Below are 57671 nucleotides of genomic sequence, written 5' to 3' on the forward strand. Positions count from 1 at the left end.
CGCCAGCGAGGAACTGGCCGCCACCGCCGAGGAAATGACCGGCCAAGCCGAGCAATTACAAAGCTTGATGAGCTTTTTTAAGATCGCCAACGCCGGCGGCCAACGTCGCGTCAGCACTTCCCACGGCGGCCATGCGCCTCACGCCAAACCGGGGGTTATCAAACTCGGCCCGACGCCAGCCCGCCACCACGATCAAGCCGGCTTGGATTTGGAAATGCAACATTTCGAGCGCTTCTAGTTGCCTAGTGGCTAAGGCGGAAGTCCTGACGCTCCCGCCTCCTCCGGCACGGCTTTCGATCCGGATATCAGCGAGTTCGAACGTATTCGAGCCGACCCGACAGCGCTTACGCGACCGCATCGGCCAACGTTTGGCAGGCGATTGTCGATCTAAAAACAAAACCGGCAACTAGCGAGCCTTACCCAACCGCTCGCTCCAGGCACGGCATACGGTGAATCAACGCCGGACTATGGTTCGGCATCTTCTTCAACTCAGTTGGGAGAATTTAACCATGATAAGCACAATTAAAGGGCGATTGACGAGTTTGATCGTTTTCATGGCCTTGCTGGCTGTCGCGGTGGGTGGTAGCGGATTGCTAGGCATCAACGCGGTCGTCGAGTCGATGGACAACACCTACCGCGGCAAAGTCGTTCCCGGCCAATTATTGGCCAAAATGCTGCAACTGAATAACGACAACCGCACCAACATCATGCTGGCACTGCAACACGATCCAGCCTCGCCGCACGCCAAACTGCACGATCATCCGCTCAGCCTGCACATCGAAGCGACCGAAACCAATCGCAAGCAAATGGCTGATTTGCTCGATGAATACCAAAAACTGCCGATCGGCCCGGAAGAAAAAGCTTTGCTCGACCAATATCTGAGCGCCCGCGACGTTTACCGGCAAAACGCCAGTAACCCCGCATGGGAGGCGATCAAAGCCGGGAATTTCGAACTAGGCCATCGTTTGTTATTGACTCAAGTCAATCCTGAATTCAAAAAGTTACAGGCGATCGGGGAACAACTGTTATCGCGCACGCTAAAACTGACGGAAGCGGCCAATCAGTCCGCGGAACAAAGTAGCGCTAACTTACAAAATACGATGCTGGCCGGCACATTGTTATCGATCGGGATTGGTTTTTATCTCGCTTGGCGTTTAGCGAATTCGCTATTACGACAATTAGGCGCGGAGCCGGGCGAGGCTGTCGGCGTTGCCCAACGCATAGCCGTCGGCGATCTCTCCTACCCTTTCCAACTGCAACACAACGATCGGGACAGTTTAATGGCCGAGATGAAAAACATGAGCGACACCATCAAGCACATGTTGGAACAAATGGCCTGGATGTCGAGCGAACACGAAAAGGGCGACATTGACGTCATGGTAGATACCGATCGCTTCCAAGGCAGTTTCAAGGCCATGGCGCAAGGGGTTAACGACATGGTCAACGCTCACATCGACGTCAAGAAAAAAGCCATGCAGGTGTTTACGGCCTTCGGTCAAGGCGATTTCAACGCCGATATCGAGAGACTGCCCGGTAAAAAAGTATTCATCAATGAAACCGTCGACTTGGTACGCGGCAATTTGCAAGGCTTCATCGCCGATATGAATCACATGTCCGAGGAACACGAGAAAGGCGATATCGATGTGGTGATGGCGGTTGAAAAATACCAAGGCGATTTTCGCAAAATGGCACAAGGCGTCAACGACATGGTCAACGCCCACATTGACGTAAAGAAGAAAGCCATGGCCGTGTTTAAAGCCTTTGGGGAAGGCAATTACGACGCTGATATGGCGAAATTGCCGGGTAAAAAAGCCTTTATCAACACCACCGTCGACTTGGTGCGCGAGAACCTGCGTCGCTTCGCGGAAGCGGCGCGGGAGTCCGCAACCATCAAGGCTACGTTGGATAACGCCTCGATCAACGTCATGTTGGCCGACAACGACGGCGTGATTCGCTATCTGAACAAATCCACCATGGCCTTGATGCGCCGCTCGGAGCCGGAAATGCGCAAGTTGTTTAGCGATTTTGCGGCGGACAATATTCTCGGTCGGAATTTCGATGTATTCCATCGGAATCCCGCCCATCAACGCAATTTGTTAGCCCATCTAACCAGTCCGCATGTTGTGCAAATCGAGGTGGGAAACTTGATCTTCCGGCTAACGGCCAGCCCATCCTACGACAACGAGGGGCGACGGAGCGGATCGATGATCGAATGGCTGGAGCGTTCGGCGGAAGTCAACGCCGAACGGGAAATATCCCAAGTTGTCGAAGCCGCGGTAGCCGGCAATTTTCGACCAATTAGCGTTGCCGACAAACAGGGCTTCTTAAAAAACGTCGCCGAAGGCATCAATCAGATCACCGATACGGTCAATGTGGCGTTTCAGGACACGATAGAAATGGCCCAAGCCCTGGAAAATGGCGATCTAACTCGCACGATTAACCGCGATTACCAAGGCGTCTACGATCAAGTTAAGCAAAGTCTCAACAATACCGTCATCAAGCTGTCGCAAACCATCGGCGAGGTCAGAGAGGCCACTGACCAACTCGGCAACGCATCGCAGCAAATCAGCGGCACCTCGCAGTCCTTGTCGCAAGCCGCCAGCGAACAAGCCGCTGGCGTCGAGGAAACCAGCGCCAGCATCGAGCAAATGGCGGCCAGCATCGGCCAAAACGCCGAAAACGCCAAGATCACCGACGGCATGGCCACCAAAGCCTCGCAGGAAGCGGTCGAGGGCGGCGCCGCCGTCAAGCAAACCGTCGAGGCGATGAAAAGCATCGCCGGCAAAATCGGCATCATCGACGACATCGCCTATCAAACCAATATGCTGGCCCTGAACGCCGCTATCGAGGCCGCCAGGGCCGGCGACCACGGCAAAGGCTTCGCGGTAGTCGCCGCCGAGGTGCGCAAACTGGCCGAGCGCAGTCAGATCGCCGCCCAGGAGATCGGCCAATTGGCCGAAACCAGCGTCAGCACCGCCGAAAGCGCCGGCCGTTTGCTGGACGCCATCGTGCCCAGCATCGCTAAAACCTCCGATCTGGTGCAGGAAATCGCCGCCGCCTCCCAGGAACAGTCGGCCGGCGTCAGCCAAGTCAATAACGCGATGAATCAGATGAACCAAATCACCCAGCAAAATGCCGCCGCCAGCGAGGAACTGGCCGCCACCGCCGAGGAAATGACCAGCCAGGCCGAGCAATTGCAAAGTTTGATGAGCTTTTTTAAGATCGCCAGTTCCGGCGGTCGGCATCGTTCAGGCGTTTCTCACGGCGGCCACGCGCATCACGCCAAACCTGGGGTTATCAAACTCGGCCCGACGCCAGCCCGCCACCACGATCCAACGGGCTTGGATCTAGAATTGCAGCATTTCGAGCGATTTTAGAATCCACAGTGGCGCAACGCGCTTAGAGCGCTACCGCCTCGCCGTCCGAATCCGTCCGAGCCGGGCGGTCGGGCGGTCGGGTGGCGACTTTTAAGCCGTCGGCATCTTGAGCGTCTGGGAAATCATCGATTACAACCGGCTAGCAGCAATGCGGACGATGCCGCACATCAGGAGCCAGCATGAACACTGATCCCTTTGCAATCCTAGCCCAGCCTAACGGCAATTTTCAATCCGAACGGCGTCGCTTCAGTTTACGCGCGGCGGGGATTCGCTTGCTGTTGCTACTGAGTCTGGTCGGCGCCGCACAAATCACGGTCAGCTTCCGGATTGCCGACAACATTGCCGAGTTCAACAGGCAAGCTGAGCATGCCACCGATGCGGTAGATCGCGCGCATTTGCTTCAGTACCACATTTCGCAAATTCAGCAATATCTAACCGACATCAGTGCGACCGGCGACGAAGAAGGCTTCGACGACGCCAAGCGGCATGCCGAGGAAAGCCGGCGTTTGTTGAATGAAATATTATTACTGCTTCCGCAAAGTAACGCCGCCGTAAACGAAATCCGCGAGAAATTGGAGCGTTTTTACGATGTCGGCATCGAAATGGCCCGCGTATATCTTGCCGAAGGCAAGGTAGCCGGCAATCGCGCGATGAAGCAACCGGATACCGGTTTCGACGCTCGATCCAACACACTGATAGAGAGTTTGGACATATTAAGTCGTCCTTTGGAACGGCAAGCCGATTCGGCAAAAAACCAATTGAATATCGAAGTTTCGCAAATGCGGCGGTGGTCGACGGCGCTAAATCTGCTTAGTTTGCTTGCGGTTATTGGTTTGTGCCTGCAAGGCTTTCGGCAACTGTGGAACTGCCTCGGCGGCGAGCCTGAAGTCGTCGCTGAATTGGCCAACGGCATCGCCACGGGCGACTTGAATCAATCCGTTAAGCTTCGCGCCAACGACAACTCGAGCGTGATGGCGGCGATGCTGCATATGAGCAACACCATTAAAGCCTTGCTGGCTGCGATGGATCATATGTCCAGCGAACACCAAAAAGGCGATATCGATGTCATGGTGGACACTACCCGATTCAAGGGTGGATTTAAAACCATGGCGCAAGGCGTCAACGAGATGGTGAGCGCCCACATTGCCGTCAAGAAACAAGCCATGGCCTGCATCCAATTATTCGGCGAAGGCAACTTGGATGCGCCGCTGGAACGATTTCCCGGCAAAAAGGCTTTCATCAACGACACTGTCGAACAGTTGCGCGGTAACTTGAAACAAATTGTCGGAGAAATCCGCGACATCGTCTCGGCGGCCAACCGAGGCGACTTTAGCGTCAAGATGGATCTTACCGGTAAAGCCGGTTTCACTAAGGAGTTGTCGGAACTGCTGAATCAGCTTTCCGGAACCGTGGACATCGCCTTCAAGGATACGATTGACGTGGCTGAAGCCATGGAACAAGGCAACCTGACCAAAACCGTCACCCGCCAATATCAAGGCGCATACGATCAGGTCAAGCAAAGCCTCAACAACACCGTCGCCAAGCTCTCCCAAACCATTACAGACGTGGTTTCGGCCGCCGATCAATTAAGCAGCGCCTCCGAACAAATCCAATCCACCTCTCAATCGCTGTCGCAAGCGTCCAGCGAGCAAGCCGCCAGCGTCGAGGAAACCAGCGCCAGCATCGAGGAAATGGCCACCAGCATCGGCCGAAACGCCGAAAACGCCAAGGTCACCGACGGCATGGCCACCAAGGCCTCGCAAGAAGCGGTCGAGGGCGGCGCCGCCGTCAAGCAAACCGTCGAGGCGATGAAAAGCATCGCCGGCAAAATCGGCATCATCGACGACATCGCCTATCAAACCAATATGCTGGCCTTGAACGCCGCCATCGAGGCCGCCAGGGCCGGCGATCACGGCAAAGGGTTCGCGGTGGTCGCCGCCGAGGTGCGCAAACTGGCCGAGCGCAGTCAGATCGCCGCCCAGGAGATTGGCCAATTGGCCGAAACCAGCGTCAGCACCGCCGAAAGCGCCGGCCGTTTGCTGGATGCCATCGTGCCCAGCATCGCCAAAACCTCCGCTCTGGTGCAGGCGATCGCCGCCGCCTCCCAGGAACAATCGGCCGGCGTCAGCCAAGTCAATACCGCGATGAATCAGATGAACCAAATCACCCAGCAAAATGCCGCCGCCAGCGAGGAACTGGCTTCCACCGCCGAGGAAATGACCGGTCAGGCCGAGCAATTGCAAAGTTTGATGAGCTTTTTTAAGATCGCCAGTTCCGGCGGCCAACGTCGCGCCGGCACTTCTCACGGCGGCCACGCACCTCACGCCAAACCCACGGCCGCCAAGCGCGGAGCGGCGCCAAGCCGTCGCCACGATGCGACCGGCTTGGCGCCGGAATTGCCGTATTTCGAGCGTTTTTAGAAAGAAATAGCGGGAGGGCGATGCAACAATACGCCCTGCTATTGGCACCCAGCCAGTGGGCTAAATTTAGGCTTCTGGCAGACGCCGACCGTAGCTCCGTTTGGGGAAGCCGCCGGTCGGCTCAAGATTCGTTCCGCAAAAACCGTCATGTATCCTGTCTTCCAGGTGTAAACCAAGTCGTAACATTTCGCGCGGAATCCGGCGTTCGGCAAGGAAAACACCCAGCCGAAACCGGCAGGTCGCAGGAAATAAAAAAGGCCTTGCATTGCTGCAAGGCCTTGGTATTCGTGGTGCCCAAGGACAGAATCGAACTGTCGACACGAGGATTTTCAGTCCTCTGCTCTACCGACTGAGCTACCTGGGCGTCAAGAGCCGCGCATTAAACTAGGTTATTGGCGGCAAGTCAAGAAAAAACGCAGTTCCCAGCTAAACTGGACAGACGAGCAACGATTATGCAATTCTGTGCCGCCACGCGCGCCGCAGCCCCGCCCGGCACCGCAAGGGCCGAACCATCCCGGTTTGCCAGGCCCCGGCAAATTAAAAAAATTAAAAAGACCGAGACTTTTATGCAAGCATTTACCGACATACGCGCGCTGATCATCGATATGGACGGCGTACTCTGGCACGGCGACCAGCCGCAAGCCGGCCTGACCGACTTTTTCGAAACCTTGCGCGACCTGGCACTGCCGTTTATTTTGGCGACCAACAACGCCAGCATGACCGCCGAACAATACGTCGCCAAATTGGCAAAAATGGGCGTTACGGTGGCCGAGCGTGAAATTCTGACCTCGGGGATGGCCACCGCTTTGTATTTGTCGCAGCGCTACGATCCCCAAACCACCCGCGCCTACGCAATCGGCGGCACCGGCACCTGGAAACCTCTGCAAGATTTGGGCTTTACGCTAACCGGCCTCTACGAAACCGGACCCGACCAACACGCGCATTTGGTGGTTTGCGGCATGGACCGGGAAATCAGTTGGGACAAACTGGCGACCGCGACCCTCAATCTGCGGGCCGGCGCGCATTTCATCGGTACCAACGGCGACATATCGTTGCCGACCGAGCACGGCATTACTCACGGCAACGGCGCGATCCTGGCGGCGCTGACCGCGGCAACCGGCATACAGCCAATGATTATCGGCAAGCCCGAGCCCATCATCTACCGGCAAGCCATCGAGTTACTCGGCGCGCCGCTGGCACAGACCATCGCGATCGGCGACCGGCTAGACACCGACATCCTCGGCGCGGTGCGCACCGGTATTCGCAGCTTGATGGTTCTGACCGGAGTATCCAGCGCAAAAGACGTGGAAGCCACCGACTACGGCCCAACCTGGGTGGTGCCCGATATCCGCGACGTGACCCGGATGTTGCGCGAACTGGCCGCCTGACCAGCAAACCAAGGAGTGACCATGAAAAAGTTCATCGATAGCCCGGACAGCTTGTTGACCACCAGTTTGCGCGGCTTCGCCAAGGCCCACGCCGACATCGTCGACCTGAACGAAACCCCGCATTTCGTGCGTCGCAAGCACCTTAAGCCCGGCAAGGTAGCGCTGATTTCGGGCGGCGGCTCCGGCCACGAGCCCTTGCATAGCGGCTTCGTCGGATTCGGCATGCTGGACGCCGCCTGTCCAGGCCAGGTGTTCACCTCGCCGACGCCGGATCAAATGATCGCCGCCGCTCAGGCCGTCGACGGCGATGCCGGCGTGTTGTTCATCGTCAAAAATTACGCCGGCGACGTGATGAATTTCGAAATGGCTAGCGAGATGCTGGACCTCCCCAACGCCAGCGTGCTGGTCAACGACGACATTTCTCTGCCCAAGACCCACGCCATTGGTCGGCGCGGCGTGGCCGGCACCAGCATCGTCGAGAAAGTCGTCGGCGCGGCGGCCGAGCAAGGCTACGATCTGGCGGCTTGCAAAGCCTTGGGCGAACGGGTCGTTTCGGCCACCGCCTCGCTGGGCGTCGCGCTGACCAGTTGCACGGTACCGGCCTTGGGCCATCCAACCTTTACCCTTGGCGACGACGAAATCGAGATGGGGGTCGGCATCCACGGCGAGCGCGGCCGCGAAACCGTCAAACTGGCCGACGCCAGCCACATCGTCGCCGAATTGACCCAGCATCTATTCGACGAGTTGCAGCCGGCCGCCGGCCAAAACGTGCTGTTGCACGTCAACGGCTTCGGCGGTACGCCATTGATCGAATTGCATTTGCTTTACGAGTTGGCTCACGCGCAATGCGGCCGGCGCGGATTGACCGTGCAACGCTCGCTGGTCGGCAATTTTACAACCTCGCTGGACATGGCCGGCGCCTCGCTAACGCTGACCGTGCTGGACGAGGAAATGCTGAAACTGTGGGACGCGCCGGTCAATACCGCCGCGTTGCGCTGGGGCTGTTGAGGAAACGCTGTCAAATCAAGATTTGACACTCCACCCGAATTAGGCCGTTTTCAACACCCTGGCCACCGCCGCGACGATCAATTGCGCGGTTTTGGCGCCGGCATCGATATGGCCCAGACTACGCTCGCCCAAGAACGACGCCCTGCCCTTGGTCGCCAGCATATCGCGGGTAGCTTCGACGCCGGCCGCCGCGACTTGGCAAAGATGATCCAGCAATTCGTCCAGCGATTTGCCGGCTTCGGCATCCTGTTGCAAAGCCTGCGCCACCGGCACCCAAACGTCCAGCATCGTTTTTTCGCCGACATCGGCCTTGCCGCGTTGTTTGACCGCCTCGACGGCGGCCGCGAACGCCGCCGCGAAGCCGGACACAGAGCTATCCCGACTGTGTTTGTGCAGCGCAATGAACAAGGTCGCGTACAACGAGCCCGACGCGCCGCCGACCGCCGCCATCACCGTCATGCCGATTTTTTGCCAGGCCGCCGGCCAATCCAGCGGCGCGATCGCGTCGGCCTGCTCGGCCAAGGCCTGCAAGCCGCGTTGCAGGTTGAAAACGTGATCGCCGTCGCCTATCGCCTGATCCAACTCGGTAACAGCCTCGGCGTTGGCAGCGATGTCGGCCTGAACGGCGCGGATCAATGGGGGAAATATCGCGGGACTGATGGTCATGTGGGCAACTCCTGGCATGGGCGACAACAGGCGCGGAGCATAGCCAAGCCGCCCTCGCCTGTCCAGTCCGCGCCGCGTCATAAAACCGTAACGCCGCCCTCGTATACTGGGCCGTCGTCGCCCCTGCCCATGCGTGCCTCATGCTGTTTCCGATTCATTCCATCGAACTCGCCCTCAACGACGCCCGCAAACATCGGCAAGACCAAACCCTAGACGAAACGCCGGGCCAAACCGCGACGGTCAAACGCCTGCTGAGCCATGTCGAACCGATCGCCTGGAACAGCCGTTGCGTCGATGTGCTCGATCACTTCATCCGCCACGAAGATTTGCCGGCGGTCGCCATCGTTGACGCCGAACAGATGCCGGTCGGCATTATGGACCGGGGCCGGATCATCGAAATTTTTCTGCGACCGTTCGCCCGCGATTTGCTGTACAAAAAGCGCATCGCCGAAATCATGGACGCCAACCCCATCGTGGTCGACATCAACGCCGGCATCGATGACGTGGCGCGGATCATTATCGATGCCGGGATGCGCCACATGGTTAACGGCTTCATCATTCTGCGCGACGGCGCTTACGCCGGCATGGCGACCGGCCACGCGCTGCTGGAGGAAATCACCCAGCGCAAACAGCGCGATCTGTACTTGCTGGCCCATTACGATCAACTGACCGGCCTACCGAACCGCCTGCTGTTTAAGGACAGACTGGAGACAGCCTGCCGTGGCGCGCTACGGGGTGGGCGGATGCTGGGGCTGATTTTCGTCGATTTGGACCGCTTTAAATACATCAACGACAGCCTGGGTCACAGCGTCGGCGACCGCCTGCTGCAAACCGTGGCCGAGCGACTGACCCAGTGCGTCCGCCATAGCGACACCGTGTCGCGGCTAGGCGGCGACGAATTCGTCATTATCTTGCCGAATCTGGATGGCGAAACCGCCGCGACCACCGTTGCCGACCATATCGTCGCCGCGCTGGACCAGCCGATGCCGGTTTACGACCACGCCTTGCAGGTCACCGCCAGCATGGGCATCGTCTTGTATCCGCTGCACGACAGCTCGGCCGAAGGCTTGATCCGCAAGGCCGACGCCGCGATGTACCAAGCCAAGCAACTTGGACGCAATCGCTATGCGCTGTACTCCGAACATTTCGACGACGGCTTGCGGGAACGCATGCTACTGGAAGCCGAATTGCGCGGCGCGCTCGGCAACGGTGAATTTTCGTTGCACTATCAACCGCAAATTCAACTGAGCGACCAGCGGGTCGTCGGCGTCGAAGCCTTGTTGCGCTGGCAGCATGCCACGTTGGGCGCGATTTCGCCGGCCGAATTCATTCCGATCGCCGAGGAAACCGGCCAAATTCACGACATAGGCGACTGGGTGCTGCGCCAGGCCTGCCGGCAACACCTGAGCTGGATCGCTGCCGGCCTGCCCGCGCTGCGGATGTCGGTCAATATTTCGGCGAAGCAATTCGAACAGCCCGGTTTCGCGGGACGAGTCGCGCAGTTGATCGCGGAAACCGGCATGATTCCCGAACACCTGGAGCTGGAACTGACCGAGGGCGCGGTGATGACCCACGCCGACCGCGCCGCGCAAACTCTGGGCGAACTGCGGAGCTTGGGGGTCAAACTGGCCATCGACGACTTCGGCACCGGCTATTCCAGTCTGAGTTATCTACGCACCTTCCCGATCAACAAAATCAAAATCGACCAATCGTTTATCCGCGATATCGAAAACACGCCGGCCAACGAAGCTATCGTCAAGGCGATCATCGCGCTGGGCAATAGCCTGGGCCTGGAAACCATCGCCGAGGGCGTTGAAAATCTGGCCGAACTGGAATGCGTTAAAAGCCATCAATGCCACGAAGTACAGGGCTACCACTTCGCCAGACCGTTGACGCCGGGCGACTTCGTGACTTGGCACCGGGAATTCCTCGGAACTGCGGCGGCGTGAGCAATCAGTCGACCGCGCCGTCGTCCGGATCGACTTCCACCGGGCGGGGAGCGGGAATTTCGCCGTCGCGGAAGTGGTATTTTTCGCGCAGATAAGCGAACAACCAGGCATAGGTATCGGGCTGGCGTTGGGCGGCCGCGTCCGGCATTTGTTGCAAGCGCTGCCTAACCGCATGCAAAGGCAACAGCAGCAGTTCGATGTCGGCCATCGCCACGAATTTGTTAGGATCGGGCGTGCGACTATTGAAGATCTTGAACAGTTGATGCTTGTTCAAACCCAGTTGACTGTTGATCTCGTCCTTGAATTCCAGGAATAAGGGCAACAAATCGCTGCCGACACAGGTATCGTCGTGCAACTTATGCAAGCGGTGCAATAAATGATAAACCGCGAAGCGGTACAGCTCGGACTCCCGGACAAACAAGCGCGCCGCCGTCGAGCGCACCGCGATCCGGTCGAAATTGTTCAGCCGTATCGATACGATGTGTTTCTTATCGTCGAGGAGGTAGTCGTTGTCGTTCAATGCAAGTCCCTTGTTGGCGTCTGTTCGAAAACCAACCGCTGAGCCTAAATGCAGACGACTTTAATCCATCAATGTTACAGGTTTATAACAACTCTCATATATCGGACATTTTCGGAGTGCGCTCGCCCGACCGTCCGGCGCTAGAGCTAAGACTAAGCCCATCCACGTATCGACTCCGCTCCGCGCGCGCCGCAAATGCCGTTGGGAAACCGCTTGGCGACACGCCCCGCGGCCCGCGCCGAACCAAGTCAAAACGACCGATCCGGAACAGATTGCTCCGCTTCGCCCCGCCGCTACGACTCGCCGCGCTAACCCGGCGCAACCGGCAATGTTCCCGACCGGCGAATCAGGCATTGCATAGCAGACCTCAAAAAAATATAATCGCGCGCTTTTTTTAAAGAAAACCTCTTTCCATTTGACGATAGCGAATCCGCCCATGACTAGTCACCTGATGCCGACCTATGCTCGCCAATCCGTCACCTTCGCACGCGGCGAAGGTGCTTGGTTGTGGGACAGTACCGGCCGACGCTATCTCGACGCCGTCGCCGGCATCGCGGTGTGCAGCCTCGGTCACGCCCACCCGGCGGTGGCCGACGCGCTGTGCGCGCAAAGCCGGACCCTGTTGCATACGTCCAACCTGTACGGCGTCGGCCTACAAGCTCAGCTGGCCGACCGGCTGGCGGAATTGAGCGGCATGGATAACGTATTTTTCAGCAACTCCGGCGCCGAAGCCAACGAAGCGGCGTTGAAGATCGCCCGCAAATACGGCCACCAAAAAGGCATCGACGAACCGGTGGTGCTGACAATGGAAAAAAGCTTTCACGGCCGGACGATGGGCACGCTGAGCGCGACCGGGAACACCAAGATCAAACAGGGCTTCGCGCCGCTACTGGCCGGATTTCGCCACGTGGCTTACAACGACGTTCCAGCCATAGAAGCCGAGTTGGCGGCGGACGCCAATATCGTCGCGATCATGGTGGAACCGGTGCAAGGCGAAGGCGGCGTCAACATTCCCGCGCCCGACTATCTGAACCGGATACGCGAGCTGTGCGACCGCCACGATCTGCTGATGATACTCGACGAGATCCAAACCGGCGTCGGCCGTACCGGCCGCTTCCTGGCCTATCAACACAACGGTATCTTGCCCGACGTTTGTACGATGGCCAAAGCCTTGGGCAACGGCGTGCCGATCGGCGCCTGTCTGGCGCGCGGCAAGGCGGCCGATGTATTGACGGCCGGCAACCACGGCTCGACCTTCGGCGGCAATCCGCTGGCCTGCGCGGCGGCGTTGGCGGTGCTGGACACATTGACCGGCAGCGGCCTGCTCGATAGCGTCGAAGCCAAGGGCGCGCAAATTCACGCGGCGCTGAGCCAGGCGCTGGCCGGGAATTCGCATGTCGCCGCGATTCGTCACAAAGGTTTGATGATCGGCGTCGAATTGGATCGTCCCTGCGGCGAACTGGTCGGCATGGCTCTCGAACAAGGCGTATTGATCAACGTCACCGCCGACAACACGATACGTTTACTGCCGCCGTTCGTGATCGACGACGCGCAAATCGCCATGCTGACCGGGACTTTGTCGGCACTCATACAGGAATTCAGCAGGTAATCCACGATGCAACCGAGACACTTCACCAGTTTGCTGGATCTGTCCAGCGCCGAACTCCGCGCCCTGATCCACAGAGCCATCGCGCTCAAGCAACACCGCGATCCCGATTACCAGCCGCTGAAAGGCAAAGTGCTGGCGATGATTTTCGAAAAGTCCTCGACCCGCACCCGGATTTCCTTCGAGGCCGGCATGGCCCAGTTCGGCGGCACCGCGCTGTTCCTGTCGCCGCGCGATACCCAATTGGGCCGCGGCGAACCACTGGAAGACAGCGCCAGAGTGATTTCCAGTATGGTGGACTGCATCATGCTGCGCACTCACAAGCACGAAACCGTCACGACGTTTGCCCAATATTCGCGGGTACCGGTCATCAACGGCTTGACCGACCTGAAACATCCCTGCCAATTGCTGGCGGACATGCAGACTTATTTCGAGCAACGCGGCGACATCGCCGGCAAAACCGTGACCTGGATAGGCGACGGCAACAATATGTGCCATTCCTATATTAACGCCGCCCGCCAGTTCGACTTCCAATTGAACATCGCCTGCCCGTTCGATTACCGGCCGAATCAAGCCATCGTCGATGCCGCCGACCAACGCGTGGCGTTTTTCGAATGTCCCGAGCTTGCCGCCGCCGGTGCCGATCTGGTCGTCACCGACGTCTGGGCCAGCATGGGTCAGGAAGAAGAACAAAAGCACCGCGAAGTCGCCTTTCGAGATTTTCAAGTCAACGCCGACGTGATGGCGGCCGCGCATGCCGACGCGCTATTCATGCATTGCTTGCCGGCCCATCGCGGCGAGGAAGTCAGTGCCGAGGTCATCGACGGTCCGCAAAGCGTGGTTTTTCAAGAAGCCGAGAACCGCTTGCACGCCCAAAAGGCCTTGCTGGAATTTCTCATCGGCCGATAATTTCGCTAAAATCGCCGGCTTGCGTTAGACCAACCTTGAGAGCCACTGTGAAAAAAACCCTTGCCTACCTCTCCGCCTGCCTGTTGTTTAGCGGTATCGCCGAAGCTCGAACGGCCTACGTCACCGACAAAGTCGAAGTACCGTTGCGTAGCGGCGAGAGCGAGCGCACCAAAATCGTCAAAATGCTGGAGAACGGCGCATTGGTCACCGTGTTGCAGGAAAGCACCGAGAACGGCTATACCTACATCCAGACCAACAACGGTGCCGAAGGCTTTATTCTTAGCCGCTACCTGACCGGCGAACCCAGCGCGCGCGGCCAGCTGGAAGCCGCCAACAAAAAGTTGGAAGCCTTGACCGAGGAAAACAAACAACTGAAATCGGCGCAGGCCGGCAGCCTGGAAATCGGCAAGGAACGCGACAAACTCAGCGCCGACCTTAGCGAATTGCAACAAACCGCCGCGAATGCGATCCAATTGAAGCAGCAACGCGATCAGCTTCAAGAACGCGTCGTCAGCGTCGAACGCGAACTACAACAGTTAAAACGCGAAAACCAAGCCTTGGCGGACAGTACCAACCAGGATTGGTTCTTGTATGGCGGCGGCCTGTCCTTGTTCGGCGTGCTGCTCGGTTTTATTCTGCCCAAACTCAGCTGGCGGCGCCGTTCCAGCGGTTGGGACACGTTTTAGTCCGTTTGCCCTTGCACGCGGAATCGCAAACGGGCACCGAACCGACCGAGGCTGGGCCGAACGCGGCGAAGCGCATCGTTGGCAATCGATGCATTCGTTGATGCGCTTCGCTTCACTCGGCACGTCCTTGATTGTTTTGATTTTATCCGGCTGTTAATTCTACTTTGTCAGATTAAGCAACGCCGTCATGCCCGCCGGGATGCGGGCATCCAGTGCCATGGATGGCAAGCTTCGATCCGTCCGTGAAGTCTGGATTTCGGCAATCCCCGCCGAAATGACGAGCACTACCGAGAATCCAGCAAGGTAGAATTAAGGCCTTTCTTTTTTTGGAACCACCATGCCTAGCTATCGTTCACGCACTACCACCCACGGCCGCAACATGGCCGGCGCCCGCTCGCTGTGGCGCGCCACCGGCATGAAAGACGGCGATTTCGACAAGCCGATCATCGCCGTCGCCAACTCCTTCACTCAGTTCGTTCCCGGTCACGTGCATTTGAAAGACCTGGGTCAATTGGTGGCGCGCGAGATCGAACTCGCCGGCGGCGTCGCCAAGGAATTCAACACCATCGCGGTCGACGACGGCATCGCGATGGGCCACGACGGCATGCTGTACAGCCTGCCCAGCCGCGACTTGATCGCCGACAGCGTCGAGTACATGGTCAACGCCCACTGCGCCGACGCCATCGTGTGCATTTCCAACTGCGACAAAATTACCCCCGGCATGTTGATGGCGGCGATGCGCATCAATATTCCGGTCATCTTCGTGTCCGGCGGCCCGATGGAAGCCGGTAAGACCAAACTGGCCGGATCGGACGACATCAAAAAGCTGGACCTGATCGACGCGATGGTGATGGCGGCGGACAGCAAAGTCTCCGACGCCGACTTGGCGGCCGTCGAACGCTCGGCCTGCCCGACTTGCGGCTCCTGCTCCGGCATGTTCACCGCCAACTCGATGAACTGTCTGACCGAGGCGCTGGGCTTGTCCTTGCCGGGTAACGGCACCGTGGTCGCCACTCACGCCGATCGCGAACAATTGTTCAAACAAGCCGGCCGCCGCATCGTCGAACTGGCCAAGCAGTATTACGAACAAGGCGACGAATCGGTATTGCCGCGCTCGGTGGGTTTCAAAGCCTTCGAAAACGCGATTGCCTTGGACATCGCGATGGGCGGCTCGACCAACACCATTCTGCATCTGCTGGCCGTGGCGCAGGAAGCCGGCATTGCTTTCACGATGGCCGACATCGATCGGATGTCCCGCACGGTGCCGCAGTTGTGCAAGGTCGCGCCCAACACCAACAAATACCACATCGAGGATGTACACCGCGCCGGCGGCATCATGGCGATTCTGGCCGAATTGAACCGGGCCGGTAAACTGCATACCGACGTGCCGACCGTCCACGCCAAAACCCTGGGCGACGCGCTGACGGAATGGGATGTGGTGGCGAATCCGAGCGATGCGGTCAAAACTTTCTACATGGCCGGTCCCGCCGGCATTCCGTCGCAAGTCGCGTTCAGCCAGGATACCCGTTGGCCCAGCCTGGACACCGACCGCGCCGAAGGCTGCATCCGTTCCTTCGAGCACGCCTTCAGTCAGGAAGGCGGCCTGGCGGTGCTGTACGGCAACATCGCACTGGACGGTTGCGTCGTCAAAACCGCCGGCGTCGACGACAGCCTGCTGGTATTCGAAGGCAGCGCTCATGTGGTCGAATCGCAAGACGAAGCCGTGGAAAACATCCTTGCCGACAAAGTCAAGGCCGGCGATGTCGTCGTCGTGCGCTACGAAGGCCCCAAGGGCGGACCGGGCATGCAGGAAATGCTGTATCCGACCAGCTACATCAAGTCCAAGGGCCTGGGCAAGGCCTGCGCGTTGTTGACCGACGGCCGCTTTTCCGGCGGCACCTCCGGCTTGTCGATCGGCCACTGTTCGCCGGAAGCGGCGGCCGGCGGCGCGATCGGTCTGGTGAAAAACGGCGACCGTATGCGCATCGATATTCCCAATCGGAGCATCAATGTGCTGCTGTCCGACGAGGAACTGGCCCAACGCCGCGCCGAACAAGACAAGCTGGGCTGGAAACCGGCCAAGCCGCGTTCTCGCAAGGTGTCGGTCGCCTTAAAGGCCTACGCTCATTTCGCCACCTCGGCCGACAAGGGCGCGGTGCGGGATTTGTCCAAACTCGGGGACGACTGAGCCAACACATACCAACGCGACCCGGCCAACGCAAACTTCGCGGCCGGGATTTCCACCCCACGGCCGCCCGTGCGACACCGCGCAGGCAGCGATCGATCGTCGATTAAGCGCCTGCCTCGCCGTAGGCCGACTAGACCTACGTGTGCGAAGTCCCCGATGCTAGGGCTTGGCCGGCTCTGTGCTCGGCTTTTGGGTGATAGTGGTCCCATGTCCACCGGATGGAGTGTTATCGCTAACGATACTGGCGTTTTGAACAGCATCAATCCGATCAAAACCGGAGTCGTGCTTGGTTCGAACCTCGCCATTTTAATGTAAGCACACAGCATTTCAGTTCGAACGCATCGGGTTCTGGTTCGTACAACCGCCGTTGTCCGTTGAACGAGCATCACTCTCGGCCGAACAAGCAAGGTTGCATGTTGAACCAGCACATTTCTCGATTGAACAGGCAGCTTTGGCTGTTGAACCGATAATCTTCTCCACTGAACACTCGCCGTTCTCTGTTGAACAGGCAACGTTCTGCAACGAACAGGGAACGATGCCTGTTCAAACCGGACCACACTACATTAAACAGAGAAACGCCGGCGTCGCGGAGCGAACCGTGTCTGTTTGGGATAGAACGTTCTCTCTTTGAGTAGGACCGATGCTTGTCAAGTCGAGACGGGCCGGTGTTTGACATAGAAGTGTGCCAGTTGGCGGCGGATCGCTGCTTGTTGAAACTAGAACGCTCGATGTTTAAGCGGGATCGTTGCCTCCCGGTCGGTCAGGCGAGGCGTTTCGGGATAAATCCGGAAAAAACTCGGCGGAACCGGGGCCCCATCGGCGATGCCTGGCGTGTCGAACGTCCTTTCCCCCGCCGGCTGGTTTAAAATGCCGGGACTGTTTACCGCCGGCTATCTTATGTTCTCGATTCGTGCTTTCCTAACTTTACTATCCGCTGTATCGGTTTTCGCCGCGCCCGCCGCCGGTTCCACCGCCGCCGACTGGGCGGCGATCAAAGCGCCTTCGTCGCGTCCCGCCGGGAGTTTCAGTATCGGCTCGTATACCAACGGCTGTATCGCCGGCGCGGCAAGCTTGCCGCTCCAAGGGCCGGGTTATCAGGTGATGCGGCTGTCCCGGCAACGCTATTACGGCCATGCCGAACTGATCGGCTTCATCCAAGCGCTCGGCCAAACCGCGCGCGACCGCCAGCTTGGTACCTTGTTGATCGGCGATTTAGGACAAGCTCGCGGCGGCCCAACGCTCAGCGGCCACCGTAGCCACCAATCCGGCCTGGACGTGGATATTTGGTTTTTGCTTTCGGAGCAAGCCGACCGGCGCGTATTGTCCGCCGAAGAACGGGAAACGTGGAGCGCGCCGTCGGTGGTGGATATGCGCGCATACCGCATCGACCGGCGCGCCTGGTCGCCCAACCACGCCCAAGTCTTGGAAGCTGCGGCACAACGTCCGGAGGTGGACCGCATTTTCGTGCATCCGGCCGTCAAACAAAATTTGTGCGACGCCAAACAGCCCGGCGCCAGCGGCTGGCTGCGCAAGATTCGACCTTGGTGGAAGCACGACGATCATTTTCACGTGCGTTTGAAATGCCCTGCCGACAACCCGGCATGCCAAGGCCAGGAGCCATTGCCGGCCGGCGACGGCTGCGACGCCAGCCTGGCTTGGTGGTTTACCGAGGAAGCCAAAACGCCGGCGCCAGGCCCGGTTTCCGTCCCGCCGCCGTTACCGGCCTTGTGCGAGCAATTGCTACGGGAATAATCCTGGCAAGCGCGGTTGGCGTGTGGGTGCCTAATCCCGCTCGCCTTAGATCAGTAGCGATAGCGAAAATTACACTCGCCGGTCAATCGGCTGCTCAACGCATTGTTGTCCACGCCGTATTGATTAACATCGACCTCGCAGCCCAGATTCACCGGCCGGGGTTTGGATTTCTGCAACGGCAGTAGTTCGTCGGCGGTTTGCGACGGCGACTGACCGGCTTGCGCGGCGGCATCGAACTTCGCCAAGCCGGCGTCGGATAATGTCAATACCAGTTTATCCGAGCTGTCCGCGTATCCGGGTTCCGCGACGATCAATATTCCGCAAACCACACCCAGTAATCCGCACCTTCCAAAAAAGACAGTCCACTTCTTCATGGCTACCTCCCGATTTCCGGCGACGCTGTCGGTGCGCCGCCCTACTTCGCGCCGGCGCGTATCGCGTCGCCGGCGACCTTCGCCAAGGATTTGGCGATCACCCTTGGACAGCAGGAAAAATGCCAAGTTGCGGAAAGGCTAAGCTCCGGCTACGCCGGCATTTCCCAAGCACGAGTAAGTTTAGTCGAGTTCCCGAAAAGTGATGCCGATCACAGTTCACGGGGCTTGCGACCGGCAGCGTCGCCGGATATGCCGCGAGTGCATATTCCAAACAAAACCACCACAGATTCCGACTTCAAAACCGCCAGGCATTCCGGCAGCAAAGCCGCCACCGATTCCAATCCAAAGTCGGCCATCGATTACCAAACGATTCTGCCAGTAGTGAATGACGGCTTGCGACCCGTTGCAGACTATCGCTCCATCTGATTCAATGGCAGCAACTTGACCATTACCGGCCATTATTACTTATCACTGATGATATACGGAGAGGGAAATCATATGCTAATCATGAAACGTAGCTCTACGTAGACATCCGTGCGCCCTGTAGCTGAATTACTGTCTGAACCTGGCCGTGAGTGGCGAAAAGTTGATGGCGCATCGCTGTCACACATCGTCGAACTCAACAGTGCTCTCCCGTTCGAACTACCAGTTGAGTACATAGAGCTCCTCCGCTACTCAAACGGTGGTGAAGGCGAGTTGGCTCTTGAGCCACTCTGGTTTCAGTTGTTTGACGTCGCCTTTGCAATCCAATTGTGGCGAGACGACAACTACCGCAAGGAATACCCAGACTTATTCTTCTTCGGTAGCAACGGTGGGCTAGAATCCATCGCCTTCGATATGGGGCGCCCCAAACCTTGGCCTATTGTTATGGTCGATTGCATAGCAGGACTAGATAGTGCTTGTCGCGTATCGCGCAGCATTGAAGAATTCATAGAAAGGGTTGGACTCCGTGACGATCAAGATGCCTAATCAGCGCGTCAACTTGACCGTCAATACTCGGCTGAGCAAGGTAACTGAATAAGGCATAAAGATGGGTGCTTGGGGCGTTGGAATACTACAAGATGATACGGTTTCGGATGTTGTTGGATTCGTAAAGGATCGCATCAAAGCTGGTGAATCCGTCGCCATCGCGACTGATTCTGCACTTTCACATTTCTCAGAACTTGAAAATGACGAAGATGATGCTCCGTTGTTTTGGCTCGCGCTCGCTCACGTCCAATGGACTTACGGAAGCCTCGAAAATCGCATCCTTCAAAGAGTGCGTAAAGATTTACAGTTGGGAAACGGCCTTGGGCGTTGGGGCGAGGATTCCAAAGCTCTGGCAAAAAGAAAGGAGGCGCTTAACAAGTTCTTCGCCAAGATTGCTGTACCTAAGTCAAAACCTTCAGCACTGCCACGATTGGTTGTCCGGAAGGCTCCTTTCAAGGCAGGGGACTGCTTATCAGTTCTTCTCGACGACGGGCGTTACACGGCGGCGCTTGTGCTAAAAGCAGATAATACCAACCCTGAGTATGGCAAAAATCTTATTGCAAGCCTCGACTACTTAGAAACAGAGCCGCCATCTCTGGCGTTTTTTGAACTGAGAAGGTGGCTGATTAAGACACATGGAAATTGGAATAACGAACAGGACATTAGTTGGTATCAGACTGTCCGCTTCAAGGAAGCAAATAAACGCATTAGCATTGTTGGCTCTATCGATGTGCGCCCAAGTGATCCACATGACTCCCGTTTTTATTCAGGGTGGATCAGCCTTGGTTCGCAAATTACTCTATGTCGTGAGTATGCGGCAAAATTCTCCTAAGGCATAAACATATGCATGTTTCGATCACTGCCAATGTTTGTGATCAGCAAACAATGACGATATGTGACAGCATTCGGGGGCCGTTTAATGAGATCAGTAAATATCTTTCCCAAGAATATGGTGGTGATATTGAGCATCTTTGGATCGACTTTGAGCTAAATGCCAGCCATGCAGATCGTCGACCACCGTATCCTTTCAGGTATCAAAAGAGGGTTTCTGGACGTTCAAAACTCACGGGTATTGACTTGCCCGACAGCTTCAACGTTGGGCACTACAGCGTCAGACCTGATTTTGTTGTTTTACTTGAAGTACCAGACGTAGTTTCCTACGCATTACAACTTATCTTTGATTCCACATCTGTATTGATTGGAAAGCAAAAGAAACTTGGCGGATTTGATGCGCAAAAATTTAGATCAGATTTTTTTGAAGGATGTAAGGGGATTGGCTATAGCCTCAAATTGGTTCCACTACATCTAACCCCTGATGTGGATTAAATGGCGGCTTTAAAGCATACATTTGCCATTGCCATGCATGTGCTGATTGTCTAGTTATGGCCGAACCCAGCCTTCATCCGAATAAATATCTGTCGGCGCCAGTGGTGATTTTGTCGTTGGAATCCCTGGCCGACATTGGATTGAAACCGGTGGCGGTTTTCGATTGGAATCGGTGGCTGGTTTGGGGTGGAATATGCCGCGACGCTGTTCCGTCAAAAATCGGGTCTAAAGCCCTTCCTGCACCTAGACTTTGAATAATCTGGAGAATAGGGCTCCGCCTGCGTTGGAGACCGCTCAAACCGTGGCCGGTCCGAATCGGACCGGCCACGTTCGCGATTTTGTAACGGCCGATGCTCCGCTAGCGACAAGCCGGACTTGCCAAATTCCGGCGAATTTGCGGAAATGACCGGCTTTTGACAGCGTCCGATTCCGACCCATGAATAAAACTCCGTTAGATGCTCTTCCTCGCCGCGCCATTCCGGCCTTTCCCGGTTGGTGGGCTGCCCTGGGACCTGGCGTGGTCTGGATGGCGCTGGCGCAAGGCAGCGGCGAGCTGATCTGGTGGCCGTACATGATCGCCAAATACGGTTTGACCTTTCTTTGGCTACTGGTACCGGCTTGCTTGTTGCAATATCCGTTAAATCTGGAGATAGGCCGCTACACCCTGCTGACCGGCGAAAGCATCTTTCACGGCTTCATTCGTTTGAACCGCCGGCTCGGCATCTTTCTGTGGCTGTTGATGTCGGTATCGTTTTTTTGGTTCGGCGCCTTCGCGTCGGCCGGCGGCACCGCGATGGCCGAATTAACGCATTGGCCGGACGGCTGGAGCCAACGCGAGCAAAGTCTGTTTTGGGGCTATTTGTCCATCGCGGTATTTCTGGCCGCGATCCTGGCCAGCGGCGTCATTTACACCTTGATCGAACGCTTCATGAAGCTGGTCGCGGTGATCACCGTGGTCGGTTTGTTGTCGGCCTGCCTGCAAAGCGACGTAACCGCCACGCTGCCCGAGTTCGCGCGCGGCTTGCTGGGACCGACGGCGGCAATGGCGCGGCCTTGGGAAGCCGGCGACGCCAGCAAATTATTGACGGCGATCACCTTTGCGGGCCTGGGCGGCTTCTGGATTTTGTTTTATTCGTACTGGCTGCGCGACAAAGGCGCCGGCATGGCCGCCTGGGTCGGCCGGATTACCGGATTGGGCGGTAGCGAGGAAGCGGTACTCAGCGACGGCTTTCTGCCGCGAGACGAGCCCGAGAGCGCCGAACGCTGGCAAACCTGGCGGCGCTTCTTAAGCGCCGACATTCTGGTCGGCATCCTCGGCAATTTGTTGACGACCTTGATGACCTGCCTACTGGCCTATGCGCTGCTCTATCCCAAAGGCCTGTTGCCGCAAGAATACGAACTGGCTGTCGTTCAAAGCCAGTTCTTCGCGGTCAGTTGGGGCGAAATCGGCAGGCTGTTGTTCCTGGTAGTGGCGGCGGCGTTTTTAACCGACACCTGGTTGGCCACCGCCGATGCGGTCAGCCGCATCCAGGCCGACATCGTGCTGACGCTGTTTCCGGCCGCGCAACGCTGGCCGGCGCGGCGCTGGTATTATTTGTTTTTGGGATTGTTAACGCTGATTACCTGCTTCACGATGCAGTTGGACGCGCCCGGCCCGCTAATATTGACCAGCGCCGTGATAGGCTTCGCCGGCACCATCCTGTTTCCACCGCTACTGTATTGGCTGAATCACCGCCTGCTGCCGCCGCATTTGCCGGCTTGGGCAAGTCCGCGCCGCCGGCCTTGGTTGCTGGCGGTCAGCTTTGCGGTTTATTTGACCTTGGCCTTTCTGTATTTACGAAGCGTACTGGGGTTTTGAGACTCTACGGCGGCGGCTCAATGGGCTTTGCATAACACGCCGGCATCGACCTCGGCGCTGTGGGCGATTTTCTCCAGATTGCTGAGCACATCCAAACTGGCCTGTTCCATCCGTCCCACCGAGGCCAGCATGGTTTGATCGTCGCCGGCAGTATGAGCCGTCAAGGCTTTCAGCGCCGCCTGATGCACGGTCATGTGCGGTTGCTCGATTTCCGAATAACCTGGGAGCTTGGAAAAGCAGGCCCGACCTTCGCCCTGATAATACCACTTGCCTAAGCGGCACTCGGTATGTTCGGCAAAGTCCCGAATCGTCTTCGACGACAAGCGGAACAACACTTTGTAAACTTCGAACTTGTAAATCAAATGGTCCAATTTGGCCAATTCGCAGAAACTGCGCAGCGACGAAGCCGCCACCACTTTTTCCATCGTCACCGAAAAGTCCAACAGCTCGCGCATCGTGCCGGTCGCGCGTTGACCTTCCTCGCTATACGTTCTGGCGTGGTCCGCCAACTGGCTCATTTGCTCGCGGGTACCGCCGCTGGCGTTGCGGATGGATTCGGCCAGCGCCGATATTTTATTGGTCGCTTCGGCGGTACGTTGCGCCAGGGTGCGCACTTCGTCCGCCACCACAGCGAAGCCGCGCCCTTGCTCGCCAGCCCGAGCGGACTCGATCGACGCATTCAGCGCCAATAAATTGGTTTGATCGGCGATGTCGCGAATTAATTTGACCACGCCGATGATTTCCCGCGAACTTTGATCCAGCGAGCCGGCTTGTTCGGCGGCATGGCTGGAACCGTCGGCCAATTCGACCAAGTTGTGGGAAATCCGCTTAATGGCCTCGCTGCTGGTAATCGAGATGCCCTGGGCTTCGATGGCATTGTCTTTTTCGTCGCGCAGCCGGTTGGCCAAGGTTAGCAGACTGGTCTGCATATTCAGCAAGGATTGGCCGAAGTTCTGCAAATGGGCAATCGTGCCTAAATCGCGCTGGTGCGCCGCTTGCAGTGCCATGTTGCCGGCGTGCGCCTGCTGTAACGCAAGACGCGACTGCTCCAACTCATCGGTCTGCTGTTGAATTTGCCGGTGAGCATCGGCCAATTGCAGCTTGAGTTCTTCCAATTCGCGATTTTTCCAAAGAAACGAGAGCATTACCCCAACCCATTTTTGTCATTTTTTAATTACAGCGATTTAAAATTCATCCGTTCGCCGCGCGTGTAGTTTAGTCGATATACCTTAACGGATGGCTTGATAAATCGAGTGATTAAGCCTAGAAATACTTCCATCCTTTTTGTAAGCATATTCTTACGTTTTGATTTTCTCAATCGTCCGCAGGTGCAGCGCCGCCCAGAAATTGTAAACGGTCGCGACTTTAAGGTTGTCCGGCATGCCGACGCCGATCCGCTAACAATGCCACCGCGACCGCCGGTGCGCAATCGGCGGCATCCAAGCGCGAACACTCGCCGTTTGGCTTCGCCAGCAACTCCGAAAAATCTCGGTACGCGTAGCCCAAGTCATCGGCAATCTCCCTGATCAAAAACCGGCCGACGCCGGCGCCAACCCAAACCGGCAGTCGGGTGGCGCGTTGCATTCGCGCGAGCGAAGCGCGAGTCACCTTTTGCTTTTGCACGTCTTTCAAGCGGGCGGCGAACGCCTGCCACAGCGGCCAATCGGCTTCGACAAAATCGTAGCCGGTCAACCTGGACAAGCGTCTGGCGCTGGCTTGCGGCGTTTTTTCGGCACCGTCGGCGCTCTCGGTTTGATCGTGGTGCTCCTGCAAATCGCCGGTTACCCGGTATATATCGGCGGTTGTCGCAAAATGCTCGGCCATCAGACCTTGTTGCCGCCCGTTGAATTCGGCCGTGTCGGCAAGCGCCATCACCGAGGTACGAACGACACCGGTATAGAGCAATTCGCCGGAAATCAAACGCTGATAATCGGTATAGCCTTCGATTCGCGGACAACCGTTTTCAATCAGCAACAGGTCGGTCGTGGTACTGCCGATATCGACGAACAAAGCATCCGGCAACTGCTCCGCCAGCCAAAATACGCTGGCCAGCCAGTTGGCAGAGGCAATGGCCAGCGTATCGGCCGGCGCGACGTCCGATCCGCCGAGAAAGCCGGCCCGGCCGGCAAACACCTCGATACGATCGTAACCAAAGCGCTGGCCGATGGTGGCGACAATGGCTCGCACGCCTTGTTCGCGACTGGTGAATCCGTCCGCCAATTCGCCGGTCATCGTCACCGCGTGGCGATAATCGGCCAAACCGTAGGCCTGGTCCAGTTCAGCCAGTACCGCGGCCAGATAATCGCAGCCCTTCCACAGCGGACACGGCCGTTGCTCGACCCCGCTCAATCCGCCGTGTTCGTCCAATAGCGCCAATTTGACATGGGCGCCGCCAATATCCCATCCCGCGATACGTTGAGCCATGAATTCGTTTAATGATTGAAAATAATATCGACGGTTTGGCTATCGGTTTGAAAACTTTCCGGCACGCCGTCGAGGCAACGCAACACTTGTTCGGCGACATTGATACCAATGGCTTGGCCGACCCCGGCATAGGAACTGGTCAAACGCGGATTGATTTCCAACAATTGACCGCCGCCGTCGGCGGTTTCCAGCCAATCCACCCCAACGTAGCCGAACAAACCCGGCAAACCGACCGCCAATTGATCCAGCCATCCCTGGTACAGGGACCGCGACGCAACCGCGACATTCACCCGACAACCGCGCAACGCGAAGCCGCCATCGACCACCTCGATCAGTTGGCGATTGACGCTCAGCAACCACGCTCGCCCGCCGGCAAACAACGCGGACAAGCTGGAAGGTCTACCTTCGCAATAGGGCTGGACCACATAACGCATCGGATCGGAGCAGCGATTGCGCCAATCGGAAAATTGCTCGGTAGTCAGTAACCGAGCGCCCTCGCAACCAACGCCATCGACGGGCTTGACCACCAAGCGTCCGCGCCAATCGGCGAAATCGTCGACGAGGCTTCGGGTCGGCACGGCCGGTAAGCCTAGCGTGCAAAACACTCGGTAGCTCGCCAGCTTATCCGCGCAAACCGCCAGCGTGGCGGGGTCGGACAACAGGGTCGGAGTCCGGTTGGCGGCGGCGATCTCGGCGAGGGTATGCAGAATGCCGTCGGTCTCCGGCGCGATCGGCCAAAAGCAATCCGTGGCATTCAACAGCTTGGGCAGAATGGTGCGGATGTCCGGATGGTTAACGCGCACGACCTCCGCTTCGGTCAATACATTGGGGCGTTGGCAGCGGCTATCGAGCATCACCGTCAACTCAATACCGGGCAAGGCCTTCAGTTCGTGCAGTAATGCCTGTAACATCTGCCCGCCCTCGGCCGCCAAGCCGGCCGGCAAAGACTGACCGGCAAAACCGCCGCCGGTGATATATTCGAACACCAAAATTTTCATGGTCGGTGCGATGCAGGTTATTCCGGTAATCGATTTAAAGGACGGCGAAGTCGTGTTGGCTGCCGGCGGCGACCGTAGCCGCTATCGGCCTGTACATCCGCAATCGTCGATCTGCGAAGCCAGCGAGCCGATCGCCGTGGTCGAGGCATTTCTAAATCTGCATGCCTTTACGACCTTTTACATCGCGGACCTAGACGCCATCGAGGCTCGCGGCAGCCACCGCCGCGAGATTCTAAAGCTAGCCGAAACCTTCGCGGATCTGACGTTCTGGATCGACGACGGCGGCCCGGCCGTCGCCATTCCGTCTCGCGGAAATCTGCGGCCGGTGGTCGGTACCGAATCGCAACGCCAAGCCTTCGATTTGTCCGGCGGCTCGGCCATTCTATCCTTGGATTTCAAACACCAGCGCGCGCTGGGCGACCCTGGCTGGCAGAGGTTCACGAACTACTGGCCGGAAACCGTCATAGCGATGACCTTGGATAAGGTCGGCGGTCATGGCGGTCCCGACTGCACTTTGTTAAGCGAATTGCAGATCCGCCATCCGAACCGGTGCTTCGTGGCCGCCGGCGGCGTGCGTAACCGCGACGATTTGCGCCGGCTGGCCGAAATCGGCGTGCGCGCCGCATTGGTAGCCAGCGCCTTACATAACGGTGCGCTGACCGGCCCGGATCTGGAAAACCTTTAGACAAAAAAATACCCCGGCAAGCCGGGGTATTTTTAACAACCTTCGCGTCTTAAACTTAAACGTTGTTAGCAGCAAATGGGTGTTTTGCACCAGATTTGGCAGCAACGACTTCTTTTGCAGTCGGAGTGCCGGCAACAGCGCGCTCAATCGCTTCTTTAGTCGCTTTGTAGTTGAATTCTTCGATTTTTGCGTCGTCTTCAGCCAACCAGTGGATGAATACGCCAACAGAAATGAACAAGTCATCAGCTTCGTCAGCAGGGATAGTACCGTCTTCAACAGAGTCGGCAACAGCCATTGCAACAGCGCGTTGAGCAGGTCCGAACATTTGAACGGCTTGTTTAGAACCTTTGATGGTCACTTTGTTGAACAAGATGGTCGCTGGTTTAACCATCAGGTTAGGAGCGACAACCGCCAACAGAGTAGAGAAACCGTCTTTGTTGTTGGTCAGAGCGTTTGCAAAAGCAGTTTCAGCCGCGGAACCGCGTGGGCCGATGATCAAGTCGATGTGGGCAATTTCGTTGCCTTCGCCAACCAAAGATTCACCAACGCGTAAGTTATTGATTTTAGCCATTTTAAATTTATCCCCTTAAGATAAGATTGAACCAAAAAATAGACACTGTTATGTCCTTAAATTGTCGTTTCGGTCTAGGTCCGTCTATCAACGGTTAGCCGCTTGTACCGCTAACCAATTGTTCCAGAAGCACCACGAGCACGGTTGCGACCGTCAGGTCCGCAGTTGTGCCTGGATTGATTTTTTTTGCCTTGAAAGTTTTATCCAATTCATATAGAACCGGCATCAACTTGTCAGGCGCGAAGGCTGCCTGCAAAGCTCTTTCGAGCTCGACCATTTCCCCCTTAATCCACTCTGTGTATTGCTGTCCATACTTTCGCTCGACATGACTATCGGGAAACCGGGCCAATATCGCAGCATACACCGCCAACGCCGACCAGCCGAAATCGCCAGACAAAACGAAAGCACGATTATATCGTAAAACCGAAAAATCAAAAACGTCTTTAAACCGATTAACGTATTGGGCGGCGATTAAATCGCGCTCGGCGGCGTAGTCCATTGCTTCCAACAGGGTCACATTCGGCGTCTCGCGAACATCGTGGGCATCCGATGTCCCCAATCCGCCCGGCGCAGCCAGCTCGATAGCCCGAAACACCCACTCCGCGTCGGATTGCGTGGTTGTTTCCAACACCCGCGCCAGCGCTGCATGCAACGAGTCGCCGGCCGCCAAGCCGGCCGCGGCCTGCAAAACCGGCGCGCATAGCAAAATAATCCCCAAATTGGTGTTGCAATTGACAGCCTGACGGGTCGCGGCGACCGCGTGATAGATTTTTTCACCCAAGCTGAAGTCTGGATTCGTGATCGGCGCGCGGCTGACTTGGGCGCTAATCCGAAAGTCGTCGACCGTCATATCGTGCGCGGAACTGTAAATGCTGACGTTACCCGGCTTGAATGCCTGCAATTCGATCTCGCAGGCTTGGCTATAAGCCTCCATCAAAGACTGGCGATCGATAACGGCCATCTCAATGCAAATAACGTTCAACCAAATCGCTGGCCAAACAAGCGGCGACGTCGATATCGCAGACGCTTTGTAAACCCTTCCAGGCCGGTACGCTATTGACTTCTATCACTCGGTAACACCCCTCGGCGTCGTGAATGATATCGACACCGGCGTAGTCCATGCGGAGAGTTTCGGTCGCCGCGACCGCCAAGGCCGCCAAAGCCTCGTCCAATTCGATGCATTCGCAGGTAGCGCCCCGCGCCACGTTGTTCAACCAAGAAATCCCGCGCCGCCGCATGCCGGCTACCGCGCGACCGTTGACGACAAACACCCGGATATCCGAATAACCGTCGCCGTCGCACTCGATAAAACGTTGCAAATAATAAATGCCGCGACTGCCGGTCAACCACAACAAGTCGGTAGACTTTTCGATGCGGCGAATGCCCTCGCCTTGCGAACCGAACAAGGGCTTGCTGATCAGAAAATGGCCGTCGCGCAACTCCTGTTCCGCAACCGCCAGCGCCTGTTCGCGGTCGCGAGTCACCCAGGTGGTGGCGGTCGCCAGCCCAGCCTGTTGTAGTAAAAAGCTGGTCATGCCTTTGTCGACGCTACGTTCGACCGCCCCGGCATCGTTGTACACCGGCACGCCAGCAATTTTCAACGCGTGCAAGATGTCCAGATAAAACACCACCTCTTCCAGCGAACCGCCCGGCACGCCGCGCACGAATACCGCGCGCGGCAAATGATCGGGGTAGCCGGGCAACGCGATCGGCAGACCCGAGTTGGTCAATTGGAAACTGCATGCCGTGAGTGACACGAAGTCGGCGGAATAGCCCAGACCGGCGAAAGCGTGGGTCAATTGCTTGCCATGCCAGCCGGGGTCGTCGGTGATAATCGCGATTCGATGCAAAATAATTTAAGGACGTAAAAAACGGAAACGCGGCTGGAAGCCGCGTTATTCGAACGAAAGGAAAAAGGCTTAGAGGCCGAAAGATAGGTCCAACAGCGCGTTATCCAATTGGCCGGCCCGGAAACTTTTGCCGGAGTCGACCGCCGTGACGATCACGCTGGCCGGACTGAACAACATCGCGTCGATTTTGAAAAAATCGTATTCGTAAGCCTTGAAAATCTCTGCAAACGGTTTGCCGTAATCTTTCGACGTGGAACTGGGCAATTCTTTAGCCAGTTTTTCGGCGGCTTCGTCACTGCCTTTCACGAACAAATGGACTTGACCGGCGAACAAAATCGCATCGTTGGTACGTCCCATCGCCTTGACGAAATTCGGATGCGGCGGGCAAATCGGCGCGCTACCGGAACCGTCGACGATGTTTTCCAGTGGGAAGTGCAAGGCATGAGCCTTGTGCATCGCCACTTCCAAAACCCGGCCGACAACTTGCACACCGCCGGCCAGACTACTGGTCGGCGTGACGATGATGGTCAAGGCTGACGGCGCCAGACCGCACGCGGCTGCAACCTTCTCGACGATTTCGAGCGGTGGGACCGCATCGTTTTCGATTACCAGAACCGCGCGCTCGGCGACATCCCGATATTCCAGCTCTTTGTACAGTTCTTCGACCGGTTCGACCACGCCGTCCTTGATCTTGGTGGCAAGCGCCCGCGCCGGGCCGGAGCCCAAAGCATAATATTTGCCGTGCGACAAACTCCACCCGGCATACTGGCTACCCAAACAGGACAATACCGGATTGGTTGCATGGACATTGATCGTCAGCGGCCAATGAGCGGTGTAGGAACTCTGCGAAATCGTCGCGGTACCCATGCCGCCCATGCAAATCTCGGTGATGATTCGCCCGGCTTCCAAACCGCCTGGTACATTGATTCCGGCGTCGATAATTGTGCAACCGTTTTCCAAGCGCTCGACACCCAAGCGCAGCTTGTCGGCGTTATCCAACAATGTTTGAACCAAGGGCTGGGTAAGTTTATTGACGCTTGCCTGATATTGCATGAGATTAACGACCTGTTTCCAATAATGTTCCGAGAATGTGTAACCGGCGGCGTAACTGCAGCATCGCCAGGCCCGAATTTTTACCGGCCGCAATAATACTGCATATCGGCTGGCCCGCGCCAAAAAAAGCGCCGCCTGGCGGCCTATCCGCGACCCAGTCCGGCCAAGAAAAATCGTCGGCGACACGGAGGTTCCGATCAGCGAACACGGTACGCACCGCCTTGGACACCGGTGCCGATGCGACATTATCCAGCGACAATCCAAGACTTCCGCGCAGATGCGATACCAGCAAATCGTCGCCGTAAAGCTGAGCGCTAGCCGACACGCGGGGATTAAGCTCCAACACCCGAAAACCGTCGGGTACCAACATAAAATCCAAACTGTTCAGGCCGCGCAAACCGTATTCAGCCGTTAATTGGACCACGACTGTTCGCAAGGCTTGCGACACCTCACTCGGTATCGGTACCGAGCCGACGGCACCGGCAAACACAAACGCGAAGTCCGGACCTAAATTCGCGCGCCATTGCCGATTCCATCCCACCACCCGCGCCGACTCGCCATTGGCAACGAACAACGCCGACATCGCGATGCCGTCGACGTAACGTTGCCAATACCCCTCGCCGCTCGCATCCCGCCGCTCCGACTCCATCAATCTGGCGATGCCCAAACCGCCCTCGCCTCGCCAAGGCTTGCGCAACCATTCGCCCGCCTCGGTCGGCGCCTGGAAAACAACCTGAGGATAAGGTATCGCCAGTCGCGTCAGCAACGCAAAAAAATCCCGTTTATCCTGCAACCGGCAAAAAGTATCGGCCTGGTTGCCGAGCAATCGCCAATCCCGCGCCAGCTTCATCAAACTATCCGGATGCGTTTCAAAGCCGCTCCCGTACAAGACGTCGGCAATCCGGAAGCGCCCACGGGCGTTAATTACCGCGAGCTTGATGTCGTCCCAGGCCAATGAACGCACCCGATAAGTTTGATTTGCGATTTGCCGGGTATCGTCATCGGCAAAGCAATCGACGGCGACCACCTCGAAGCCGGCCCGGACCGCCAAAGCCGCCAACATCCGCGCCGATTTTGCAATTACCAACAAACACTTAGAAAATTCCGCCACCGCGATTCGAGTCCGTATCGTCATCAAGCCACAAAAAATACTAGATTTCAAAAAAAACTTCTGGTTAAATACGCGGCTCATGGAGAGCTGGCTGAGCGGTCGAAAGCGGCGGTCTTGAAAACCGTTGAGGGCTTATACCCCTCCTGGGGTTCGAATCCCTAGCTCTCCGCCATAATTCAATGGCTTGCGCTATACTAAACCGGCTTCACCGCCGGTTTTTTTATGCCTGAATGGGGAAATTTTTCCCTATTGATCGCCTTAGTATTCAATTTCCAGCGACTAAAAACGCCTTCCCCGCCGACCAGCGACCACGGTGCCGGCATTTCGTAACCTTTCCCGCGCGCCGCGAAAATGAGCTTGGCGCCGCGCTCACGATATAGTGTCGAATCCGTTGGATAGCAGACTGTATTTGTCAATTTGCGTTGACTACACCGGTCTAGGGGTCGGCACCCCGTCAACGATGAACTCCATTGCCCTGCTTCTCGGTGCCGGCATGGCACGGCGTTGATAAGTCAGCTCGGCACCATTCGCCATTCTCGGCCATTTCTTGGCATTGCGGAACAGACTCGTGCATCTCTGGCAATCTCAATGATGGACAACTGGTCGCGGAAAACCATCCGCCTGATTTTGGCGTAAAAGATCATGATTGCCACCCTCTAAGCACCTGTCTGATGTTTGGACAGGACAGGCTAATAGCCTGTGGCCCATTTTCAGCCGGAATTTACCGATCTACATAGTCAATTTTCAACCGGTGTCAACATATGTTTCCAATTAAAACAAACGAAGTCGAATCGCCGCTCGATAAGATTAACGAAGCGGCAGCTCGCGAGAAATCGATTCGGCATGGGCATCTTAGTAACCCTCACCGGCAGCTAAAAGTAACGCCATTGATTTGAACAGAAAATCGACGATTTAAAGTGAAACCCCGGTTATGGTTCAGACGGCTAACCGGAGAGTTGGCAATCCGTCGTTATATGCCTGACGCCGAGTTTTTAGTTTCAGTCGCGAATGCGGCCGTTCGTGGTTGCTCTATCGATATATTCCAGAATTGAAGCGCCGACTTGGGCGACGGAATCTAGGCGTACAGCTAAACCCGCTCGTATTTGACCGATCGCCAAAGACTGTCGCGCGGAGACCCAGCACTCTTTCGACTCGTCAGCTGATTCAATCGACAAAAGCCATCCCAACCCACACCGTTAAATCCGGCTCGGCCGCGCGCTGAAACCAACCAGCGGCGCCAGTAAAAATGCGGTGGTGATGCCGACCGCCAGGGTCAGGCCAAAGGCGTGGACGATGGCGGTCGAGCTGAGCGCCAGGAGTCCGTAGGCCAGCAAGGTGCTGAATGCGGACAGCGTGACGGCGAGTCCGGTCGAGTCGCGCCGTTCGCTGCCGGCCAGATGAAAGAACACCGCGTAATCGACGCCGACTTCCAGCACCAGCATCAGCGCGAACAGATTGAACAAGGTAAACAATTCGCCGCGCCAGCCCAATATCGCCAAGGCCGCCGCCATCGCGACGGCCGGCACGGCCATGACCTGCAAACCGCTGCGCCAGCCCAATTTAAAGACCAGCGCGGCCAGCAACAAGCCGCACACGCCTAGCAACAAGCCGGTGACCATCGCGCGGTAGCGGGCGAATAGCGCCGACATTTGCCCGGCCTGATCCACCCAGGCCACCCCTGGCAGGTTTTGCGCCGCGGCGAGACCGGCCAGATCGGCAACGCCGCTCAATGCCACCACGCTACGGCAGGCACCAACATCGCAACCCAGCCACAGGCCGCGCTGACCGGGATCGGCGGCGGCCAGCCAATCGGCCAGCGGCAAGACCCTTGCCTCGGCGGCGACGAATTGGCGGGCTTCCTCGGCCGCGGCTTGGGCGCTGAAGCCCAAGCCCGTCATATAGGTTTTCAATCTCACGTTGTCGTACAGCGTGGTTTGCAGCAAGCGGTAATCGGCGCGCTGCCGCTCCGGATCGGGCCAAGCCGCGCTGATCGCGTCGTAACCCGCCAATCCGCCCTGCCCGCGAATGCCGTTTAAACCAGCCAGCAGCCGATGTTCGTTGGCGAGCCATTCTGTTTGATCGGCGCCACTGACCAGAAAAAACTGACTGTCGTAGCCAATCGCCAGCACTTGCTTGAGTTTGGCGTCGGCGGCCAGCAAACTGGTCGGAGCCGATTGCAACAGGCGCACGTCGTCCTTGGGCTGTAATTGGGTCAAGCCGCCGACCAGCAAGACCGCCAGGCTTAGTGCCAGCGCGATCCGATGGCGGTTAAGCCAACCCGGCCAGACTTGCTGCCAATAACGGGTCAACCGTAACACGGCCGGCCGATGCGGCATGCGAAAGCCGCCCAGCAAGCTCGGGAACACCGCGACGACAGTCAGCCACGACACGATCAAACCGATCGCCGAAAACGCGGCGATTTCTCGCAAGCCCGGAAATGGCGACCAGCCCAAACCAGCGTAGCCCAGCAAGCTGGTCAACAGGCCGAAGCCGATGCCGGGCAGCACATAGGCCAAGCCCTGGCGCGGCGTCCAATCCGGCAAGCCCATGCCGTCGCAGAAAAAATGCAGCGCATAATCCACGACGACCCCGACCAGGCTGGAACCGAACACCAGCGTCAGAATATGCAGCTTGCCGAACAGTTGCAGGCTCAATACCCAAGCCGCGAACAAGCCGGCGGCGACCGCCAGACACGACAGCAGCAAGGGCCGCGGGCCGCGGAACGCCGCCCAGAGCAAGATCAGCAAGCCTAGCGTCGATCCGCCGCCGATCAGCGACATCTCTTGCTGAGCGCTATGCGAGCCATGGGCGGTAAATAGCGGCATGCCGGTCGCCAGCAACTCGCCGCCCTGCTCGGCGATTTGCCCGGTCAGCCGCTGGTTGAGGCTTAGCAGGGTGCCCAGTTTATCCAGTTTCAGGTCGCTATCCGGCCATTCGCCGATCAGCAGGGCCCAGTAGCGGCCGTCGCGCTTGATCAGCGGGACGCCTTGGTGCAGGCTGGCCGCCAACGGCTGCCGGGCCCGCAGATAGCGGTTGAACAGTAGCCAGGGATCGCGTTCCAAGCCGGCGGTCTGCAATTGGCCGACCGGACTGTACAGCCAGGCCAGATTTTCGGCGGCGATTTTGGCAGGATCTTGGCTGAGGGTTTGCCGGGTGGCGTCGTCCAATAACTGATAGCGATAGTCAAACCAACGCCGATAGGCCGGCGCCGCAACGTCCGCCGCGCGTTCCAGCGGCAAACTCGCGAACAAACCGCTGGCCGCCAGCTCGCGGTGGACTTGCCGAATCGCGGCGACGGCTTGATCGGCGCTCGCCGCGCCGGCCAGCCAAATCAGCTTGCCTTGGATTTGCCGATTCCGCGCGGCAATCGCCTCGGCCACGTCCGGGCGTTGTTCCGCGACCGGCAGCAAGGCCATGAAACCGGTTTCCAGCCAATCCCGCGACCAGTCGCGCGCCGCCTGCCAAGCCAGCGCAGTCATCGCCAGACACCAAATCAGCGCATACAGCCTAGGGCGATAAACGTTCAAATTCGGCCGCCTGTGCCGGCGTCAGTTGGGCCGGATGGCTGATTTGTTCGAAGACGGTACTGGAACGGTTGCCGCCGCTTTCCAGAATATCGAAGCCGCGCAAGTCGCTATCGCCGGACAGTACCAGTTCGGCGACGATCTTGGCGAGCAGCGGGTCCTTGGGTAGGAACTGCAAGCGCCAACTCCGGGCCTGGACGCTGCCTTGAATCTCGAAGTCCGTCCGCAATCGAGCGAAGTCGCCGCCCAACAGTGCCGGTATCAATTGGCCGAAACTGGGCGGCAGGGCTTGCTCGCCCTGCTCGGAAACCATCCGGTCTCCGCCGATCAATACCGTCGAAGCGACCGGGCTGACGGTATTCCAGATCACGCCACCGCTTTGGGCGTAAACGAATTCGCCTTCCGACACCAAAGGTTGTTGCAGGAAGGCCAGTTGCTTGGTTTGCCGAAAATGGCCGACCGCGATCGGCTCGGGTTGCAGTATCGCCCGGACTTGGTCCAACACGTCGTCGGCCCAGGCCGGCGGCACGAGCAACATCAGCATTACCAGGCTCAGTCGGAACACGGCGACACCAAGCCCAATTTGGCGAGCAGCACCGGCGGCGATTGCCAGCACAACTCACCGCTGTTTAAATCGACGGCAACCTGCACGCTATAGCCCTTGGTCAAGCGATCGCCGCTGGTCTGGTCGAGGATCAGATAGTCGATTTTCAAACGATACTCCCATTCGCGCAGGCTGGCTTTTACCACCACCCGCTGCCCGAAACGGGCCGGTTTGACGTAGCGGATGCGCAGATCCACTAGCGGCCAGGCGAAGCCGGAGTCCCGCATTTGCGGATAGTTGTAGGCTATCTTGTCCAACAGCGCGCAACGCGCCACTTCGAAATATTTGCAATAGTGGCCGTGCCAGGCCACGGCCATCATGTCGACATCGTGAAACGGGATATCGATGGCGACTTCGGCTTCCAGCACGGACTTAGTCATATAAAGACCAGCGCTGGCTGCGTATCGCGTCGAGACAGGCCCGCAATTCGCCGTCCAAGGCCCGGTCCTCGGTCAGCGGCGCGACCAGACGGCGCAGATCGGCGCAGGTGTCGCTCAACGGCTCGGACAACAGCGCGCCGCCGCGCAATTCCACGGCTTGCACGCTGGCCAGCAATGCCGCCGCCGCCACCTGCTCGGTCAATTCCAGGATGCGCAGGCAGTCGCGCGCGGCAATCGTACCCATGCTGACCTTGTCCTGGTTGTGGCATTCGGTGGATCGGGAGAATACGCTGGCCGGCATCGTCAATTTCAGGGCTTCGGCGGTCCAGGCCGACGCGGCGATTTGCACGGCCTTGAAGCCGTGATTGAGCGGCGCCAGTTCGCCGGCCTCGCCCGCCAGATTGGCCGGCAGGCCGTGATTGAATTTGGGATCGACCAGTTGCGCCAGCTGCCTGTCCAGCAAGTCGGCGATGTTGGCGACGGCGGTTTTCATGGTGTCCATCGCCAACGCGATATGGCCGCCGTAAAAATGCCCGCCGTGCAACACGTGCTCGTCGTCGGCATCGATCAGCGGATTATCGTTGGCGCTGTTCAGCTCGGTTTCTATCATTTGCCGCAACCAAGGCAAGGCGTCTTCCAACACCCCAATCACATGCGGCGCGCAGCGTAGCGAATAGCGATCCTGCAAACGGCTGTCGTTGCGCGGCATTTCCGCGTGCCATTGCAAATCGGTGCGAATCCGCGCCGCGACTTTGGTCTGACCGGGATGCGGCTTGAGCTGGAACAATTTGGCGTCGAAATGGTAGGCGTTGCCTTGCATTGCGGTGACCGCCAGGCTGGTGATGCGCGCCGCCAGCCGGGACAGATATTCGGCGCGGCCGAAGGCCAGACAGGCCAGACCGGTCATCGCCGCCGTGCCGTTCATGATCGCCAAGGCTTCCTTGGGTTTGAAGACCAGCGCCGCAATGCCCAGTTCCGCGTAAACCTCGGCGACCGGCCGGCGCCGGTTTTGGTACAGCACGTCGCGCTCGCCGGCCAGCACGGCGGCCAGATAGGACAGCGGCGTCAGATCGCCGCTGGCCCCGACCGAGCCTTCTTGCGGGATCAACGGCAGAATGTCGCGGCGCAGCAATAGAGTCAGGTGTTGCAATAAGCGATAGCGCACGCCGGAGTAACCGCGCGCCAAACTGGTCAGGCGAGCCACCAAAATGGCGCGGGTTTGTTCCGGATCGAAGTCCTCGCCCAAACCGCAACCGTGAAAGCGATACAAACGCACCGGCAATTGCCCGACCAATTCGACCGGCACCGCGACGGTACACGAATCGCCGTAGCCGGTGGTGACGCCGTAGACGCAACCTTCCTCGGCCAGCAAGGTATCGACGAAACCGGCGCCGCGATCGATGCGGGCGATAAATTCCGCCGCCTCGCTCAGCACCGCGGCGGCCGTGCCGCGCGCGATACCGATCACGGCCTCGATGCTCAGCGGCGTGCCGTCGAAAATCACCGCCGCCGGTTTAGTCATCGCCAAGCACCGTCAAAAAACAGGAGTTAGTGTCGTCAGCCATTACATCAACGGCAAAAGCTGATCGAGAATTTTGCCGTTCGTGGCCAATATCTGCTTGGGAAACACGCCGGGATTGCCCTGAAAATCGGTCAGCGTGCCACCGGCTTCTAGAACGACCAATGCCCCACCAGCCACGTCGTACAAATTCAATTCCTGTTCCCAGAACGCATCGACCTGACCGTCGGCCACCGTGCATAAATCCAATGCCGCCGAACCCATTCGACGCTGGCCGGTGGTCGCCTGGGCGATGCGGCAGAAGCGAGGCAGGTTGTTGTCCGGCAAATACTGGCGCAAACAGGCGAAGCCGGTCGACACCATGCTGGCGGCCAGACTGGTCTCGTCCGACACCCGGATCGGCTTGCCGTTTTTCCAGGCACCTTGGCCTTTAGCCGCGCAGTAGTAGTCGTCCAGAGCCGGGCCGTACACCGCGCCGACCACCAATTCGCCGGCAATTTCCAAGGCCACGCTGACGCCCCAAAAATACTGGCCTTTCGAAAACGAATGGGTACCGTCGATCGGATCGACGATCCAGCGCTGGTTTTGGTTGGCGGTTTGGCCGCTCTCCTCGCCCCAGAAGCCGTATTCCGGCCATTTTTCGGTCAAGGCCTGTTTCAGATAATGTTCGACCGCGACATCGGCGTCGGTGACCAGATCGCGTGCGCTTTTTTTGCTGACGGCCAATTGGTCCAGATCGTTGAAATAAGTCATCGCAATCGCGCCGGCGGCGCGCACGATGGTTTCCAGTTCGGAAAGTGGGATAGGCATGAATTTCCACTGAGGTTGATGAAAACGGGCGGAGTCGGTCTCCGCCCGCTCGAGCCGGCAAACGCTGGCGTAGTTATAGATTGTGGTAACCGGTTTCTTCGTGCAGCGCGATGTCGAGACCTTCGACTTCTTCGTCTTCGCTGACCCGCAAACCGATGGTTTTGTCGAGCAGCTTCAAGACCAGATAGCTGAACGCGGCGCTCCAAACGATGGTCACCAACACCGCCAGCGCTTGCACGCCGACTTGCTCGGCGATGCTGACACCGTTCAGCCCCAAGCCGCCGAAACTTTCCGCCGCGAACACACCGGTCAAAATGGAGCCGACGCAGCCGCCGACGCCATGCACCGGAAACACGTCCAGCGAATCGTCGATTTTCAGGCCGCGCTTCACGTATTGCGTCGCATAAAAGCAAACGATACCGGCAACAATGCCGATGACCAGACCGCCGATCGGACCGACAAAGCCCGAAGCCGGCGTAATGGTGCCTAAACCGGCCACCATGCCGGTGACGATGCCCAACACACTGGGTTTGCCGAAGCGGCGCCATTCGATGGTCATCCAGGTCAGCGAACCGGCGGCGGCGGCGATATGAGTCACCGCGATCGCCATGCCGGCGCTACCGTCGGCCTTCAGGGCGCTGCCGCCGTTGAAGCCAAACCAGCCGAACCACAGCATGCCGGCGCCGGTGACGACCATGGTCATGTTATGCGGCGGCATGGCCACGGTCGGAAAACCTTTCCGGTTGCCGATGACCAAGGCCGAGACCAGGGACGCCACGCCGGCATTGACGTGAATCACGATCCCACCGGCGAAGTCCTTGGCACCCAGCGCGGCCAGCCAGCCGTTACCCCACATCCAATGGCAAATCGGCATATAGACGACGATCAGCCATAAAGCGCTGAACCAGAGCATCGCCGAAAACTTCATCCGTTCGGCGAACGCGCCGACGATCAAGGCCGGCGTGATAATCGCGAAGGTCATTTGAAACATGAAATACACGGTTTCCGGAATATCGCCGATCAAATTAGCGATACCCATGTCCGGCAGGAACAATTTGCCGGCGCCGCCCAGCCACGGTTGCCAGTCGCCACCGTCGGCGAATACCAGACTGTACACGCCTGCCAACCATAACAACGACACCAGACAAGTAATTGCAAAACACTGCATCAAAACCGATAGCACGTTTTTGCTACGGACCAAGCCGCCGTAAAACAGCGACAAGCCGGGTATCGTCATGAACAACACCAGAGCGGTGGATGTAAGCACCCAGGCGGTGTTAGCTTGATTGATGCCCTCCGCGCACGCGGCGGCGGGCCAGATGAACAACGGTGCTGTGAGTACGAAGACTCTTTTTGTTATTGTCATTTTTGTTGAATTTTTGCTAGGTCAATTTTTGGAGAACCAGAAACGACAAAATCGCCCTGGCCCGCGAATCGTCTTCGCGAACCAGGGCGATTGAAATGTTCGCCCAGCAATAAAACCCGCTGGGGAAATCTAAATCGCGTCTTCCCCGGTTTCTCCGGTTCTGATTCGGATAATTTGTTCGAGACTGCTGACGAAGATCTTGCCGTCGCCGATTTTTCCGGTGTTGGCGGCTTTGACGATCGCCTCGACGGCCCGGTCGACCACATTGTCGGCCACGGCTATCTCCAGCTTCACTTTGGGCAAGAAATCAACCACATATTCGGCACCCCGATAAAGCTCGGTGTGGCCTTTTTGCCGTCCAAAACCTTTGACCTCGGTGGCGGTCACGCCGGCCACGCCGATCTCGGACAAGGCTTCCCTGACGTCGTCCAGTTTGAACGGTTTGATAATCGCTGTAATGAGTTTCATGCTATCCCCAAATTCGAATGAATAATTTGCTGTGTCGGAAGGCTACCGCCAATCATAAATAATTCCAGGCTAACCTACAATTTACCGGCTCAAGCACCGGAAAGGTGCTTTTAATGATAGCAAAAACGGACCGCCCTGACCGACGGTCCGTTTTTTCCTTGTTAATCAGCAATCTCGATAGCTTAAATGTGATAAGCCGTTTCGCCGTGCTCGGTCACGTCCAAACCTTCGCGCTCGGTCGCTTCGTTGACGCGCAGACCCACCGCCACGTCGGCGATTTTGAATGCCACGAACGATGCAATGCCGGACCAGACAATCGCGACACCCACGCCCCAGGCTTGGCTGGTGACTTGCGTCAACATGTCGTATTCCGCTACCGCGTTGGCGACATAATCCCACACGCCGGTACCGCCCAGTGCCGGGCTGGCGACGATGCCGGTCCCCAAGGCGCCGACGATGCCGCCAACACCGTGTACGCCGAAGGCGTCCAACGAGTCGTCATAGTTCAGCGCATGTTTCAAGCGAGTCACCGACCAGAAGCACACCGCGCCGACAACGAAGCCCAGCGCGATCGAACCCATCGGCCCCGCCCAACCGCAAGCCGGGGTGATCGCAACCAGACCGGCCACGGCGCCGGAAGTCGCGCCCAACATGCTGGGCTTGCCGCGCACCAGCCATTCCATGACCATCCAGGACAAGGTCGCGGCTGCGGCAGCCAGTAGCGTGTTAACGAAAACCAATGCAGCCAGACCGTTGGCTTCCAAGTTGGAACCGGCGTTGAAACCGAACCAACCGATCCACAACAACGAAGCGCCGATCATGTTCATCGTTACGCTATGCGGCGCGATGAATTCCTTGCCGTAGCCGATGCGTTTGCCGATCAGCAGACAGCCGACCAAACCGGCCATGCCGGCGTTGATATGCACAACGGTGCCGCCGGCGAAGTCCAGCGCGCCTTTTTGGAACAAGAAACCGGCCGTGGCTCCCGCTGCTTCGGCCGCAGTCGCGTCTGTATATGCGTCCGGACCGGCCCAGTACCAAACCATGTGCGCCATCGGTAAATAACAAATGCTGAACCAGATTACCGTAAACAACAGCACCGCCGAGAACTTCACGCGCTCGGCGAAGGCGCCGATTATTAGCGCCGGAGTAATCGCCGAAAAGGTCAGCTGAAAAGCGACATAAATGTATTCCGGCACGTACACGCCCTTGCTAAAGGTCGCCGCCATCGAATCCGGCGTGATACCGGACAGAAAGGCCTTGCTGAAACCGCCAAAAAACGCGTTGCCTTCGGTAAACGCCACGCTATACCCGTAAACCGCCCACAAAATGGCCGATAACGAAAAGATCACGAACACTTGCATCAGAATCGACAACATGTTTTTGGCTCGCACCATGCCGCCGTAAAACAATGCCAAACCGGGAATGACCATCAACGCGACCAATACCGTGGCAACAATCATCCAGGCAGTATCGCCCTTGTTCACGGTGGCTTGAACGGCCGGTGCCGCCGCTTCTTCCGCGCCGGCGATCCCCGAGAAGCCCAACAGCGCCAACAGCGCCATGCCTGCTACATATCTCATTTGCTTAGTCCCCATGGTCTAGGTTTAAAGTGCTTCTTCGCCGGATTCGCCGGTTCTGATCCGGACGACCTGCTCCAAATTAGTCACGAAAATCTTGCCGTCGCCGATCTTTCCGGTATTGGCGACTTTTACGATGGCTTCCACCGCCTGATCCAGCAACGCGTCGGCCACTGCCACCTCGATTTTGGCCTTGGGCAGAAAATCCACGACGTATTCAGCGCCGCGATACAGTTCGGTGTGGCCTTTTTGCCTGCCGAATCCCTTAACCTCGGTTACCGTCACACCGGAAACGCCGATATCCGATAACGCTTCCCGCACGTCATCGAGCTTGAACGGTTTTACAACCGCTGTTATCAGTTTCATAGTTCAACACCTCGTTGCTTGAGTTAGTAAATTCCCAACTCAGCCAAAGCAGAATATATGCCAGTATTTATATCCATGTTTTTTAAGCATAATTTGCTTAAAACATTAAAATCCCTCAGAGAATCGCACCCAGATGGTGCGAAGGTTCATGTAGCGCACCATTTCCAAACAAATGCTCACTAAAAATGTTAAGCAAACACGCTAAGTGGCGCTAAACTAAGCATTAGCTTGCAGGACCGCTATCGCGACCACCCAAGCACCACGACAGTGCAAACAACGATTTTTGCACCAAATCCACTCAAAAATACCTGGCCAACGCCCGCTATCTCCTTGATTTCCAAAGCATGAGACTTGGCCTAAAAACTGCTTAATAAACTTTCGAGTACCAACTAGAAAAGGGGAATACCATCATGAAACACCACTTCCAATCTCGCCGAACTTACGTTGCTGGCATTTTGGCGCTATGCAGCGCTTCGGCCGGCGCCGAGAGCTGGACGGAAGCCTCCGGCCTGCTCGGAGCCGCGGGCATAGACCCGAATGAAGCTAAATTCATGAAAGATCACAATCTGAAAATCGGCGGTTGGCTGGAAACCAGTGTCGGCGCCAATTTGAACGCGACTCACGACGCTTATAACGGCCCTGTGACCTTCAATGATAGAACCGCTGAAGTCCAACTCAACCAGCTTTACGTATATTTGCAGAAAGCCGTAACCGTAGGCGGCGATGCTTTCGACATCGGTGGCCGCGCCGACTTTATGTACGGTACCGACGCCATCTTTACCCAGGCGTACGGCAATCCTTCTTTCGACCCCACCACGGCATTATCAACCGGCGGTCGCGGCGATTGGGACTTGTATTTAACCGACGACCGCTTTTACGGCATCGCCTTGCCTCAAGCTTACGCAGAACTGAATTTGCCGATTGGAAACGGTATCGACGTCAAAGTCGGACATTTCTACACCCCAATCGGTTATGAAGTGGTCACATCGCCCGACAATTTCTTCGTCACTAAGCCCTACACCATGCAATATGGCGAACCTTTCACGCACACCGGCGTTCTGGCTAGCTATACAGTCAACCCAAACTGGGCTGTATCGGCTGGCGCCGTAACCGGCAGCGGCACGGGCGGCTGGGACGGCAACTTCAATAAAAATGTTGGCAACTGGTCCTTCCTGGGCGGCGTAACCTGGACCAGCGACGACGCCGGCACTTCGTTGGCACTGACTTCAACCGCTGGCGAACAGTCCGAAGTGAACAGCTCCAAATGGGCGATGTACAGCTTGGTGGGCAAACACAACTTTACCGACAAATTGCATTACATCATTCAACACGACCATGGTTTCGCGGATAACGTGTTTACAGGCAATGGCGCGAGGGCGGGTCTTGCGACGCAGAACGCGGAATGGTACGGCATAAATCAGTATTTGATTTACGATATTAACGACAAACTGTCCGCCGGTCTTCGCGCGGAATGGTTCCGAGACAATAACGGATTCAGGATTAACGGCCCTGGCCGCTGTGTAGCCGGAGCGCAACCGGACGGCTCCAATTACGCTTGCAACAACGCGTCTTGGGCATCGTACTATCAAAACGATCCTTCGTTGCTCAGCCAAGGTAGCGGATACTACGAACTGACTGCCGGCTTGAGCTACAAGCCCGCGAAATGGCTGAATCTTCGTCCAAACGTTCGCTGGGATCACAGCGATCAAGCCAAAGCTTTCGCCGGCGGCAATAGCCACGATCAAGTCCTGTTTACCGCCGACGCCGTAATCATTTTCTAATCCACTATTTTGCCCCCAGCAGCGCGATACAAACGCCTCCAGCACGTTATCGAAAACGTCCTGGAGGCTTTGTTTGTTATAGCTCTTTAGAGCCTTTGATGGTATCGTTACAGTCGATTTAGCACCTCAATCCACTACAACTAAAACTAGGAGACTTTTTCCAATGTCTGTTGATCACGTCCTGAAATTAATCCAAGAAAACGACGTTAAATTCGTCGATTTCCGTTTTTGCGACACTCGCGGAAAAGAGCAGCACGTCACCTTCCCTGCGCACACCATCGACGAAGACACTTTCGAAGAAGGCAATATGTTTGACGGTTCGTCAATCGCAGGCTGGAAACACATCAACGAATCGGACATGATTCTGATGCCGGACGCCAGCACTGCTAAAATCGACCCCTTCTTCGACGACAAAACCCTGATCTTGCGTTGCGACATCATCGAACCCAAAGACATGCAAGGTTACGCGCGCGATCCGCGCTCGATTGCAAAACGCGCCGAAGCCTATATGCAGTCCACCGGCATCGCAGACACCGCGCTGTTTGGTCCTGAAAACGAATTCTTCATTTTCGACGACGTACGTTGGAGCACCGGCATGGGCGGCTGCTCTTATCAAATCGACTCCGAGGAAGCCGGCTGGAACTCGGCGAAAGTCTACGAAAACGGCAACATTGGCCATCGCCCTGGTATCAAAGGCGGCTACTTCCCGGTTCCGCCGGTCGACTCTTTCCAAGACATGCGTTCGGCTATGTGTTTGGTTCTGGAAGAAATGGGCCAAACCGTCGAAGTCCACCACCACGAAGTAGCGACTGCGGGTCAGTGCGAAATCGGCGCTAAATTCAACACGCTGGTTAAAAAAGCCGACGAAGTGTTGGAACTGAAATACGTGGTCGCCAATATCGCCCACGCTTACGGCAAAACCGCGACCTTCATGCCGAAACCGCTGGTCGGGGACAACGGTAGCGGCATGCACGTTCACCAATCGCTGGCGAAAGGCGGCGTCAACCTGTTCACCGGCAATCTGTACGGCGGCCTGTCCGAAACCGCGCTGTATTATATCGGCGGCATCATCAAACACGCTAAAGCCTTGAACGCGATCACCAACGCTTCAACCAACAGTTACAAACGTCTGGTTCCAGGATTCGAAGCGCCGGTTATGTTGGCTTATTCCGCTCGCAACCGTTCGGCTTCGATCCGTATTCCGTACGTTAACAACCCTAAAGGTCGTCGTATCGAAGTACGTTTCCCGGACTCAACCGCTAACCCTTACTTGGCATTCTCCGCCATGTTGATGGCCGGTCTTGACGGTATCCAAAACAAAATTCACCCAGGTGAAGCGATGGATAAAGACTTGTACGACTTGCCGCCGGAAGAGGAAAAAGCCATTCCGCAAGTCTCGTTCTCTCTGGACGAAGCATTAGCCGCACTGGATGCCGACCGCGAGTTCCTGACCCGGGGCGGCGTTTTCACCGACGACGTCATCGACGGCTACATCGAGCTGAAAAAACAAGACGTTACCCGTCTGCGCATGAGCACTCACCCTGTTGAGCTGGACATGTACTACAGCTTGTAAGAGGTAGGACTGTTTCTGACAGTCCCGCACCTTCCCGGAACCCCGCAAGTTGCAAAGCTTCGCGGGGTTTTTTGTTTCGACAGACCCTTCAACTATTTGAACGTCTTATGCGGATCATTTCGATCAACCTTAACGGCATTCGCTCCGCCGACCGCAAAGGCTTTTATGATTGGCTATGCGCGCAAAATGCCGACTTTGTATGCTTGCAGGAGTTAAAGGCTCAAGCCGCCGACCTAACAGCAACCATGGCGAATCCGACCGGATATCACGGTTATTTTCATTACGCGGAGAAAAAAGGTTACAGCGGCGTTGGCATCTACAGCAAACTTCCCGCTGAAACGATCATCACCGGCCTTGGCTACGCCGATATCGACAGCGAAGGCCGTTATCTGGAAATCCGAGTCAAAAACCTGTCCGTGATTTCACTCTATTTGCCCTCGGGATCGAGCGGCGAACAACGCCAAGCGATCAAATTCAGCGTTATGGACCGCTTATACCCCCATTTGGCGCAGCTTCGGGCCAGCGGGCGACACGTTATCGTCTGTGGCGACTGGAATATCGCTCATCAGGCCATCGATTTGAAAAACTGGAGAGGCAATAAAAAGAACTCCGGCTTCCTTCCCGAAGAAAGGGCCTGGATCGGAAAGGTTCTTGGCGAGCAGGGTTGGGTCGACGTCCACCGATACTTGGAACCCGACGCTACTGAGTCCTGCTATACATGGTGGAGCAATCGCGGCCAAGCTTGGACTAAAAACGTAGGTTGGCGCATCGATTACCAGATTGCCACTCCAACGCTGGCAAATACCGCCAGTAAGGTCTCGGTCTACAAACTCGAACGCTTCAGCGATCACGCACCCCTGATTGTCGATTACGCACTCACGCTTTGAAGCCGCGCGGACATCCGGCTGACACCTGCTTTGTTAGACCGGGCGGCCCACAATTAAAACGATCGCCAGAACGAACCACATTGGTGCATTGCTCAACCTATTACGCACTAAACAAGCTCGGCCGACACCAGGCGTTCGTCTCTAAAGGTAGCTAGTGGGACGACTGTTTGTTTAACTTTAGTAGGGAGATACCCGGACCGATAGTGGCTTACCGCATTTTCGCGTCGACCGCGGCCATTTAGTGTTATAACCCAAACCAACGCACCAAAATTGTGCTTTTTGGCTAATTCGGAATTTCCGTTCGCGCTTCGCCACGACGAAGCTCGGCAACATTAGCATTGCCTTTGAGCTTCAGCACCACTGTCACTAGACTCGTTGAATCTAGCGGGTCCTAATCACCAACAATGTAGAGACCGGCGAAGACAGCAGTTGTTAAGGATTCACCCTAATTTCAAGCCATCGAAGATCCCGCGATTTGCAAAAAAACAGCGCTAAATTGCAAAACGTCCCTGAGTTTTGGTTAGCAAATCACCGCAGCAAGCGGTTGGGTACAAGTTATCCAGGGATTTGACCTTGAACTTCTCAACTGCTCGAGCTTAGCGGTCTTTGCCTATCCGTTGCAAAGTCGATTTCGATCCCAGACATCCGAGAGCAAAAAACGCTGGTATTTGGTGCGCAAGCGACGCCGGTATTTAAAGAAAATCGACCACATTAACGGGCCGATAAACTCCTCAAACGCAATACTTGGAACCCATGCACCACTTGGCCAATCACCTGATCATTACCCTCACATTCTTGATCCGGATATGGCTCGTATATTGCTGTATAAACGTAGCCGACAGGAGAATCCAATAACACCGTGTACAAAAAAATCCTCGATCACCTGAACGAAGCCATCCTGATGTTCGACAGGGATTTACTGCTGACCTACATTAATCCGGCCGGCGAAATGCTGTTCGCCGATAGCGCTAAGCATTTGCTCGGCAATCCGGCCCAGAAGCTTTTTAAAATCGGACATCACGGCTTGTTTACCGATTTGATGCAGCGCCTACATCAGCACGAACCGTTGGTAGACAGAGAATTGATACTGGAGCGGATGAGCCAATCCATCACCGTCAATCTTAGTGCCACGCCGTTACTGGAAGACGGTCAGTTGAACGAAATCCTGATCGAGCTTCAGCAAGTCGACAGGCATTTACGTATTACCAAAGAGGAGCAACTGCTGGCGCAGCAAAATACCAGCCGGATGTTGGTGCGCGGACTGGCGCACGAAATCAAGAACCCGCTGGGCGGACTTCGCGGCGCGGCTCAACTGCTGGATTTGGAATTGCACGACCCGGAACTGAAGGAATATACCCAGATCATCATTGCCGAATCGGACCGTTTGCAAGAGCTTATGGACAAGATGCTGGGACCCAATAAACCGGCCCATAAAAGTTTGTTGAACATCCACGAAATATTGGAGCGTGTTCGTCAACTGGTCGCCGTGGAAGCCGGTAATAACATCAGCCTGGAAACCGATTACGACCCCAGCATTCCCGAACTGTTCGCCGACAAAAACCAGTTGATCCAGGCCTTGCTGAACATCGTCCGCAACGCCATTCAAGCGATTCAGACCTCGGGCCGAATCACATTGAAAACCCGGATTCGCCGCCACATGACGATAGGCCGTAAACGCTACCGGCTGGCGGTGAAGATCGACGTCATCGACAACGGCCCGGGCATCAAACCCGAGTTAATGGGACAGATTTTTTACCCGATGATTACCGGACGGGCCGAAGGTACCGGCTTGGGCCTGTCCATCGCCCAATCTTTGATTAACCAACACAGCGGCTTAATCGAATGCGAAAGCGAGCCGGGCAATACCGTATTCTCTATTTATTTACCGTTAGCCGATAATCTTGGCAAAAAAGCATCGAATCGAAATTGATGCCATCATCTTAATATTGAGTTTTGGAGAGATCTCATGCCACTGCCAGATAAGGTCTGGATTGTCGATGACGACAAATCGATACGCTGGGTGTTGGAAAAAGCCCTGCAAAAGGCCAGCATCGTCACGCGCTGCTTCGCCAACGCCGCCGATTTGTTGAAAGAACTATCCAAGGAATTGCCGCATGTTTTGATTACCGATATCCGCATGCCGGGCATGGACGGCTTCGAACTGTTGCGCAAGGTACAGCACGACCATCCTAATCTGCCGGTCATCATCATGACGGCGCATTCGGATTTGGAAAGCGCGGTATCGGCCTTTCACGGCGGTGCATTCGAGTATTTACCCAAGCCGTTCGATGTCAACGAAGTGGTCGAGACGGTACAACGCGCTTGCATTCACAGCAAGCAGTTGCAAAACGACGTCGCTCAAGAGCCTCCAGTCAACGAAGAGACCCCTGAGATCATCGGTGAAGCGCCTGCGATGCAGGAAGTGTTCCGAGCCATAGGCAGACTCGCGCGCTCGCACATCACCGTCTTGATCAACGGCGAATCCGGCACGGGCAAGGAACTGGTCGCTCGGGCTTTACACCGGCACAGTCCACGCGCCGAGCAGCCTTTCATCGCGCTGAATATGGCGGCGATTCCGAAAGACCTGATGGAATCGGAGCTGTTCGGTCACGAAAAAGGCGCGTTTACCGGAGCCCAGGCCCGGCGCATCGGCCGTTTCGAGCAAGCCAATCACGGCACGTTGTTTCTCGATGAAATCGGCGACATGCCCGCCGATATGCAAACCCGTTTGCTACGGGTATTGGCGGACAACGAATTTTACCCGGTCGGCGCACATTCGCCGGTTAAGGTCAATGTCCGTATCATTGCCGCCACCCACCAAAATTTGGAGTTATTGGTTGCCCAGGGACGCTTTCGCGAGGATTTATTTCACCGGCTGAACGTTATCCGCATCCACATCCCACCACTGCGTGAACGTCGGCAGGACATCGGCTTGTTGATGCGGCATTTTCTATACCAAAGCGCCAAGGAGCTGGGTACCGAGGTCAAATCCTTGAAACCCGAGGCAGAGGCCTTCCTCAGTAATTTGAAGTGGCCCGGCAATGTCCGTCAACTGGAAAACACCTGCCGCTGGTTGACGGTCATGGCATCGGGCCGCGAAATTCATATCGAGGATTTGCCGCCAGAACTGATGCAAACCGCTACCGAGACCGCCGGCGAAGTCGAGCGAGGTGACTGGGAGAGCCAGTTTCGTTCCTGGGTGAAGCAACAACTCAACGCCGGCAAGGTCGACATCGCCAAGCAAGCCATTCCTTCGGTGGAAACCCTGCTGATCGAATCGGCGCTGACTCACACCCACGGCCGCAAACACGAAGCGGCTCAATTGCTAGGATACGGCCGCAATACGCTGACCCGAAAAATCAAGGAATTGGACATCAAGGAATAATTCGCTTCCCGCGTCCGGGCGCCCCGTTTACAGGGTCGCCCACCCTTCCCTACCAGGAATTTTTATCCGTTTAAATGTCGTCGGTGTATACTCCGCCCGATCGATCAACCTCTAGCCACTTATAAAAAAGGTTCACAGCACATGGCGGACAAAACGGCAAGTAAATACCTGATAAACCTAGAAAAACAATTCGCGGCAGCCGACCCGGTCCTGCAAAAAACCGCAAGATTGTTCCAGGAATTGGACCAAATCGAATTCGACATGGGGCTGATCGACTCCGAGGAAAGCACCGCCCGCAAAACCACTTGGTGGCCGGTTATCAGTACGCTGGGCGGTTACTCACCGGCCAAATCCGACTTCCTGGCCCGATACCTCAACTCGCCGCTGCACACCGTTCGCCACAAATTCACAGTCTTGCAATACACGCCGCAAGCCGCCGGCGCCACGCTGCCGGGTACCGCGCTGGACGCCGATCACCGCCTGCCCTTTTACAGAATCGGCCAAGCCATGGAACAAGTCCTGCCCGGCGAGGGCGGCAAACTCAATGGCCATCTGGAGCTGGTGACGGTCAATAGCTCTAAATTGAAAGGCAAGCTGGTTATCGACACGCCGGTGCTGAGCAATACCACCGAAAATGCCGTCACCGCGATGCTGCGCAAATACGTACTGGATATTTCCGATCTGGTACTGGTGTTCACCGATTTGTTCGAAGCCGATGCCGAACTGAACAAGGCCGCCCTGACCGAAATCGTTGCCCAGCAAGACTCCAATAAATTCGTATTCGTGATCGATCACTCCGAAATCGGCCTGGACCCCGCCAAAAGCCAGGATATCGCCAATGCTTGGCAACGCCGCTTGGCCGAACTGGGCATACACACCGGCCAGTTCGTGGTGTTGAGCCAAAACAGCGACGGCGCCGCGCTCGACCAGCGAATCGCCAACTTGGCAAGCGACCGTTCCTACCGGGTATTGGCCACCCTGCAGGATAGCATCCGAGCCATCGACGATGTGATTCTGCCGGAAGTCGAAGCCTCGCTGACCACTTGGAAAGAACGTTGCAACGCGACGACGCTGATCGTGCTCGGCTTCATCATCATGCTGGCGCTGTTCGCCGAAATCGCCGTCGGCATTCTGGAACTGATCTTCGACCCCATTATCGGCCCGGCTATCGCCATCGCGCTGATTGCGCTGCTGACTCCGATGCATCTGATCGTCAGCCGAGTACACGCCAAGTTCATCGTTAAACAACTGCACAAACGCCAAAAACAATTGAATTTGACCGAAGATCTGGCGGCACTATTCGAAAAGAGCCAAAGCTTCTGGCGCATGCTGTTACCGATCACCGATCCGGTCGGCAAAAACAAAAAAAACCGCAAGAAGCTGGCCGGTTTGATCGAGCAAAGCAAGGATCTGGTACAGGCGCTGAACGACCAATTTAGCCATACCCAGCAGGAATATCGGCACGACTTGGACGCCTACGCCTTCGAGGAACGCTAAACCCGCCACGGTCCCGCCGCCATGGAACTGATCAGATACTATCTCCCGCTGTGCTGGCTCAATGTTTCCGCGCTGGAACTGCCCAGTTCGACACGCTTTTTCAAGTACAACATTTATTTTTATTTCGGCATGGTGTTTTTCATCAAATTCAACATGTCGGACGACTTGGAAACTGTCTTCGAAGTCCTGATCGAAACCGGGCTGACCTTGGGATTTATCGCGTTAGTCCTGGGTTTGAACGGTACTTTTCGCACTTACGTTCAGGTAGCCAGCGCCATCTTGTTCTGCGAAAACCTGGTAGGCATTTTTCTGGTACCCATCGTATTTTGGGTCACTGTCGCCGAGGACGCGCTGAGCTATTCGGCGTTGGCGGTATTTTTCCTCTGGGATATGCTGATGATCGCTCGAATATTTAAGGACGTGTTGCTGATCAACCGGCCGGCGTCGCTAGTGATGTCACTGTTCTATTTTCTGTCCAGTTACGGCGGCGCTTACGGGATTTACAGCCTAATAGCCGGCTGACTCAAGGCTTCACGCCGTAATAATTGGAAAGCACATCGTAAGCCCCCTGGGCGGCGGCTACCGCCGTCGCTTTCAACGGCTGACAAGGACTGTTCCACTGTTTGATCTTGCCATCGAAATAAAACGCCCACTCGCCCTGCCAGCATTCGCCTTTTTCGACGATGCGCCCCGCCATGACCGATGTCACTTCATAACGAGCCGAAACCGCCAACAAACCGCGCGAGTCGGCGCTCAACACTTGGCTGACCGTGATTCTTTGTTGTTCCTCCAGGTCCAGCATCGGAAAAATCATCGGAATGCCTTTGACCTTCGCCGCGAACGCCAGCGCACTCTCCAGCTCCGGCATGGTATCCGCATTGTAAAACTGACGATTGCCGCCCTGATCGACGACTAGCCACACCAACGTTTCCGGGCGGATCTCGCTCCAGATGCCGACATGGCTATCGCGCATCACTTGCATCACCTGATCCTCATCGAACTCGATCCGCGCCAAACGGGCCTCGGTATCGGGCGATTCGTCCGCGGAAATCAGCGAAAATTGGAATTGCTTGACATAGTTTTGCGCCCCAGTCAGCGCCTGTTGCACCGCCGGAATCTTGGAAATGTCTTCGGACACCAGCACTCGGCTCAACACGGCGTACAAGCCTTGCTTGATCACCTGTGTCCTATCCTCGGCGGATTGGCCCCTCGCCACCAACTCGATCTCGTACAAGCCCTTGACCTCGACCGCTTCGGCAAACGGCACAGCCAGTAGACCCGTTAAAACCATGGCCACCGCGGCCCGTCCGGCCTTCTTAAATGCTTCGCTCACTAGCCCACCCTGACAATGTCACATTTCGAATATAGTACAATATCGGTCGATTCCATCTTAACTTTAAAGAGGCCAACCTTGAGCGAACAACCCACTGACCGCCTGGATTACAAAAGCGCCGGCGTCGATATCGAAGCCGGAAACGCCTTGGTCGATCGCATCAAACCCATCGCCGCCAAAACCCGCAACGCCGGCGTGATGGCGGGGCTGGGCGGCTTCGGTTCGCTGTTCGAACTGCCGCTGGACCGCTATCAACAGCCGGTGCTGGTTTCCGGCACCGACGGCGTCGGCACCAAATTGAAATTGGCGCTGGACACCGGCATTCACGACACGGTCGGCATCGATCTGGTCGCGATGTGCGTCAACGATATTATCGTGCAAGGCGCCGAACCGCTGTTTTTCCTGGATTATTTCGCGACCGGCAAACTCGACGTCGATACCGCCGCCAGCGTGATCGAAGGCATAGGCCTGGGTTGCGAGCAGGCCGGCGCGGCGCTGGTCGGCGGCGAAACCGCCGAAATGCCCGGCATGTACGCTGACGGCGATTACGATTTAGCCGGCTTCTGCGTCGGCATCGTCGAAAAGTCCCGCATCATCGACGGTAGCCAAGTCCAAGCCGGCGACAAATTGATCGCGCTGGGCTCGTCCGGCCCACATTCCAACGGCTACTCGCTGATCCGCAAAATCGTCGCGCGTAGCGGCTTGACCTGGACCGACACCGTCAACGGCAAACCGCTGGGCGAAACGCTGCTGACGCCGACCCGCATCTACGTCAAACCCTTGCTCGAATTACTGAAGTCCGTCCCTGTACATGCGATGGCGCATATTACCGGCGGCGGCATTACCGAAAACCTGCCTAGAGTTTTGCCGAACGGTCTGAATGCCGCGATCGACTTGACTAGTTGGGATTTCCCGGCGACTTTTCAATGGTTGCAACAACAAGGCAACGTAGCGCTGGAGGATATGCTGGTCACCTTCAACTGCGGGGTCGGCATGATCGTTTGCGTGGCGGCGGCCGACGAAGCCGCGACCGTGGAAATTCTCGGCCGGCAAGGCGAAACCGCTTTTACGATCGGTGAAATCGTCGCCGGCGACGGCAAGCCCGGCGTCGTTTACCGCTAACCTCGCTATCGGCCGGCGCGCTTATCACCGGCCGATTTAAATGCTAACCCCGATCCGTTTCGCGCCCCAATCGCCGGGCGCCGCTTCGAACAAACCGGCGCAAACAGTGCCGCAGAATCGGCAGCATCCGGCTGCATTCAGATTCCAATCCGACAACACATACCAGTCCCGGCCTATCAGCATTTCGCCGCACTGGTGGCAGTACGTGCTTTCGGCGGCCTTATCGTGCACGTTGCCGACATAGGCGTAACGAACGCCATTTTTGGTCGCGATCTGCCTAGCCCGTAACAAGGTAGATAACGGCGTACGCGGCTTGTCGGTCATTTTCCAATCGGGATGGAAGGCGGTGAAATGCATCGGCACCTCCGGCCCCAAATGTTCGACCACCCATTGGGTCATCGCCTCCAATTCGGCTTCGCTATCGTTTTCGTCGGGAATCAGCAAGGTCGTCAATTCCAGCCAAACCTGGGTTTCGTGCTGCAAATACAATAAGGTATCCAAGACTGCTTGCAAATGACCGCCGGTGACTTTGTGGTAGAACCTTTCGCTGAAGGCTTTCAGGTCTACATTAGCGGCATCCATGTATCGGTAAAACTCAACGCGCGGCTCCGGGCATACATAGCCCGCCGTTACCGCGACCGATTTCAGACCGAGGTCGCGGCAAGTTTGCGCGGTATCGATCGCGTACTCGTGGAAAATCACCGGGTCGTTATAGGTGTAAGCCACGCTCCGGCAGCCATGGGCCAAAGCAGCGTTGGCTATAGCCTCCGGCGCGGCGCGGCGCGTCAAGGTATCCATCTCACGGGATTTACTGATGTCCCAATTCTGACAAAACTTGCAAGCCAGATTGCAACCGGCGGTACCGAACGACAGTACCGGCGAGCCCGGCAAAAAGTGATTCAGCGGTTTTTTTTCGATGGGATCAACCGCGAAGCCGCTGGAGCGGCCGTAGCTGGTCATCACGATGCGGCTATCCAGATTTTGCCGCACAAAGCACAAGCCACGCTGGCTTTCATGCAATTTGCAAAAACGCGGGCATAGATCGCACTGGACGCGACCGTCGTCGAGCGCGTGCCAATAGCGGGTGGCGACGGTATCGCCGCCGAGGAATGTCGTCATCGCCGTTCTCCTTGAACCCTAATCGAAAACCACTGTCGGTAGCAGGCTATACTGAGTATCGCAAGCCTGAAACACGGCTCAATCCGCTTCGGCGCCTTGCCCCGTCTGATCGTATCAATAACAGTTACAAGGATCAGCCATGAACAGAAAACCCGCAGTGGCCGGCCGCTTTTACCCGGCCGATCCCTTACAATTGCATAATGCGGTCGACAGCTATCTGCGCGCGGCCGATTCCAGCGGCAACGTACCCAAGGCCATCATCGTCCCTCATGCCGGTTACATCTATTCCGCTCCGGTCGCCGCCACCGCTTACGCGCGCTTGGCACCCGCCGCCGAGCGGGTCCGCAGGGTCGTGTTGATCGGCCCGTCGCACCAAGTCGCTTTTCGCGGTTTGGCGGTCAGTCGCGCTCACGCCTATAGTACACCGCTGGGCGATGTCGAAGTCGATCGCGATGCGATAGCCCAATTACTGCAATTGCCGTTCGTGGAGTACGTCGAACAGGCCCATACCCTCGAACACAGCCTAGAAGTGCATCTACCCTTTTTGCAAGAAGTATTTCGCGACTTCAAGCTGATTCCGATCGTCGCCGGCGAAGCGGAACCCTCCCAGGTCGCCAGCCTGCTTGAATTACTCTGGGGTGGCGACGAAACCTTGTTGGTGATCAGTTCCGACCTGAGCCATTATCACGACTATGCGACCGCGCAACGCCTAGACCGCGACACCAGCCGCCTGATCGAAGCGCTACGGTACGAGGAAATCGTCGGCGACGCCGCTTGCGGCCGGGTCGGCGTCAACGGCTTGCTGAAACTCCTGCGCGACACGGGCCGGTCGATCAAGACCATCGATTTACGCAATTCCGGCGATACCGCCGGCGACAAAGCCAGAGTCGTGGGTTACGGTGCCTATGTCGTTGAATGACGTCGAACGCGGCTGCTTGCTGACCCTGGCGAAAGCATCCATTGCCCACGGCCTCGCGCATGGCCGGCCGTTGCCGGTCAATCTGGCGGATTATCCCGCCAAATTGACCGGGCCGGCCGCGACTTTCGTGACGCTGGAACTGGACGGTCAACTGCGCGGTTGCATCGGCAGGCTGGAAGCCGCTCGGCCGTTGGTCGAGGATATCGCCGAGAACGCCTATGCCGCCGCTTTCCGCGATTCGCGTTTTCCGCCGGTCACGGCCGCCGAATTGGCTGGGCTGAGTCTGCATATTTCGGTATTGAGTCCATCCGAACCGCTCTATTTCGCATCCGAAACGGACCTGATCAGCCAACTTCGGCCCGGCATCGACGGTCTGATTCTGAGCGAAGGCGGCAGGCGCGGTACTTTTCTACCCTCGGTTTGGGAGGACCTGCCAGACCCGGTGGAATTTCTGCGCCATCTAAAACGCAAAGCCGGCCTGCCGGCCGACTACTGGTCGAGCACGGTAAAAATCCAGCGCTACACCACCGAAATGTTCGGCTGAAACGCCGCGACAAACACACCGGCAAACCCAGCAAAATCGGCACCTCCAGCCGAAAGCCTTGTTTGGCGCCAGCCTGAACCATTATAATGGGGGCATTTTCGCCACGATGCGCGGCCGGCTGATTCAGAACCACAAGCCGAGTCGAACGCCGGGTCGGTCGGCGGCCACATTCTCTTGGTTTTCGGTACCCTCAATGAAAAACAATTCCTATAAACCCTGCGACTTGGTGATCTACGGCGCGCTGGGCGATTTGTCTAAACGCAAATTGCTGATCTCGTTATACCGTCTGGAGAAATCCAACCTACTGGAGCCCGACACCCGCATCATCGGCGTGGACAGATTGGAAGAAACCAGTGCCGGCTTCGTCGAAATTGCCCACAAAAGTCTGGTCGCTTTTTTGCATAACACGATCAACGAAGAAATCTGGCAACGCTTTTCACAACGCCTGTCGTATCTGAAAATCGACCTGACCCAACCCGACCAATACCGCCAATTGAACACCGCCGTAGACGCCGAAAAGCGAGTGATGGTCAATTATTTCGCGGTCGCGCCGTTTCTGTTCAAGAACATCTGCCAAGGCCTGCATAGCTGCGGCGTGTTGACGCCGGAATCGCGGATGGTGATGGAAAAACCGATAGGCCACGATTTGAAATCTTCGAAGGAAATCAATGACGTCGTCGCCGATGTTTTCCACGAGGATCAGGTCTATCGCATCGACCATTACCTGGGCAAGGAAACCGTGCTCAATCTGCTGGCGTTGCGTTTCGCCAATTCGATCTTCACGACCAACTGGAATCACAACACGATAGACCACATTCAAATCACGGTTGGCGAGGACATCGGTATCGAAGGCCGCTGGGAATACTTCGACAAGACCGGCCAGCTCCGCGACATGCTGCAAAACCATTTGCTGCAAATTCTGACCTTCGTAGCGATGGAGCCGCCGGCCGACCTGTCGGCGGAAAGCATACATATGGAAAAGATCAAGGTATTGAAATCGCTACGGCCGATCACGGTCCGCAATGTCGAGGAAAAAACCGTGCGCGGCCAATACACGGCCGGTTTCATCAAAGGCTCGGCGGTACCGGGGTATCTTGAGGAAGACGGTGCCAACAAGGAAAGTACCACAGAAAGCTTCGTGGCGATTCGGGTCGACATCGACAATTGGCGTTGGGCCGGCGTGCCGTTTTACATGCGTACCGGCAA

At 56.9% G+C, this 57671-nt stretch carries 51 protein-coding genes and 2 tRNA genes (2 of these 53 cut by a window edge); 30 read left to right on the forward strand and 23 right to left on the reverse strand.

Annotation, left to right across the window (positions count from 1 at the left end):
* The 3 genes from ACQE3E_RS14765 to ACQE3E_RS14775 form a co-directional block, all read left to right on the forward strand.
* Positions 1–238 carry the 3' end of a methyl-accepting chemotaxis protein gene (locus ACQE3E_RS14765; protein ID WP_427500712.1) on the forward strand. The gene continues 1955 nt to the left of window position 1, outside the view, so 238 of the gene's 2193 nt are visible here — the last part of the coding sequence; its start codon lies off the left edge, out of view; it ends in the stop codon at positions 236–238.
* Between the two features lie 271 nt (positions 239–509).
* A complete protein-coding gene (locus ACQE3E_RS14770) occupies positions 510–3377 on the forward strand; it encodes a methyl-accepting chemotaxis protein (protein WP_427500713.1) in 2868 nt (955 codons plus the stop codon).
* Between the two features lie 179 nt (positions 3378–3556).
* Positions 3557–5797 (forward strand): methyl-accepting chemotaxis protein, encoded by a 2241-nt coding sequence (locus ACQE3E_RS14775; protein WP_427500714.1) that lies wholly within the window; start codon positions 3557–3559, stop codon positions 5795–5797.
* Between the two features lie 288 nt (positions 5798–6085).
* Here ACQE3E_RS14775 and ACQE3E_RS14780 read toward each other — a convergent pair.
* Positions 6086–6161: transfer RNA gene (locus ACQE3E_RS14780), tRNA-Phe, on the reverse strand.
* A 202-nt stretch (positions 6162–6363) separates the two neighbouring features.
* Between ACQE3E_RS14780 and ACQE3E_RS14785 the strand changes: the two genes are divergently transcribed.
* Positions 6364–7185: an HAD-IIA family hydrolase gene (locus ACQE3E_RS14785; RefSeq protein ID WP_064024437.1), complete on the forward strand. Its 822-nt coding sequence runs from the start codon at positions 6364–6366 to the stop codon at positions 7183–7185.
* Between the two features lie 21 nt (positions 7186–7206).
* Entirely contained in the window at positions 7207–8193 is a 987-nt protein-coding gene (gene dhaK, locus ACQE3E_RS14790; RefSeq protein ID WP_427500715.1) for a dihydroxyacetone kinase subunit DhaK, read from the forward strand.
* A 39-nt stretch (positions 8194–8232) separates the two neighbouring features.
* On the opposite strand, the gene dhaL is transcribed toward dhaK, so the two are convergent.
* A complete protein-coding gene (gene dhaL, locus ACQE3E_RS14795; RefSeq protein WP_313729879.1) occupies positions 8233–8859 on the reverse strand; it encodes a dihydroxyacetone kinase subunit DhaL in 627 nt (208 codons plus the stop codon).
* 140 nt (positions 8860–8999) lie between these two features.
* Here dhaL and ACQE3E_RS14800 point away from each other — a divergent pair, with 140 nt between their 5' ends.
* Positions 9000–10808 carry a putative bifunctional diguanylate cyclase/phosphodiesterase gene (locus tag ACQE3E_RS14800; protein WP_427500716.1) on the forward strand — a complete coding sequence of 603 codons (1809 nt, stop codon included), beginning with the start codon at positions 9000–9002 and terminating at the stop codon, positions 10806–10808.
* Positions 10809–10812: 4 nt separating this feature from the next.
* Here ACQE3E_RS14800 and ACQE3E_RS14805 read toward each other — a convergent pair whose 3' ends face one another.
* The gene (locus ACQE3E_RS14805) at positions 10813–11328 is read right to left on the reverse strand and encodes a hypothetical protein (RefSeq protein ID WP_427500717.1); all 516 of its coding nucleotides are present in this window, start codon (positions 11326–11328) and stop codon (positions 10813–10815) included.
* A gap of 436 nt (positions 11329–11764) precedes the next feature.
* Here ACQE3E_RS14805 and ACQE3E_RS14810 point away from each other — a divergent pair, with 436 nt between their 5' ends.
* From ACQE3E_RS14810 to mepA, 5 genes are all read left to right on the forward strand, one after another.
* Positions 11765–12937, forward strand: a complete 1173-nt coding sequence (locus ACQE3E_RS14810) for an acetylornithine transaminase (protein WP_313729877.1) — start codon at positions 11765–11767, stop codon at positions 12935–12937.
* Between the two features lie 6 nt (positions 12938–12943).
* On the forward strand, positions 12944–13843 hold the full coding sequence (argF, locus tag ACQE3E_RS14815) for an ornithine carbamoyltransferase (RefSeq protein ID WP_427500718.1): 900 nt from the start codon (positions 12944–12946) through the stop codon (positions 13841–13843).
* 47 nt (positions 13844–13890) lie between these two features.
* Positions 13891–14529, forward strand: coding sequence for a TIGR04211 family SH3 domain-containing protein (locus ACQE3E_RS14820; RefSeq protein ID WP_064024449.1), 639 nt, complete (start codon positions 13891–13893; stop codon positions 14527–14529).
* A gap of 337 nt (positions 14530–14866) precedes the next feature.
* Complete coding sequence (ilvD, locus tag ACQE3E_RS14825) at positions 14867–16717, forward strand: dihydroxy-acid dehydratase (protein ID WP_427500719.1); 1851 nt, start codon at positions 14867–14869, stop codon at positions 16715–16717.
* 897 nt (positions 16718–17614) lie between these two features.
* The gene (mepA, locus tag ACQE3E_RS14830) at positions 17615–18469 is read left to right on the forward strand and encodes a penicillin-insensitive murein endopeptidase (protein WP_313729875.1); all 855 of its coding nucleotides are present in this window, start codon (positions 17615–17617) and stop codon (positions 18467–18469) included.
* Between the two features lie 50 nt (positions 18470–18519).
* On the opposite strand, the gene ACQE3E_RS14835 is transcribed toward mepA, so the two are convergent.
* Complete coding sequence (locus ACQE3E_RS14835; protein ID WP_313729874.1) at positions 18520–18843, reverse strand: hypothetical protein; 324 nt, start codon at positions 18841–18843, stop codon at positions 18520–18522.
* Between the two features lie 90 nt (positions 18844–18933).
* Between ACQE3E_RS14835 and ACQE3E_RS14840 the strand changes: the two genes are divergently transcribed.
* From ACQE3E_RS14840 to ACQE3E_RS14860, 5 genes are all read left to right on the forward strand, one after another.
* Complete coding sequence (locus tag ACQE3E_RS14840; protein WP_313729873.1) at positions 18934–19269, forward strand: hypothetical protein; 336 nt, start codon at positions 18934–18936, stop codon at positions 19267–19269.
* A gap of 108 nt (positions 19270–19377) precedes the next feature.
* Positions 19378–19812: an SMI1/KNR4 family protein gene (locus tag ACQE3E_RS14845; RefSeq protein WP_313729872.1), complete on the forward strand. Its 435-nt coding sequence runs from the start codon at positions 19378–19380 to the stop codon at positions 19810–19812.
* Between the two features lie 61 nt (positions 19813–19873).
* Positions 19874–20644, forward strand: coding sequence for a hypothetical protein (locus tag ACQE3E_RS14850; protein WP_313729871.1), 771 nt, complete (start codon positions 19874–19876; stop codon positions 20642–20644).
* 11 nt (positions 20645–20655) lie between these two features.
* The gene (locus ACQE3E_RS14855) at positions 20656–21138 is read left to right on the forward strand and encodes a hypothetical protein (RefSeq protein ID WP_313729869.1); all 483 of its coding nucleotides are present in this window, start codon (positions 20656–20658) and stop codon (positions 21136–21138) included.
* A 436-nt stretch (positions 21139–21574) separates the two neighbouring features.
* The gene (locus tag ACQE3E_RS14860) at positions 21575–22996 is read left to right on the forward strand and encodes an Nramp family divalent metal transporter (protein WP_427500720.1); all 1422 of its coding nucleotides are present in this window, start codon (positions 21575–21577) and stop codon (positions 22994–22996) included.
* 17 nt (positions 22997–23013) lie between these two features.
* On the opposite strand, the gene ACQE3E_RS14865 is transcribed toward ACQE3E_RS14860, so the two are convergent.
* The 3 genes from ACQE3E_RS14865 to ACQE3E_RS14875 all read right to left on the reverse strand — a co-directional run bounded on the left by ACQE3E_RS14865 (position 23014) and on the right by ACQE3E_RS14875 (position 26418).
* Positions 23014–24141 (reverse strand): methyl-accepting chemotaxis protein, encoded by a 1128-nt coding sequence (locus ACQE3E_RS14865; protein WP_313729867.1) that lies wholly within the window; start codon positions 24139–24141, stop codon positions 23014–23016.
* A gap of 220 nt (positions 24142–24361) precedes the next feature.
* Positions 24362–25420, reverse strand: a complete 1059-nt coding sequence (locus ACQE3E_RS14870; protein WP_427500721.1) for a hydantoinase/oxoprolinase family protein — start codon at positions 25418–25420, stop codon at positions 24362–24364.
* Positions 25421–25428: 8 nt separating this feature from the next.
* Positions 25429–26418, reverse strand: coding sequence for an ATP-grasp domain-containing protein (locus ACQE3E_RS14875; RefSeq protein ID WP_313729865.1), 990 nt, complete (start codon positions 26416–26418; stop codon positions 25429–25431).
* 10 nt (positions 26419–26428) lie between these two features.
* On the opposite strand from ACQE3E_RS14875, the gene ACQE3E_RS14880 reads away from it, so the two are divergent.
* Entirely contained in the window at positions 26429–27103 is a 675-nt protein-coding gene (locus ACQE3E_RS14880) for a HisA/HisF-related TIM barrel protein (protein WP_427500722.1), read from the forward strand.
* A gap of 55 nt (positions 27104–27158) precedes the next feature.
* Here the strand turns inward: ACQE3E_RS14880 and fae are convergent, their stop codons facing one another.
* From fae to ACQE3E_RS14905, 5 genes are all read right to left on the reverse strand, one after another.
* The gene (gene fae, locus ACQE3E_RS14885) at positions 27159–27674 is read right to left on the reverse strand and encodes a formaldehyde-activating enzyme (protein WP_064024482.1); all 516 of its coding nucleotides are present in this window, start codon (positions 27672–27674) and stop codon (positions 27159–27161) included.
* Positions 27675–27768: 94 nt separating this feature from the next.
* Entirely contained in the window at positions 27769–28635 is an 867-nt protein-coding gene (locus tag ACQE3E_RS14890; RefSeq protein WP_281020768.1) for a triphosphoribosyl-dephospho-CoA synthase, read from the reverse strand.
* Position 28636: 1 nt separating this feature from the next.
* Positions 28637–29524, reverse strand: a complete 888-nt coding sequence (locus ACQE3E_RS14895) for an ATP-grasp domain-containing protein (protein ID WP_427500723.1) — start codon at positions 29522–29524, stop codon at positions 28637–28639.
* A 69-nt stretch (positions 29525–29593) separates the two neighbouring features.
* Positions 29594–30577, reverse strand: a complete 984-nt coding sequence (gene mch, locus ACQE3E_RS14900) for a methenyltetrahydromethanopterin cyclohydrolase (protein ID WP_168029684.1) — start codon at positions 30575–30577, stop codon at positions 29594–29596.
* A 4-nt stretch (positions 30578–30581) separates the two neighbouring features.
* Positions 30582–31739: an ATP-grasp domain-containing protein gene (locus ACQE3E_RS14905; protein WP_427500724.1), complete on the reverse strand. Its 1158-nt coding sequence runs from the start codon at positions 31737–31739 to the stop codon at positions 30582–30584.
* A 30-nt stretch (positions 31740–31769) separates the two neighbouring features.
* Between ACQE3E_RS14905 and ACQE3E_RS14910 the strand changes: the two genes are divergently transcribed.
* Together ACQE3E_RS14910 and ACQE3E_RS14915 are read left to right on the forward strand one after the other, a co-directional pair.
* Positions 31770–31860 (forward strand) — tRNA-Ser (locus ACQE3E_RS14910).
* A gap of 589 nt (positions 31861–32449) precedes the next feature.
* Positions 32450–32584 (forward strand): DUF1156 domain-containing protein, encoded by a 135-nt coding sequence (locus tag ACQE3E_RS14915; RefSeq protein ID WP_409521116.1) that lies wholly within the window; start codon positions 32450–32452, stop codon positions 32582–32584.
* A 300-nt stretch (positions 32585–32884) separates the two neighbouring features.
* On the opposite strand, the gene ACQE3E_RS14920 is transcribed toward ACQE3E_RS14915, so the two are convergent.
* The 9 genes from ACQE3E_RS14920 to ACQE3E_RS14960 all read right to left on the reverse strand — a co-directional run bounded on the left by ACQE3E_RS14920 (position 32885) and on the right by ACQE3E_RS14960 (position 42305).
* Complete coding sequence (locus tag ACQE3E_RS14920; RefSeq protein WP_427500725.1) at positions 32885–35215, reverse strand: MMPL family transporter; 2331 nt, start codon at positions 35213–35215, stop codon at positions 32885–32887.
* Positions 35196–35777, reverse strand: coding sequence for an outer membrane lipoprotein carrier protein LolA (locus ACQE3E_RS14925; protein ID WP_313729858.1), 582 nt, complete (start codon positions 35775–35777; stop codon positions 35196–35198). The genes ACQE3E_RS14920 and ACQE3E_RS14925 overlap by 20 nt, the downstream gene beginning before the upstream one ends.
* The gene (locus ACQE3E_RS14930) at positions 35765–36196 is read right to left on the reverse strand and encodes an acyl-CoA thioesterase (protein WP_427500726.1); all 432 of its coding nucleotides are present in this window, start codon (positions 36194–36196) and stop codon (positions 35765–35767) included. Before ACQE3E_RS14930 ends, ACQE3E_RS14925 begins: the two co-directional genes overlap by 13 nt.
* The gene (locus tag ACQE3E_RS14935; RefSeq protein WP_427500727.1) at positions 36189–37718 is read right to left on the reverse strand and encodes an HAL/PAL/TAL family ammonia-lyase; all 1530 of its coding nucleotides are present in this window, start codon (positions 37716–37718) and stop codon (positions 36189–36191) included. The genes ACQE3E_RS14930 and ACQE3E_RS14935 overlap by 8 nt, the downstream gene beginning before the upstream one ends.
* Before the next feature lie 42 nt (positions 37719–37760).
* The gene (locus ACQE3E_RS14940; RefSeq protein WP_168029747.1) at positions 37761–38525 is read right to left on the reverse strand and encodes an inositol monophosphatase family protein; all 765 of its coding nucleotides are present in this window, start codon (positions 38523–38525) and stop codon (positions 37761–37763) included.
* A 73-nt stretch (positions 38526–38598) separates the two neighbouring features.
* Entirely contained in the window at positions 38599–39891 is a 1293-nt protein-coding gene (locus tag ACQE3E_RS14945) for an ammonium transporter (RefSeq protein ID WP_064024333.1), read from the reverse strand.
* Between the two features lie 129 nt (positions 39892–40020).
* A complete protein-coding gene (locus tag ACQE3E_RS14950; RefSeq protein WP_064024330.1) occupies positions 40021–40359 on the reverse strand; it encodes a P-II family nitrogen regulator in 339 nt (112 codons plus the stop codon).
* Between the two features lie 182 nt (positions 40360–40541).
* Positions 40542–41942, reverse strand: a complete 1401-nt coding sequence (locus ACQE3E_RS14955; RefSeq protein ID WP_064024328.1) for an ammonium transporter — start codon at positions 41940–41942, stop codon at positions 40542–40544.
* Between the two features lie 24 nt (positions 41943–41966).
* Entirely contained in the window at positions 41967–42305 is a 339-nt protein-coding gene (locus ACQE3E_RS14960) for a P-II family nitrogen regulator (RefSeq protein ID WP_064024325.1), read from the reverse strand.
* Between the two features lie 410 nt (positions 42306–42715).
* On the opposite strand from ACQE3E_RS14960, the gene ACQE3E_RS14965 reads away from it, so the two are divergent.
* The 7 genes from ACQE3E_RS14965 (at position 42716) to ACQE3E_RS14995 (ending at position 51950) form a co-directional block, all read left to right on the forward strand.
* The gene (locus ACQE3E_RS14965) at positions 42716–44086 is read left to right on the forward strand and encodes a porin (protein ID WP_313729855.1); all 1371 of its coding nucleotides are present in this window, start codon (positions 42716–42718) and stop codon (positions 44084–44086) included.
* Positions 44087–44249: 163 nt separating this feature from the next.
* Positions 44250–45659: a glutamate--ammonia ligase gene (glnA, locus tag ACQE3E_RS14970; RefSeq protein ID WP_064024321.1), complete on the forward strand. Its 1410-nt coding sequence runs from the start codon at positions 44250–44252 to the stop codon at positions 45657–45659.
* Positions 45660–45766: 107 nt separating this feature from the next.
* A complete protein-coding gene (locus tag ACQE3E_RS14975; RefSeq protein ID WP_313729854.1) occupies positions 45767–46546 on the forward strand; it encodes an exodeoxyribonuclease III in 780 nt (259 codons plus the stop codon).
* 859 nt (positions 46547–47405) lie between these two features.
* Complete coding sequence (gene glnL, locus ACQE3E_RS14980) at positions 47406–48476, forward strand: nitrogen regulation protein NR(II) (RefSeq protein ID WP_168029751.1); 1071 nt, start codon at positions 47406–47408, stop codon at positions 48474–48476.
* Between the two features lie 36 nt (positions 48477–48512).
* Positions 48513–49931, forward strand: a complete 1419-nt coding sequence (ntrC, locus tag ACQE3E_RS14985; RefSeq protein WP_064024315.1) for a nitrogen regulation protein NR(I) — start codon at positions 48513–48515, stop codon at positions 49929–49931.
* Between the two features lie 141 nt (positions 49932–50072).
* Entirely contained in the window at positions 50073–51428 is a 1356-nt protein-coding gene (locus ACQE3E_RS14990) for a hypothetical protein (RefSeq protein WP_281020780.1), read from the forward strand.
* Between the two features lie 21 nt (positions 51429–51449).
* A complete protein-coding gene (locus ACQE3E_RS14995; protein ID WP_313729853.1) occupies positions 51450–51950 on the forward strand; it encodes a hypothetical protein in 501 nt (166 codons plus the stop codon).
* A 1-nt stretch (position 51951) separates the two neighbouring features.
* Here the strand turns inward: ACQE3E_RS14995 and ACQE3E_RS15000 are convergent, their stop codons facing one another.
* Positions 51952–52761: a DUF2066 domain-containing protein gene (locus ACQE3E_RS15000; RefSeq protein WP_071157606.1), complete on the reverse strand. Its 810-nt coding sequence runs from the start codon at positions 52759–52761 to the stop codon at positions 51952–51954.
* A gap of 78 nt (positions 52762–52839) precedes the next feature.
* Between ACQE3E_RS15000 and purM the strand changes: the two genes are divergently transcribed.
* Positions 52840–53883, forward strand: coding sequence for a phosphoribosylformylglycinamidine cyclo-ligase (purM, locus tag ACQE3E_RS15005; protein WP_313729852.1), 1044 nt, complete (start codon positions 52840–52842; stop codon positions 53881–53883).
* 36 nt (positions 53884–53919) lie between these two features.
* Here the strand turns inward: purM and amrS are convergent, their stop codons facing one another.
* Complete coding sequence (gene amrS, locus ACQE3E_RS15010; protein WP_313729851.1) at positions 53920–55002, reverse strand: AmmeMemoRadiSam system radical SAM enzyme; 1083 nt, start codon at positions 55000–55002, stop codon at positions 53920–53922.
* A gap of 139 nt (positions 55003–55141) precedes the next feature.
* Here amrS and amrB point away from each other — a divergent pair, with 139 nt between their 5' ends.
* From amrB to zwf, 3 genes are all read left to right on the forward strand, one after another.
* Positions 55142–55921 carry an AmmeMemoRadiSam system protein B gene (gene amrB / locus ACQE3E_RS15015; protein WP_313729850.1) on the forward strand — a complete coding sequence of 260 codons (780 nt, stop codon included), beginning with the start codon at positions 55142–55144 and terminating at the stop codon, positions 55919–55921.
* Positions 55908–56465 carry an AmmeMemoRadiSam system protein A gene (gene amrA, locus ACQE3E_RS15020; protein ID WP_313729849.1) on the forward strand — a complete coding sequence of 186 codons (558 nt, stop codon included), beginning with the start codon at positions 55908–55910 and terminating at the stop codon, positions 56463–56465. Before amrB ends, amrA begins: the two co-directional genes overlap by 14 nt.
* A 193-nt stretch (positions 56466–56658) precedes the next feature.
* On the forward strand, positions 56659–57671 hold the 5' portion of the coding sequence (gene zwf, locus ACQE3E_RS15025) for a glucose-6-phosphate dehydrogenase (RefSeq protein ID WP_313729848.1). The gene runs 454 nt beyond the window's last position; the window shows 1013 of its 1467 coding nt (coding positions 1–1013); it begins with the start codon at positions 56659–56661; its stop codon lies beyond the right edge, outside the window.

Source organism: Methylomonas sp. MED-D, assembly GCF_050276835.1.
Taxonomy (GTDB): domain Bacteria; phylum Pseudomonadota; class Gammaproteobacteria; order Methylococcales; family Methylomonadaceae; genus Methylomonas; species Methylomonas koyamae_A.

Bases quoted from the DNA above. Each gene is read 5' to 3' on its own strand.
- ACQE3E_RS14770 (WP_427500713.1), top strand. From the start codon at position 510: ATGATAAGCACAATTAAAGGGCGATTGACGAGTTTGATCGTTTTCATG.
- ACQE3E_RS14775 (WP_427500714.1), top strand. From the start codon at position 3,557: ATGAACACTGATCCCTTTGCAATCCTAGCCCAGCCTAACGGCAATTTT.
- ACQE3E_RS14785 (WP_064024437.1), top strand. From the start codon at position 6,364: ATGCAAGCATTTACCGACATACGCGCGCTGATCATCGATATGGACGGC.
- dhaK (WP_427500715.1), top strand. From the start codon at position 7,207: ATGAAAAAGTTCATCGATAGCCCGGACAGCTTGTTGACCACCAGTTTG.
- dhaL (WP_313729879.1), bottom strand. From the start codon at position 8,859: ATGACCATCAGTCCCGCGATATTTCCCCCATTGATCCGCGCCGTTCAG.
- ACQE3E_RS14800 (WP_427500716.1), top strand. From the start codon at position 9,000: ATGCTGTTTCCGATTCATTCCATCGAACTCGCCCTCAACGACGCCCGC.
- ACQE3E_RS14810 (WP_313729877.1), top strand. From the start codon at position 11,765: ATGACTAGTCACCTGATGCCGACCTATGCTCGCCAATCCGTCACCTTC.
- argF (WP_427500718.1), top strand. From the start codon at position 12,944: ATGCAACCGAGACACTTCACCAGTTTGCTGGATCTGTCCAGCGCCGAA.
- ilvD (WP_427500719.1), top strand. From the start codon at position 14,867: ATGCCTAGCTATCGTTCACGCACTACCACCCACGGCCGCAACATGGCC.
- mepA (WP_313729875.1), top strand. From the start codon at position 17,615: ATGTTCTCGATTCGTGCTTTCCTAACTTTACTATCCGCTGTATCGGTT.
- ACQE3E_RS14835 (WP_313729874.1), bottom strand. From the start codon at position 18,843: ATGAAGAAGTGGACTGTCTTTTTTGGAAGGTGCGGATTACTGGGTGTG.
- ACQE3E_RS14850 (WP_313729871.1), top strand. From the start codon at position 19,874: ATGGGTGCTTGGGGCGTTGGAATACTACAAGATGATACGGTTTCGGAT.
- ACQE3E_RS14855 (WP_313729869.1), top strand. From the start codon at position 20,656: ATGCATGTTTCGATCACTGCCAATGTTTGTGATCAGCAAACAATGACG.
- ACQE3E_RS14860 (WP_427500720.1), top strand. From the start codon at position 21,575: ATGAATAAAACTCCGTTAGATGCTCTTCCTCGCCGCGCCATTCCGGCC.
- ACQE3E_RS14865 (WP_313729867.1), bottom strand. From the start codon at position 24,141: ATGCTCTCGTTTCTTTGGAAAAATCGCGAATTGGAAGAACTCAAGCTG.
- ACQE3E_RS14870 (WP_427500721.1), bottom strand. From the start codon at position 25,420: ATGGCTCAACGTATCGCGGGATGGGATATTGGCGGCGCCCATGTCAAA.
- ACQE3E_RS14875 (WP_313729865.1), bottom strand. From the start codon at position 26,418: ATGAAAATTTTGGTGTTCGAATATATCACCGGCGGCGGTTTTGCCGGT.
- ACQE3E_RS14880 (WP_427500722.1), top strand. From the start codon at position 26,429: ATGCAGGTTATTCCGGTAATCGATTTAAAGGACGGCGAAGTCGTGTTG.
- fae (WP_064024482.1), bottom strand. From the start codon at position 27,674: ATGGCTAAAATCAATAACTTACGCGTTGGTGAATCTTTGGTTGGCGAA.
- ACQE3E_RS14890 (WP_281020768.1), bottom strand. From the start codon at position 28,635: ATGGCCGTTATCGATCGCCAGTCTTTGATGGAGGCTTATAGCCAAGCC.
- mch (WP_168029684.1), bottom strand. From the start codon at position 30,577: ATGCAATATCAGGCAAGCGTCAATAAACTTACCCAGCCCTTGGTTCAA.
- ACQE3E_RS14915 (WP_409521116.1), top strand. From the start codon at position 32,450: ATGTTTCCAATTAAAACAAACGAAGTCGAATCGCCGCTCGATAAGATT.
- ACQE3E_RS14930 (WP_427500726.1), bottom strand. From the start codon at position 36,196: ATGACTAAGTCCGTGCTGGAAGCCGAAGTCGCCATCGATATCCCGTTT.
- ACQE3E_RS14935 (WP_427500727.1), bottom strand. From the start codon at position 37,718: ATGACTAAACCGGCGGCGGTGATTTTCGACGGCACGCCGCTGAGCATC.
- ACQE3E_RS14940 (WP_168029747.1), bottom strand. From the start codon at position 38,525: ATGCCTATCCCACTTTCCGAACTGGAAACCATCGTGCGCGCCGCCGGC.
- ACQE3E_RS14945 (WP_064024333.1), bottom strand. From the start codon at position 39,891: ATGACAATAACAAAAAGAGTCTTCGTACTCACAGCACCGTTGTTCATC.
- ACQE3E_RS14950 (WP_064024330.1), bottom strand. From the start codon at position 40,359: ATGAAACTCATTACAGCGATTATCAAACCGTTCAAACTGGACGACGTC.
- ACQE3E_RS14955 (WP_064024328.1), bottom strand. From the start codon at position 41,942: ATGAGATATGTAGCAGGCATGGCGCTGTTGGCGCTGTTGGGCTTCTCG.
- ACQE3E_RS14960 (WP_064024325.1), bottom strand. From the start codon at position 42,305: ATGAAACTGATAACAGCGGTTGTAAAACCGTTCAAGCTCGATGACGTG.
- ACQE3E_RS14965 (WP_313729855.1), top strand. From the start codon at position 42,716: ATGAAACACCACTTCCAATCTCGCCGAACTTACGTTGCTGGCATTTTG.
- glnA (WP_064024321.1), top strand. From the start codon at position 44,250: ATGTCTGTTGATCACGTCCTGAAATTAATCCAAGAAAACGACGTTAAA.
- ACQE3E_RS14975 (WP_313729854.1), top strand. From the start codon at position 45,767: ATGCGGATCATTTCGATCAACCTTAACGGCATTCGCTCCGCCGACCGC.
- ntrC (WP_064024315.1), top strand. From the start codon at position 48,513: ATGCCACTGCCAGATAAGGTCTGGATTGTCGATGACGACAAATCGATA.
- ACQE3E_RS14990 (WP_281020780.1), top strand. From the start codon at position 50,073: ATGGCGGACAAAACGGCAAGTAAATACCTGATAAACCTAGAAAAACAA.
- ACQE3E_RS14995 (WP_313729853.1), top strand. From the start codon at position 51,450: ATGGAACTGATCAGATACTATCTCCCGCTGTGCTGGCTCAATGTTTCC.
- amrS (WP_313729851.1), bottom strand. From the start codon at position 55,002: ATGACGACATTCCTCGGCGGCGATACCGTCGCCACCCGCTATTGGCAC.
- amrB (WP_313729850.1), top strand. From the start codon at position 55,142: ATGAACAGAAAACCCGCAGTGGCCGGCCGCTTTTACCCGGCCGATCCC.
- amrA (WP_313729849.1), top strand. From the start codon at position 55,908: ATGTCGTTGAATGACGTCGAACGCGGCTGCTTGCTGACCCTGGCGAAA.